52 protein-coding genes and 1 tRNA gene (2 of these 53 only partly in view) are annotated in these 56,583 nt (G+C 65.4%); 18 read left to right on the top strand and 35 right to left on the bottom strand.

From position 1 onward, the window contains the following. From ACFW0B_RS03880 to ACFW0B_RS03780, 21 genes are all read right to left on the bottom strand, one after another. On the bottom strand, positions 1-439 hold the 5' portion of the coding sequence (locus tag ACFW0B_RS03880; protein ID WP_449146636.1) for a PDR/VanB family oxidoreductase. Its footprint begins 518 nt before the window's first position; 439 of the gene's 957 nt are visible here — the first part of the coding sequence; the start codon lies at positions 437-439; its stop codon lies off the left edge, out of view. A 16-nt stretch (positions 440-455) separates the two neighbouring features. Next, the gene (locus tag ACFW0B_RS03875) at positions 456-890 is read right to left on the bottom strand and encodes a RidA family protein (protein ID WP_449146635.1); all 435 of its coding nucleotides are present in this window, start codon (positions 888-890) and stop codon (positions 456-458) included. After that, positions 887-1,906: a Rieske 2Fe-2S domain-containing protein gene (locus ACFW0B_RS03870; RefSeq protein WP_449146634.1), complete on the bottom strand. Its 1,020-nt coding sequence runs from the start codon at positions 1,904-1,906 to the stop codon at positions 887-889. Before ACFW0B_RS03870 ends, ACFW0B_RS03875 begins: the two co-directional genes overlap by 4 nt. Before the next feature lie 22 nt (positions 1,907-1,928). After that, positions 1,929-2,147 carry a recombinase-like helix-turn-helix domain-containing protein gene (locus tag ACFW0B_RS03865; RefSeq protein ID WP_449146633.1) on the bottom strand — a complete coding sequence of 73 codons (219 nt, stop codon included), beginning with the start codon at positions 2,145-2,147 and terminating at the stop codon, positions 1,929-1,931. 1 nt (position 2,148) lies between these two features. Then, positions 2,149-2,466 carry a hypothetical protein gene (locus ACFW0B_RS03860; protein WP_449146632.1) on the bottom strand — a complete coding sequence of 106 codons (318 nt, stop codon included), beginning with the start codon at positions 2,464-2,466 and terminating at the stop codon, positions 2,149-2,151. 7 nt (positions 2,467-2,473) lie between these two features. Next, a complete protein-coding gene (locus ACFW0B_RS03855; RefSeq protein ID WP_449146631.1) occupies positions 2,474-3,439 on the bottom strand; it encodes a VOC family protein in 966 nt (321 codons plus the stop codon). A 13-nt stretch (positions 3,440-3,452) separates the two neighbouring features. After that, entirely contained in the window at positions 3,453-4,937 is a 1,485-nt protein-coding gene (locus ACFW0B_RS03850) for an aldehyde dehydrogenase (protein WP_449146630.1), read from the bottom strand. Between the two features lie 11 nt (positions 4,938-4,948). Then, entirely contained in the window at positions 4,949-5,752 is an 804-nt protein-coding gene (locus ACFW0B_RS03845; RefSeq protein ID WP_449146629.1) for an aspartate dehydrogenase, read from the bottom strand. Positions 5,753-5,762: 10 nt separating this feature from the next. Then, on the bottom strand, positions 5,763-7,445 hold the full coding sequence (locus ACFW0B_RS03840; protein ID WP_449146628.1) for a thiamine pyrophosphate-binding protein: 1,683 nt from the start codon (positions 7,443-7,445) through the stop codon (positions 5,763-5,765). Beyond that, complete coding sequence (locus ACFW0B_RS03835) at positions 7,438-8,235, bottom strand: SDR family oxidoreductase (protein WP_449146627.1); 798 nt, start codon at positions 8,233-8,235, stop codon at positions 7,438-7,440. Before ACFW0B_RS03835 ends, ACFW0B_RS03840 begins: the two co-directional genes overlap by 8 nt. After that, a complete protein-coding gene (locus ACFW0B_RS03830) occupies positions 8,222-9,055 on the bottom strand; it encodes an IclR family transcriptional regulator (protein ID WP_449146626.1) in 834 nt (277 codons plus the stop codon). Before ACFW0B_RS03830 ends, ACFW0B_RS03835 begins: the two co-directional genes overlap by 14 nt. Then, positions 9,048-9,917 (bottom strand): alpha/beta fold hydrolase, encoded by an 870-nt coding sequence (locus ACFW0B_RS03825; protein WP_449146625.1) that lies wholly within the window; start codon positions 9,915-9,917, stop codon positions 9,048-9,050. The genes ACFW0B_RS03830 and ACFW0B_RS03825 overlap by 8 nt, the downstream gene beginning before the upstream one ends. An 8-nt stretch (positions 9,918-9,925) precedes the next feature. Then, entirely contained in the window at positions 9,926-10,456 is a 531-nt protein-coding gene (locus ACFW0B_RS03820; RefSeq protein ID WP_449146624.1) for a cupin domain-containing protein, read from the bottom strand. 13 nt (positions 10,457-10,469) lie between these two features. Beyond that, a complete protein-coding gene (locus ACFW0B_RS03815; protein ID WP_449146623.1) occupies positions 10,470-11,231 on the bottom strand; it encodes an SDR family oxidoreductase in 762 nt (253 codons plus the stop codon). 5 nt (positions 11,232-11,236) lie between these two features. Continuing rightward, positions 11,237-12,013: an ABC transporter permease gene (locus tag ACFW0B_RS03810; RefSeq protein ID WP_449146622.1), complete on the bottom strand. Its 777-nt coding sequence runs from the start codon at positions 12,011-12,013 to the stop codon at positions 11,237-11,239. A gap of 9 nt (positions 12,014-12,022) precedes the next feature. Further along, complete coding sequence (locus ACFW0B_RS03805) at positions 12,023-13,015, bottom strand: ABC transporter substrate-binding protein (protein ID WP_449146621.1); 993 nt, start codon at positions 13,013-13,015, stop codon at positions 12,023-12,025. Between the two features lie 37 nt (positions 13,016-13,052). After that, positions 13,053-13,904 (bottom strand): ABC transporter ATP-binding protein, encoded by an 852-nt coding sequence (locus tag ACFW0B_RS03800; protein ID WP_449146620.1) that lies wholly within the window; start codon positions 13,902-13,904, stop codon positions 13,053-13,055. Between the two features lie 412 nt (positions 13,905-14,316). Continuing rightward, positions 14,317-15,630, bottom strand: coding sequence for an NAD(P)/FAD-dependent oxidoreductase (locus tag ACFW0B_RS03795; protein ID WP_449146619.1), 1,314 nt, complete (start codon positions 15,628-15,630; stop codon positions 14,317-14,319). Positions 15,631-15,727: 97 nt separating this feature from the next. Next, a complete protein-coding gene (locus ACFW0B_RS03790; protein ID WP_449146618.1) occupies positions 15,728-17,092 on the bottom strand; it encodes a glutamine synthetase family protein in 1,365 nt (454 codons plus the stop codon). A 528-nt stretch (positions 17,093-17,620) separates the two neighbouring features. Further along, positions 17,621-18,253 carry a response regulator transcription factor gene (locus ACFW0B_RS03785; protein WP_449146617.1) on the bottom strand — a complete coding sequence of 211 codons (633 nt, stop codon included), beginning with the start codon at positions 18,251-18,253 and terminating at the stop codon, positions 17,621-17,623. Positions 18,254-18,275: 22 nt separating this feature from the next. After that, positions 18,276-20,528, bottom strand: a complete 2,253-nt coding sequence (locus tag ACFW0B_RS03780; RefSeq protein WP_449146616.1) for a PAS domain-containing sensor histidine kinase — start codon at positions 20,526-20,528, stop codon at positions 18,276-18,278. 221 nt (positions 20,529-20,749) lie between these two features. Between ACFW0B_RS03780 and ACFW0B_RS03775 the strand changes: the two genes are divergently transcribed. Both ACFW0B_RS03775 and ACFW0B_RS03770 read left to right on the top strand, forming a co-directional pair. Then, positions 20,750-22,372: an acyl-CoA synthetase gene (locus ACFW0B_RS03775; protein WP_449146615.1), complete on the top strand. Its 1,623-nt coding sequence runs from the start codon at positions 20,750-20,752 to the stop codon at positions 22,370-22,372. Positions 22,373-22,455: 83 nt separating this feature from the next. Further along, positions 22,456-24,228 (top strand): acyl-CoA dehydrogenase C-terminal domain-containing protein, encoded by a 1,773-nt coding sequence (locus ACFW0B_RS03770; RefSeq protein WP_449146614.1) that lies wholly within the window; start codon positions 22,456-22,458, stop codon positions 24,226-24,228. Between the two features lie 62 nt (positions 24,229-24,290). On the opposite strand, the gene ACFW0B_RS03765 is transcribed toward ACFW0B_RS03770, so the two are convergent. The 3 genes from ACFW0B_RS03765 to pcsA all read right to left on the bottom strand — a co-directional run bounded on the left by ACFW0B_RS03765 (position 24,291) and on the right by pcsA (position 26,060). Further along, positions 24,291-24,704, bottom strand: a complete 414-nt coding sequence (locus ACFW0B_RS03765) for a cupin domain-containing protein (RefSeq protein WP_449146613.1) — start codon at positions 24,702-24,704, stop codon at positions 24,291-24,293. A gap of 7 nt (positions 24,705-24,711) precedes the next feature. Then, the gene (locus tag ACFW0B_RS03760) at positions 24,712-25,152 is read right to left on the bottom strand and encodes a carboxymuconolactone decarboxylase family protein (RefSeq protein ID WP_449146612.1); all 441 of its coding nucleotides are present in this window, start codon (positions 25,150-25,152) and stop codon (positions 24,712-24,714) included. A 185-nt stretch (positions 25,153-25,337) separates the two neighbouring features. Further along, positions 25,338-26,060, bottom strand: coding sequence for a phosphatidylcholine synthase (gene pcsA / locus ACFW0B_RS03755; protein ID WP_449146611.1), 723 nt, complete (start codon positions 26,058-26,060; stop codon positions 25,338-25,340). Positions 26,061-26,323: 263 nt separating this feature from the next. Here pcsA and ACFW0B_RS03750 point away from each other — a divergent pair, with 263 nt between their 5' ends. The 5 genes from ACFW0B_RS03750 to ACFW0B_RS03730 all read left to right on the top strand — a co-directional run bounded on the left by ACFW0B_RS03750 (position 26,324) and on the right by ACFW0B_RS03730 (position 29,353). Continuing rightward, positions 26,324-26,536 carry a cysteine-rich CWC family protein gene (locus ACFW0B_RS03750; protein ID WP_449146610.1) on the top strand — a complete coding sequence of 71 codons (213 nt, stop codon included), beginning with the start codon at positions 26,324-26,326 and terminating at the stop codon, positions 26,534-26,536. Further along, complete coding sequence (locus ACFW0B_RS03745) at positions 26,536-27,228, top strand: pseudouridine synthase (protein ID WP_449146609.1); 693 nt, start codon at positions 26,536-26,538, stop codon at positions 27,226-27,228. Before ACFW0B_RS03750 ends, ACFW0B_RS03745 begins: the two co-directional genes overlap by 1 nt. Positions 27,229-27,626: 398 nt before the next feature. Next, positions 27,627-28,508, top strand: coding sequence for an alpha/beta fold hydrolase (locus tag ACFW0B_RS03740; RefSeq protein WP_449146608.1), 882 nt, complete (start codon positions 27,627-27,629; stop codon positions 28,506-28,508). Between the two features lie 97 nt (positions 28,509-28,605). Continuing rightward, positions 28,606-28,679 (top strand) — tRNA-Gly (locus tag ACFW0B_RS03735). A gap of 185 nt (positions 28,680-28,864) precedes the next feature. Then, the gene (locus ACFW0B_RS03730; RefSeq protein WP_449146607.1) at positions 28,865-29,353 is read left to right on the top strand and encodes a calcium:cation antiporter; all 489 of its coding nucleotides are present in this window, start codon (positions 28,865-28,867) and stop codon (positions 29,351-29,353) included. A gap of 130 nt (positions 29,354-29,483) precedes the next feature. Here the strand turns inward: ACFW0B_RS03730 and nhaC are convergent, their stop codons facing one another. Continuing rightward, positions 29,484-30,977, bottom strand: a complete 1,494-nt coding sequence (gene nhaC, locus ACFW0B_RS03725) for a Na+/H+ antiporter NhaC (protein WP_449146606.1) — start codon at positions 30,975-30,977, stop codon at positions 29,484-29,486. A gap of 240 nt (positions 30,978-31,217) precedes the next feature. Here nhaC and ACFW0B_RS03720 point away from each other — a divergent pair, with 240 nt between their 5' ends. Then, the gene (locus ACFW0B_RS03720) at positions 31,218-31,409 is read left to right on the top strand and encodes a hypothetical protein (RefSeq protein ID WP_449146605.1); all 192 of its coding nucleotides are present in this window, start codon (positions 31,218-31,220) and stop codon (positions 31,407-31,409) included. Between the two features lie 105 nt (positions 31,410-31,514). Here the strand turns inward: ACFW0B_RS03720 and ACFW0B_RS03715 are convergent, their stop codons facing one another. Next, positions 31,515-31,850 carry a DUF2388 domain-containing protein gene (locus ACFW0B_RS03715; protein ID WP_190827783.1) on the bottom strand — a complete coding sequence of 112 codons (336 nt, stop codon included), beginning with the start codon at positions 31,848-31,850 and terminating at the stop codon, positions 31,515-31,517. Positions 31,851-32,230: 380 nt separating this feature from the next. Between ACFW0B_RS03715 and ACFW0B_RS03710 the strand changes: the two genes are divergently transcribed. Beyond that, a complete protein-coding gene (locus tag ACFW0B_RS03710) occupies positions 32,231-32,536 on the top strand; it encodes a hypothetical protein (RefSeq protein WP_449146604.1) in 306 nt (101 codons plus the stop codon). A gap of 201 nt (positions 32,537-32,737) precedes the next feature. On the opposite strand, the gene ACFW0B_RS03705 is transcribed toward ACFW0B_RS03710, so the two are convergent. Continuing rightward, a complete protein-coding gene (locus ACFW0B_RS03705; RefSeq protein ID WP_449146603.1) occupies positions 32,738-33,580 on the bottom strand; it encodes a nitrilase family protein in 843 nt (280 codons plus the stop codon). A 25-nt stretch (positions 33,581-33,605) separates the two neighbouring features. Continuing rightward, positions 33,606-35,105 carry a purine-cytosine permease family protein gene (locus ACFW0B_RS03700; RefSeq protein WP_449146602.1) on the bottom strand — a complete coding sequence of 500 codons (1,500 nt, stop codon included), beginning with the start codon at positions 35,103-35,105 and terminating at the stop codon, positions 33,606-33,608. 307 nt (positions 35,106-35,412) lie between these two features. Between ACFW0B_RS03700 and ACFW0B_RS03695 the strand changes: the two genes are divergently transcribed. Beyond that, positions 35,413-36,315 carry a LysR family transcriptional regulator gene (locus tag ACFW0B_RS03695; protein WP_449146601.1) on the top strand — a complete coding sequence of 301 codons (903 nt, stop codon included), beginning with the start codon at positions 35,413-35,415 and terminating at the stop codon, positions 36,313-36,315. A 25-nt stretch (positions 36,316-36,340) separates the two neighbouring features. On the opposite strand, the gene ACFW0B_RS03690 is transcribed toward ACFW0B_RS03695, so the two are convergent. Beyond that, entirely contained in the window at positions 36,341-37,075 is a 735-nt protein-coding gene (locus tag ACFW0B_RS03690; RefSeq protein ID WP_449146600.1) for a substrate-binding periplasmic protein, read from the bottom strand. A 246-nt stretch (positions 37,076-37,321) separates the two neighbouring features. Between ACFW0B_RS03690 and ACFW0B_RS03685 the strand changes: the two genes are divergently transcribed. Then, positions 37,322-37,930: an eCIS core domain-containing protein gene (locus ACFW0B_RS03685; RefSeq protein WP_449146599.1), complete on the top strand. Its 609-nt coding sequence runs from the start codon at positions 37,322-37,324 to the stop codon at positions 37,928-37,930. A gap of 474 nt (positions 37,931-38,404) precedes the next feature. Here the strand turns inward: ACFW0B_RS03685 and ACFW0B_RS03680 are convergent, their stop codons facing one another. Beyond that, positions 38,405-39,805, bottom strand: a complete 1,401-nt coding sequence (locus ACFW0B_RS03680) for a M20 family metallopeptidase (protein ID WP_449146598.1) — start codon at positions 39,803-39,805, stop codon at positions 38,405-38,407. Positions 39,806-39,960: 155 nt separating this feature from the next. Here ACFW0B_RS03680 and ACFW0B_RS03675 point away from each other — a divergent pair, with 155 nt between their 5' ends. Further along, a complete protein-coding gene (locus tag ACFW0B_RS03675; protein WP_449146597.1) occupies positions 39,961-40,875 on the top strand; it encodes a LysR family transcriptional regulator in 915 nt (304 codons plus the stop codon). A gap of 209 nt (positions 40,876-41,084) precedes the next feature. Further along, positions 41,085-42,380, top strand: coding sequence for an MFS transporter (locus ACFW0B_RS03670; RefSeq protein ID WP_449146596.1), 1,296 nt, complete (start codon positions 41,085-41,087; stop codon positions 42,378-42,380). Positions 42,381-42,773: 393 nt separating this feature from the next. Here ACFW0B_RS03670 and gabP read toward each other — a convergent pair whose 3' ends face one another. The 5 genes from gabP to glaH all read right to left on the bottom strand — a co-directional run bounded on the left by gabP (position 42,774) and on the right by glaH (position 49,523). Next, positions 42,774-44,174, bottom strand: a complete 1,401-nt coding sequence (gene gabP / locus ACFW0B_RS03665) for a GABA permease (RefSeq protein ID WP_449146595.1) — start codon at positions 44,172-44,174, stop codon at positions 42,774-42,776. A gap of 135 nt (positions 44,175-44,309) precedes the next feature. After that, positions 44,310-45,587, bottom strand: coding sequence for a 4-aminobutyrate--2-oxoglutarate transaminase (gabT, locus tag ACFW0B_RS03660; protein ID WP_449146594.1), 1,278 nt, complete (start codon positions 45,585-45,587; stop codon positions 44,310-44,312). Between the two features lie 81 nt (positions 45,588-45,668). Continuing rightward, complete coding sequence (gene gabD, locus ACFW0B_RS03655) at positions 45,669-47,117, bottom strand: NADP-dependent succinate-semialdehyde dehydrogenase (RefSeq protein ID WP_449146593.1); 1,449 nt, start codon at positions 47,115-47,117, stop codon at positions 45,669-45,671. Between the two features lie 37 nt (positions 47,118-47,154). Next, a complete protein-coding gene (gene lhgO / locus ACFW0B_RS03650; RefSeq protein WP_449146592.1) occupies positions 47,155-48,405 on the bottom strand; it encodes an L-2-hydroxyglutarate oxidase in 1,251 nt (416 codons plus the stop codon). Positions 48,406-48,545: 140 nt separating this feature from the next. Continuing rightward, on the bottom strand, positions 48,546-49,523 hold the full coding sequence (gene glaH / locus ACFW0B_RS03645) for a glutarate dioxygenase GlaH (RefSeq protein ID WP_449146591.1): 978 nt from the start codon (positions 49,521-49,523) through the stop codon (positions 48,546-48,548). Positions 49,524-49,705: 182 nt separating this feature from the next. On the opposite strand from glaH, the gene csiR reads away from it, so the two are divergent. From csiR to capA, 5 genes are all read left to right on the top strand, one after another. After that, a complete protein-coding gene (gene csiR, locus ACFW0B_RS03640; RefSeq protein ID WP_449146590.1) occupies positions 49,706-50,407 on the top strand; it encodes a DNA-binding transcriptional regulator CsiR in 702 nt (233 codons plus the stop codon). Between the two features lie 271 nt (positions 50,408-50,678). Continuing rightward, entirely contained in the window at positions 50,679-52,007 is a 1,329-nt protein-coding gene (locus ACFW0B_RS03635) for a purine-cytosine permease family protein (RefSeq protein WP_449146589.1), read from the top strand. Positions 52,008-52,071: 64 nt separating this feature from the next. Then, on the top strand, positions 52,072-53,259 hold the full coding sequence (locus ACFW0B_RS03630; RefSeq protein WP_449146588.1) for a porin: 1,188 nt from the start codon (positions 52,072-52,074) through the stop codon (positions 53,257-53,259). A 368-nt stretch (positions 53,260-53,627) separates the two neighbouring features. Then, positions 53,628-55,373 (top strand): caprolactamase subunit beta, encoded by a 1,746-nt coding sequence (capB, locus tag ACFW0B_RS03625; protein WP_449146587.1) that lies wholly within the window; start codon positions 53,628-53,630, stop codon positions 55,371-55,373. 13 nt (positions 55,374-55,386) lie between these two features. Beyond that, positions 55,387-56,583, top strand: the 5' portion of a protein-coding gene (gene capA, locus ACFW0B_RS03620) for a caprolactamase subunit alpha (RefSeq protein WP_449146586.1). It continues 888 nt past the right edge of the window; 1,197 of the gene's 2,085 nt are visible here — the first part of the coding sequence; its start codon is at positions 55,387-55,389; the stop codon falls past the right edge of the window.

Here is a 56,583-nt window from a genome sequence, read left to right as displayed (position 1 = left end):
GGGAACGTGCGCAGTAGAGCATTTCCACCGATTTGCCCAGGGCGCACAGTCGGTTGAGCATGCAGTAGATCGGCGTCACGCCGATACCGCCGGCCACCAGCACGCTGTGCTCGGCGCTTTCGTCCAGCTGGAACAGGTTGCGCGGCGGGGAGATCTGCAGCTGCATGCCCACCCGCAGGTTCTGGTGCACGTAGGCGGAGCCGCCACGGCTGTTGCGGTCGCGGAGGATGCCGACCACATAGCGGCCACTGTCCTCGGGGGAGTTGAGCAGGGAGTAGCTGCGCACCAGGCCGTTGCCCAGGTGCAGGTCGATATGGGCGCCGGCGGTGAAGGCGGGGAATACCTGGTCACCGTAGGGCCGCAGCTCGACACTGATGATGCCTTCCGCTTCGAAGCGCAGGGTGTGGACGAAGGCCGTCAGTGTGTTGTTGTGAGTCATCTTTCTACCTCTGTTTTCAGGCTTCGTCGCAGTTCGCCAGGTCGATGTCCAGACGCGCCCAGGCGTCGATCTCCACCAGCAGTTCGGGGAACACCAGACCGCTCACCTCCACCAGGGTGGAGGCGGGAAAAGTGCCCTGTCCGGCGAAAAAATCGCGCCGCGCGCGCCCAACCTCGTCCTTGTCGGCGATGCGGGTGACATAGACGTTGAGCTTGTAGATGTTGCCGATATGCCCTCCTGCCGCCTCCAGCAACGCCTTGACCTTGCCCAGCACCACCAGGGTCTGGGCATGGGCGTCGAGCGGCGCGCCGCGTTCGGCGGCCTGACGGGTGGCAGGGTGCCCGGTCATGCCGGACATCACCAGCTCCTGCCCCACCAGCAGGGCGTTGGACCAACTGGCGGTGCCCAGGTCGGGCGCGCCGACGGCGCGGATGCGACGGACCGGGGTCACAGCTGCTTGGCCTCGATCAGTTCCAGCTGGGCCTTGGCCAGGTTCTTCATGTGGCGGCGCAGGCGCACCAGGCCGAGGTCATGCTGGTAGAGGTTCTCCCGCTGGTTGGCGTCCGGGTCCATGAACTCGAGGATTTCGCGGTCCTGCTCCAGCACCGCCCAGTGGCGCGCTTCCAGGCGGTTCTTGTAGAGGAAACGCCAGGTGTCGCGCTGCCAGCCGGTGAGGGGACGGCAACGCCAGTGGAAGACGGCGCACAGCTCGCGGGAGATGGGCGTGTAGCTGCCGACGATGTGGAAGTTGCCGCCCGGACCACCGGTCTTCGGATAGGGGATTTCCAGGCGCATCCAGTGCACACCGGTGTCAGCCCACTCGGTCCAGTCGAAGTTCACCCCGCGCTGGCCTTCCTTCTCGAAGATGAAGCCGGTGTCGGTGTCGCGGGTGACGAACTTGGCCTGGCTCTCGCCTTCGGACATGGAATGGGACTGCTTGTGCAGGTAGGTGCCGTGCATGGGGTCCATGACGTTGTCCAGCACGTAGCGGTAGTCGCCGCGCCACTCGGTGTAGCAGAGGAAGTGGGAGAACTCGGGGTCGGTCAGTTGCTCCGGCAGTACCAGCGGCGGCGCCGCGTCGACGTTGCCCGCCGAGTTGTACAGCCAGACCGCACCGGCCGCCTCGGTGACGTGGAAGTAACGAGTGGCCTGACTGCCTTCCAGCTTGCAGCCGGGGCTGCCGGGCACGCGGGTAGTGACGCCGTCGCAGCGCACTTCCACGCCGTGGTAGGGGCATTGCAGGCGGTCGCCCAGGTTCACCCCGCGCGACAGCGGCGCGCCACGGTGCGGGCAGTGGTCTTCGAGCGCGTGCAGGCTGCCGTCGGTGTCGCGCCAGAGGGCCAGTTTGTAGCCCAGGCGGTGCAGGGACACCGGCTTGTCCTGGATGAAGCCGACCGGGCAGATCGGGTACCAGAGGTTCTTCAGGCCATTGGCGAGGAGTTGTTCAACAGGGTCCACGGTGCTCATAGCAGGTTCCTCTCGGGGTAATTCATTCGCCCAGGCGGGCCATCAGGGTCTTGTAGGCATCCTCGCTCCAGGGACCGCCGCCCGGGCAGGTGGGGCCGGCCTGGTTGAGGTAGCCCAGCAACCCCGGGAGATCGTGAATGCCGGCGGCGTAGGCACGCTCGATGGAGTCGCCGAGCAGGTTCTCGAAAGAATTCGGCTCGCGGGTGCGCGCCTGATGGGGTTCCAGATAACGGTCTTGCATTTCATTGGCCTCCATTGCGGACCCGTTCGCGGATGGTTTCGCGAACCGGGACGAAGTCGTAGGTCGGGTAATACTCGGTGCGGAACACGCCCCAGGCGGAGCGCTCCAGTTCGACGTTGATACGTGGCAGCAGGGCCGGCGGCAGGCGCAGGGTGACGATCTGCCCCAGGCCCATGGCGACGGTCCAGGAGACGATCTCGACGCCCTCGCCGGGGAATCGCTCCCACCAGTCCATGGCCTTCATGTGGGCCTGGATTTCTTCGAGGTTCTTCGACTGGTCGTGCCGGAGCAGCACAGTCAGCAGCAGCGTCTCGCTCATGGTCGCCTCAGCGCTTGGGCTTGTCGGTGAGGAACTTGCCTTGCGGCGCCTCGACGTTCTTCTGCCGCCGGGTGTTGCCGTCCAGACCGCCGGCGATGGCCCACTCGGCGAACACCGTAGGACCGGGCTCGAATTCACGGGGCTGCCATTGGCCGGTCAGCTGATCCTCGTCGGCGTAGTACTCCACCAGGGCACCGGCGGGGTTCCTGAAGTACCAGAAGTAGGCCGATGACACCGGGTGACGGCCCGGGCCGATCTCGGTGTCCCAGCCGCAGCGGGAGATGTGCATGCCACCGCCGAACACTTCGTGGATGTCGCGCACGGTGAAGGCCACATGGTTGAGGCCGGCCCGCGGTTGCGGCAGTTGCAGCATGAACAGGTCGTGGTGGCCGCCCTCCTCCGCGCAGCGCATGAAGGCGCCCCGGCCCGGGTAGCGGTCGGAGCAGACGAAGCCGAAGCGCTCGCTATAAAAGCGCTCGCAGGTGTTCACGTCCTTGACGAAGAACACCACGTGGCCGACTTCGATCGGCTGGGCGCGCTCGTAGATCGGACTGGCCTGGTTGATCCGGCCCTTGAACTGCCAGGTGTTGGACTGGCCGCACTGGACCTGGATATCGCGCTTGCGAGTGACCTGCAGGCGCACCGCCAGTCCGTTGGGATCAAGGCAGCCGATGCGGCCCTCGCCCTCGATGAAGCCGGGGTCGCCCGCGATGCGCTCGGCATACAGTTTGAGGTCCGCCTCACTCTCCACGCCCCAGACCACTTCGCGCAGGGTGGAGCCGGCCTCGATGGCCGGCGGCAGGCCGGGCTTGTCCAGGGCCGCGACAATCACGCGGCAGCCGTTGAGGCTTTCGAAGACCACCTGGTCGTCACTCGCCTCCACTTGCTTCAGGCCCCAGTCGGCAAAGAAGCGGGCACTGGTGGCCAGGTCTTCCACGCCGTAGGTGATTTCGTCGATTCCCAATACGCTCATCGCGTCTTCCTCATCAGTGGCTGCCGGCCCAGGCCAGCGGCTGTTCGTTCAGGCCCCAGTAGAGGCTCTTCTGCTCCATGTACTGGAGAATCCCCAGGCGCCCCTTCTCCCGGCCCAGGCCGCTGTCGCGCCAGCCGCCGAAGGGGGTGGAGATGGAGAACTGCTTGTAGGTGTTGATCCACACGGTGCCGGCCTGAACCGCGCGACCGAGCTTCCAGGCGCGCTGGAAGTCGCGGGTCCAGATGCCGGCGGCGAGCGCGTAGCAGCTGTCGTTGGCCTCTTCGACCAGGGCCTCTTCGCTGTCGAAGGGCATGGCCACCAGCACCGGGCCGAAGACTTCCTCCTGGCACAGGCGGGCGTTGTTGGAAAGGCCTTCGATGATGGTCGGGGTGTAGAAGTAGCCACGGTCGAAGGCTTCGCCATGGGGGCGCACGCCGCCGGTGCGCAGGCGGCCGCCTTCGGCCACGCCCATCTCGACGTAACGCTCCACCGACTCGCGATGGCGGGCGCTGATCAACGGCCCCATCTGGGTGCGCTCGTCGGCCGGGTCGCCAATGCGCAGGGCGGCGGCGCCATGGGCCAGGCGCTCCATGAACTCCTCGTAGTGCTCGCGGGCGACGAACAGCCGCGAGCCGGCGATGCAGGACTCGCCGCTGGAGCTGAAGATGCCGTAGAGCACACCGGCCACCGCGTGGTCCAGATCGGCATCAGCCAGCACCATGGTCGGCGACTTGCCGCCCAGTTCCATGGACACCGGCATCATCTTGTCGGCGGCGATACGCGCGATGTGCTTGCCGGTGCTGGTGCCGCCGGTAAAGGACACGCGCTTGATCAGCGGGTGGCGGGTCAAGGCGTCGCCGATCAGCGAGCCCTTGCCCGGCAGCACGCTGACCAGACCGCGCGGCAAGCCGGCCTCATCACAGATGCGCGCCAGGGCCAAAGCCGCCAGCGGGGTGATCTCCGCCGGCTTGACCACCACCGCGTTGCCGGCGGCCAGGGCCGGGGCGAGCTTCTGCGCCTCGGAGGCGATGGGCGAGTTCCAGGGGGTGATGGCGGCCACCACACCCATGGGCTCGTACAGGCTCATGGTGACGAAGTCGCCGCGCGACGGGGTGATGGTTTCCTCCAGGGTCTCGCAGGCGGCGGCGAAGAATTGGAAGGTGGCGGCGGCGCTGGCCACCAGGTTGCGGGTTTCCTTGATCGGTTTGCCGTTGTCCAGACGCTGCAGCTGCGCCAGCTCTTCGCTGCGTTCACGGATCAGCGCGGCGATGCGGTAGAGCACGGCAGCGCGCTCATGGGGTTTGCGCTGGGCCCAGCCGCTTTCGCGGAAGGCGCGGTGGGCGCCCTGGATGGCTTCTTCCACGTCGTCCAGGCTGGCGGCGTGCAGACGGGCGATGGCTTCGCCGGTAGCCGGGTAGAGGCTCTGGTAGAGGTCGCCGCCGCCCAGGCGCCACTCGCCGGCGATGCAGATGGGTTGGATCGGATTCAGGTCAATCACGGTTCGCGTCCCTAGATCGATATCACATGGGCGTGGTTACCCAGCGCGCGGACAACGCTGTACACGGTCAGCGCCGAGGTCTTGGGATTGGCCGCCAGGGGCTTGCCGCGCAGGGTCAGCTCGAAGCCGCCGAAAGCGCCGCTGGCTTCCACCTGGTGCACGTTCTCGCTGCTCGCCGGGTCGGCGATCAGGCGCACCTGGGTGCGGTCCAGACCGAGGCCGGCCAGCGACAGGGTGGCGGCGACGTTGGCGTTCTTCGGGTAGAGCCGCGCCGCTTCGCGGGCGCTGCCTTCGAAGATCACCCGCGCCTCGGCCAGGTGTTCCAGGTCGCAGACCTGCTCACCCGGCGTGCCCAGCCAGGCGCGCGCCGGCTTGCGGCCGGTATAGCGCACCGACTCCAGGCCGCCGACCTTGGCCGCCGACAGCGCGTCGATGCCGCCGATGGCGCCGGGCAGCAGTTCGATGCGGGTGCCGCCGGACTCGGCGGCGGCCTCCAGTCGCTCCACCAGCCCCGGCTCGGACAGCGCCCCCACCGACACCACCAGGCAGGGAATGCCCTGGGCCAGCGCCGGCAGCACGTGCTGCTCGATGGCGCGGTGCCCGGCGCACTCCACCAGCAGGTCTGGACGCGCACCGGCCGGCAGTTCGGCGAGCACCTGCGGCGGCGTGCGCAGGCTGGCCAGGCGCTGGCGGACCAGCGCCTGGGATTCGTCCGGGACGATCACCGCATCGACGCAGAGATGCGGATCACTCTCCAGCAGTTCCAACACACCGACGCCGATGGCGCCGCAACCGATCATGGTGATATGCAGCATGGCGAGGGCCTCAGGCAGTGGCCTTGGCGGTCTGGGCTTCGTTGGTCGGCGGACCGGCGAAGATGGTCTTGAAGCTACCCACCGAGAGCATGTCCACCTCCAGCAGGAAGGGGCCGGACTCGGCCAGGGCGCCATCCAGCACGCTGCTGAAGTCCTTCAGGTCGCTGACCCTGGCGTGACGCAGGCCGAGGGACGCCGACAGCTGGGCGTAGTCCGGCGTGTGCAGGTCGACGTAGCAGCGACGGCCACCGTAGGCGGCGTCCTGGATGTTCTTGATCACCCCGTAGCCCTGGTCGTTCATCAGTACGATGACCATGTCGGCCTGCTCCTGCACGGCGGTGGCCAATTCGCCCAGATTGAGGATGAAGCCGCCGTCGCCGGCCAGCACGAAGGTCTTGCGGCCAGGGGCGGTTTCCGCCGCACCGACGGCGGCGCCGATGCCCATGGCCAGGCCCTGGCCGATGCCACCGCCAAGGGCGTGCACGCCGGCGCGGGGGCTGAAGATCTTCAGGTGACGGTTGCCCCAGGTGCTGTTGGACACGGTGACATCGCGCACCCAGTTGAAGTTGGTGCCGGCCAGCGCCTGCAGCTGCTCCACCAGGGAGGCGTAGGGGCCGAGGCCGTCCACCAGCTGGGCACGGGCCTGGTTGCGCGCGGCGGCGAGATCCGCGGCGAAGGCCGGGTCCACCGACAGACGCCCTTCGAGGCGGTCGGCGAGGCCCCTGAGGACCAGTTCGGAATCGCCACAGACGAAGTAGTCGCTGGTGTAGCAGCGGCCCTCCGCCGTGGCATCGGCGTCGGCCCGGTAAAGCGGACGCGGGAGCTTGAGCTCGTACTTGAGGGTTTCGTTGCCGCGCAGGCGCGAGCCCACGACAAGCATGGCATCGCAGGTCTGGTAGAACTGCTCCACAGGCTTGTTCAGGTTGAAGGCGCCGAGGGAACGCTCGTCGTCTTCGGGGACTATGCCGCGGCCCTGGGTGCTGGTGACCACGCCGACGCCCATGTCCAGCAGACGCTGCACCTGCTCACCGGCATGGCGGGCGCCGCCGCCCAGCCAGAGCATCGGCCGGCGGGCCTTGGCGAAGCGCTCGGCGAGGTCGTCCAGCGCCTGCTCGGAGGGCCTGGCCACCGGCACCGGCAGCGGTGAGAGGTCCGCCGGCATGTTGATCAGGGCCGACTGGATGTCGATCGGGATTTCCACGCTCACCGGGCCGGTGGGCGCGGTCAGGGCGGTCTGCACGGCCAGCTTGATGGTACTGATGGCGGTGTCGACGCTGCGTACGCGGAAGGCCGCCTTGGAGATGGCCTTGAGCATGGTCAGTTGATCCGGTGCCTCGTGGATGTAGGCCAGGCTCTGGTCCAGGTAGGGGGTTTCGATCTGCCCTGTCAGGTGCAACAGCGGAGTCCCGGCGGTGAGCGCTTCCACCATGGCCCCGGCAGCGTTGCCGGCGGCGGTGCCGGTGCTGGTCAGGCACACCCCCAGGCCACCGGTGGTGCGGGCGTAGGAATCCGCCATGTTGGCCGCGCCGGCCTCGCCACGGGCCATCACGAAGCGGATGTTGCCGCGGATGGCGAAGGCATCGAGGATCGGCATGTTGTGGATGGAGATCACCCCGAAGGCAGCCTTGACGTCGCACTGCTCGAGGAAGGCGGCGATGGCGGCGCCGACTGTGACTTTGTTTTCGTTACGCATGACGGGACAAACCTCCGGAAACATCGATGTGACTACCCGTCGTATAGGCAGACAGGGGGGAAGCGAGGAAAACGATGGCGCGGGCCGCTTCTACCGGCTTGCCCAGTCGCCCCAGGGGAATCTGCTTGCGTTGCGCCAGCTGGCCGGTCCACTGGGCCCAGTCCAGCTCGCGCTCTTCACGTGCCTCGAAACGGCGGCGCCATTGGCCGGACTCCACCAGACCGATGAGGATGCCGTTGACCCGCACCCCCTTCGGCGCGAACTCGAAGGCCATGGAACGCACCAGGTTCTTCACCCCGGCGCGGGCGGCGCTGGTGGCCACCATGTGCGGCTCCGGCTGGCTGGCCAGCAGCGAGTTGACGCAGACGATAGCGGCGTCGGCCTGACCTTCCAGCTGCGGCAGGAAGGCGCGCACCGGGTGGATGATGGAGAAGAACTTCAGCTGCAGTTCCTCGCTCCAGGCCTCATCCGAGGTGTCGGCGAAGGTGGAGACGCGGCCCTGGCCGGCGTTGTTCACCAGGATGCTGGCGCGGCCCAGCGCGCTTTGGCTGGCCTCGGCGAAGGCCCGTACCTGCGCAGGATCGAGCACGTCGCAGGCCTGGGCGAACAGGCGCGCGGCGGGGAAGCGTTCGCGCAGGCTGGCCTCGGCGCTCCGCAGGCGCTCGCCGTTGCGGCCACAGAAGGCGACGGCAGCGCCGGCCTCCAGCAGCAGCTCGACCGTGGCCAGGCCAATGCCGGAGGAACCGCCGGTGACCACCGCCACGGCGGCGGATAGGTCACACATGCTCATGCTGCTTGCTCCGGAAGATGGAAGTGACATTGTCGTGGCTGTCCGGCGTGTAATTGAGCAAGTGCGACAGTTCGTCGGCACTGTTGCGCACGTTGCTCACCAGATGGTCGATTCGGCTTGGCTCGATGTGCGCCGAGGGAATGGTGGCGCCCATGGCCGCCACCACCTTGCCGCTGTGGTCGCGAACTGGCGCGGCCACGGTGGAGATGGTCGACTCGAAGAACCCCTCGCCCTGGACAAAGCCGCGCTGGCGGTCGCCCTGCACCAGATCGAACAGTTCCAGTACGGTCTTCGGGGTGTTCGGCGAGAACTGCTCCAGGTGCTCTTCCGGGTACAGCTCGCGCAGCTCGCCCAGGGACAGGTCCTGCAGCAGGATGCGGCCGAGCACCGTGGCGTGGGCCGGAAGGCGGGTGCCGACGTTGACCGTGCTGGTCAGCAGGGTGGACGGCGAGACCTTGGCCACGTAGACGATGGAACGGCCGTCGCGCACCACCAGGTTGCAGGGGTAACGGATTTCGTCGCACAGGCGGTTGAGCAGCGGCTGGCCCAGTTCGGTCAACTCCAGCGACGCCAGGTACTCGAAGCCCAGGCGCAGCACGGCCATACCCAGGCGGTACTCGTTGCCATTGCGGGTCACGAAGCCCATGGTTTCCAGGGTGGTCAGCAGGCGAAAGATGGTCGAACGCGGCAGCTTCAGGCGCCGCGCCAGCTCCGGCGCCGACAGCGTGCGGTTTTTCCGGCTGAACTCGCAGAGCAGCAGCAGGCCGCGCTCCAGGCCGGGCACTATGTACTTGTCTTGCGAATCGTCTGGCTTATCCATTGGCGGTTCCTTCAAGAGAGTGGCGTTGCGCGTGGCCAATGCGTCCGGCGACCACTTCGGGTTGTTCGATGGGGCTGGCGTGGCCGGCTCCGGGAATCAGCGAGAACGGCGCACCGAGCTGGCGGGCGATGGCACTGCAGGCCTCGGGGGTGGTGATGCCGTCGTCCTCGCCGCAATGCACCTCGCAGGGCGCCGCCGGCACGCCGTGGCCGAGCAGGTCGTCGCCGCAGAGCAGCTCCACGGCCTGGCGGTAACCTGCGGGATTGAGCCGCGCCATGTTCCAGCGCACCCAGGCCAGGGCGTCTTCGCTCGGGTTGCGGCCGAGCAGACGCGCGGTGCGCTCGCTGGCCATGCCGTCGATGCCGAGGCGTTCCAGGCTTTCCAGGCGCTGGCGGCGCACCTGCGCGCCGCTGTCACGCAACTCGGCGGCGCCATAGCCGCGCGCCGGGCTGAGCAGCATCAGGCGGCGCACCCGCGCTGCGCCAATGCCGGCGGCGTAGGCCATGGCCATCAGCGCGCCGAGGGAATGGCCCACCAGCAGGCAGTTGTCCACGTCCAGCGCCTGCAGCAGCAGCTCCAGGCGCGCGGCGTAGTCGGCGGCCTTCGGCCGGGCCTGCGGCAGCGGCGTGGACAGGCCGTAGCCCGGCGCGTCCCAGGCGATCACCCGGCACTCCGCGGCCAGGCGCCGGGCGCAATGCAGCCAGGAGGCCGAGCCCGAGCCAATGCCGTGCAACAGCACCACCACCGGGCCCTCACCACATTCGCGAATGGCCACCTGGGCGCCGTCGGCCAGCTGCACCAGGCGCTCGGGGAAGCGCTGCTGCAGGTTCGGGGCGGGGCTGTGGGTCTGCGCCATGTTCATTGCCGGCCTCAGCGCTTGATGCTCGCCAGAGGGTGCTCCGGCGGATAGGTCGGGGTGATCGGCTTCTTCGCGCCGAGCATCACGCACATCAGCGCGTCCTCGTCGCCGATGTTGATCTCCTCGCGGTACACGCCCGGCGGCACGGAGATGGCGTCGCGGTCGGTGAGGATGGTTTCGAAGCGCTCGCCGTCCTTCTCCAGGATCACTTTGAGCTTGCCGCGCAGAACGAAGAACACCTCTTCGACGTCGATGTGCAGGTGCGGCGGGCCTTCGTGGCCAGCCGGGATCACCATGGTGGAGAAGGTGAAGTGCTCCGACGGAATGGTGTTCATGTCACTGGCCACCCCGGTGCCGCCGGTGCCGATGTAGCGCATCTGCGCGCGACGGAACTTGGGGTCGTAGTCGGCCTGGAACTTCAGCGCGTCCCAGTCGTACTTGCGGGTGGAATAGCGGGCGATGCGGGTGTTGCACCATTCCTCGAAGCTGGCACCTTCGGGGCGGTCCCAGGATTTCGGGCTGTTCTGGTTGAGGTCGGTCATGGGGTCCTCCTGATCAGGGCATGACGAACCCGCCGTTGACCGGCAGGGTTTGTCCAGTGATGAAGCGGGAAAGGTCGGAAAGGGCGAAGAGCACCGCGCCGCAGACATCCTCCGGCACCTGGCCGCGCTGGATGGCGCGCTGGTCGCGGTACAGCTGGTGGCGGGCAGCGGGCACGTACTGGGTGGCCTCGACCTCCACAAGGCCGGGGGCGATGGCATTCACGGTGATGCCGTCGCCGCCCAGTTCGCGGGCCAGGCTGCGGGTCATGGCGATCACCGCGCCCTTGCTGGCGGTGTAGGCCAGCAGGTTGGGCGCGCCCCACAGCGGGGTATCGGACGCCAGGTTGACCACGGCGCCGCGACCGGACTGGCGCAGGGCCGGAAGGCAGGCGCGGGTCATCAGCCAGGTGCCACGCACGTTGACCTGCAGTACGCGGTCGAACATCTCGATCTCCAGCTCCTCGCAGCTCTTGCCGCCGGAGTTGGTAATGGAGGCGTTGTTCACCAGGCCATCGAGGCCGCCAAGCGCATCGACCGCCGCGGCGACGCAACGCTCGATGGACGCCGGGTCGGCCAAATCCAGGGGCAGGCCGCTGACATCCAGGCCTTGGGCGGCGAGTTCGCCGGCGGACTGCACTACGCGCTCTTCGAGGATGTCGGCGATCACCACTCGGGCACCGGCGCGGGCCGCCGCTTCAGCGAAGGCCAGGCCGAGGCCACGGGCACCGCCTGTGACGAGCACGCGGCGACCGGCGAGAAGGGAATTCAGGCTCATGGCGTTCACACCGTGCTCAGGTTGGCTTTGGGCAGATAGTGGAGGACGCGCTTCTCGGCCCAGACCACCGCGCTGTAAGCCAGCACGCCGATCAGGGTGAGCATGACGATGGCCACGAACACACCAGCGGTATTGCCCTGCCCTTCGGCGTCCACCAGCAGGAAGCCGAGACCTTTGTTGCCGCCGACCAGCTCACCCACGGTGACGCCGATCACCGCGAGGGTGGAGGCAATGCGCAGGCCGGAGAACAGCGCGGCCATGGCCGAGGGGAATTCCACCAGGCGGAAGATCTGCCAACGGCTGGCGCTCATGGCGCGCACCAGGTTGATCATGTCCGGGTCGACGGTGCGGATGGCCGAGAGCACGTTGATCATCACCGGGAAGAACACGATCAGCACGGCAATGAGGATCTTCGGGTACACGGTGTAGCCGAGCCACATCACGAACAGCGGCGCGAAGGCCACCTTCGGCGCGATCTGCAGTGCCAGGATGTAGGGCGAGAGCATCGCCTCGGTGGTCGGCGACAGGCCGAGGGCGACGCCGATCATCACCCCCAGCAGGGCGCCCAGGCCGAAGCCGACGATGATCTCCAGGGTGGTGATCGCGGTGTGCTCGACCAGGTTGGCGTTGCGCCACATGGCCACGCCCTCCTCCGCCACGCGGCTCAGCTTGGGCAGGACGAACTCGGGCATGCCGAGCAGGCCGGGGCCCCATTGCCAGCCAGCGAGAAACAGAACCAGCAACGCGATGCTGCCGAGCATGGGTTTGTTCAGGTTGTTCATCGGATCACCTTATTGCTTGGCGGCCACGCCGTCGTTTTCGACGAAGCGGTTGGTATAGAGCTCGTCCAGTGGGGATTCGCGGTTGACGATGCCCTCGCTGACGTAGAACTTGCGGACCTTGTCCAGGCGCTGCGGGTCGATGTGGCCCAGCGGCTGCTGGTTGGCGTAGACGTGCTCGACGTAGAGGCGCAGGACCTTCTCCACGCTGGCTTCCTTGCCCTTGTAGCTGGGCACCGCCTCGACGAAGGTGGCGGCGGCGGCCTTCGGATCATTGATGATGTCGCGCATGCCCATGAGGGTGGCCTTGACCACACCGCCGACCACTTCGGGCTGTTTCTCGATGGCCTCTTCTGAGGCGAGGATGGCCTGGGCCATGCTCTCGAAGACCTCGCTGCTCGGCAGCAGCTTGACCGAAAGGCCTGCATCCTCGGCATTCACCACCCAGTCCGGCACGCCGGCCATGGCCTGGGACTTGCCGGCGGAGAACAACTGCCAGACACCGGAAGGGCCGGCAGCCTGGACTTCCACGTCGGACTTGGTCAGCCCGGCCTTGCGCATGGACGCCAGCAGCGCGTAGTAGGTGGTGTCCGAGTAGGACATGACGGTCATGGTCTTGCCCTTGAGATCCTTCACGCTGTCGATACCCGCCTTGCCGTCGGTGGCGATCATGGTCACGCCGCTGCTGCCCAGCACGGCGACGGCTTTCACCGGCACGCCATTGGCGCGGACGATGATCGGGGTGTCGCCGAGGGCGCCGCCCACCAGGGCGTTGCCGGCGCCGATCTGCTTGGCCACGTCCACCCCACCCTTGCCGGCGACGAAGGTGACGGCGAGGTCCTGCTGGGCGTAGTAACCCTTGTGCTGGGCGATGATCCAGGGCGCGAAGGCCGGCGAGTTCGGCGGCGCCGGCAACAGGTAGGTGATTTCCTTGGGCGCGGCCTCTACGGACACGGCGGCCAGGGCAAGGGAAAACAGCGAGGCGTTGAGCAGGGACTTGAACATCTGCAGCTCCTGTTGGGGATTCAGGTCGGGTGGACGGTCAGTGCAACTCGGAGTCTTCGCCGACCTTGAGCAAGCTCATCAAGCGCCCGGCCAACGGGCCGATTTCCTGGAGCTTGCGGCGTTCGAGGGGGTTATTGCGCAGCGGCAGGTTCACCTCGATTTCCTCGATGATGTTCCCCGGGCGGGCGCTCATGACCAGGATGCGATCGGACAGCGCAATGGCCTCGATCAGGTCGTGGGTGATGAACAGCGCGGTCTTCTGCTGCTCGTAGAGCATCTGCGCCAGGTCCTGCTGGAGGATCATCTTGGTCTGGGCATCGAGGGCCGAGAACGGTTCGTCGAGGAACAGTACCTGCGGGTCGGTGGCCAGGGTGCGGGCCAGGGCGGCACGCTGGCGCATGCCGCCGGACAACTGGAAGGGATAGTGGTCGCCGAAGCCGGTGAGGTGGCACTTGTCCAGCATTTCCCCGGCGATGGCACGACGTTCGGCGGCCGGGCGGCCTTCGATCTCCAGCCCCAGTTCGATGTTGCGACGGATGCTGCGCCAGGGCATCAAGAGGTCCTTCTGCAACATGAAGGACACCTTGCGCACCGGACCGGTAACCCGTTCGCCACCTACGTAGACTTCGCCCTCGGTGGGGGTATAGAGGCCGGAGCCCATGTTCAGCAGCGTGCTCTTGCCGCAGCCGGACGGGCCGATGATGGACACGATCTCGCCACTGCGGATGCTGAAGTTCAGACCTTGCACCGCGACGGTGGGCTCAGCCTTGCCCTTGACCGGGAAGCGCTTGGTGACACCCCGGAATTCGATCTCGACACGGGCCTGTTTCGCCTTGGTCGAGCCTTGCGGCTGTTCTGAGGTGTAGATACTCAACGAGGTGGCTCTCATCTTATTAGTGGCCTCACACTTGTTTCATATACGAAACACTGTTTTATTTATAAAACGTGCATGAGGCGTGCCAGGAAAGTGGCACTCGATGGAGTCTCCTTGTTTCGAGTGTTAAACCTTATTAATCAAATAGTTATGAAGCTTTCCAGAAAATTGGGAGGGAAAATGCCGACCAACGACATCAAGAAGGACAAAACTGCGTTTGGGGAGATTCTGAGCAATTGGGTGATCACTGCCCAATAACGGCCAATGCCCTGCTCCATTCAGTAACACGCGTTGCCGTTCTACACACGAAACAACGTTTCGTATAAGAAACAAGAGATCTTTGCATCTTGATTGGTTCGCCTCTACAAACAGCGGGCAAAAAGAAGCCGGCACAAGGCCGGCTATATAAGGACGCACAACAAATCGGTCAGCGCAGTTTCTCCATCATCTGGTAGTACCACATGCCCACCGCCAGCATGTGGTTGCCCAGGCGCTCGCTCAGCGGTACGCGGATGTGCTGGCACTGGGCGAAGGTATCGAACTTCTCCAGGCTGCCGCTCATGGCGTTGGCCATGACCTCGCCCATGATGTGGGTGGTGGCCACGCCGTGGCCGGAGTAGCCCTGGCAGTACCAGACGTTCTTCGACAACTTGCCCAGCTGCGGGATGCGGTTCATCACGATGCCCATGGCGCAACTCCACTTGAAGTCGATCTCCACGCCTTTCAGTTTCGGGAAGGTGCGCTCGATGCACGGACGCAGCTCCGCCTCGATATCACGGGAATCACGTCCGGAGTAGTTGGCACCACCGCCGAACAGCAGGCGGCCGTCGGCGGTCATGCGGTAGTAGTCGAGCACGAAGCGGCAGTCGTAGACCGCCAGGTCCTGAGGGTTGAGCTGCCTGGCCAGGTCGCCCAGGGGCCGGGTGGTGACGATGCCGCCCATGGCCGGGAAGATCATGCCCTTGAGCTTCTTGCGCTCCAGCTTGTGATAGACGTCGCCGGCCAGCAGCACCTGCTGGGCGTTGATGCGGCCACGCGTGGTGATCACCGCTGGGCGGTCGCCGTGGATGATGTCCTGCACTTCGGAATGCTCGAAGATCAGCGCCCCCAGGCTGGCGGCCGCCCTGGCTTCGCCGATGCACAGGTTGAGCGGGTGCAGGTGCATGTTGCGGGTGTTCTTGATGGCGCCGACGTAGAGGTTGGAATCCAGGTGCTCGCGCACGCCGGCGGCGTCCAGCAGGGTCACGTCGTCGCCCATGCCACGGCGTACCGCTTCCTCGTAGGAAGCCTTCAGTTCGTCCATGTGCGAGGCCTTCATCGCCGCATGCAGGTGGCCATGCTTGAGGTCGCACTGGATGCCGTACTTCGCCACGCGGTTCTTGATGATCTCGTGGCCACGCCAGCGCAGGTACCAGATGAAGTCATCCACGCCGTCGCCAAGGAAGCGGCTCATCTGCTTGCGCATGGCGGTGTCGCCCGACAGGCTGCCGGTCACCTGGCCACCGTTGCGGCCAGTGGCGCCCCAGCCGATCTTGTGGGTTTCCACCAGCGCCACCTTGTAGCCGCGCTCGGCCATTTCCACAGCGGTGGCAACGCCGGTGAAGCCGCCGCCGATGATGGCGATATCGACGCTCACCTCGCCTTCGAGGGTGGGATAGGCAGTTTCCTCGTTGAGGGTCGCGGAGTAGTAGGAAGGCGCGCGTTCAGGGGCGGGAAGTGGGTGTTTGATTGCAGCGGTCATGGGTGAATCCTTCTTGGCCACTGGGGCCTTCAATTCCGGGAAGCGATTCGCGAATGAATTCGCTCCCACAAGCAGAAACGGACAGTCGTTCGCAGGCTCAGGCCTGGTTCAGGTACCAGCGCCAGTCCTGCTCGCCGACCTCGGACATGAACTGGCGGTATTCGGCGCGCTTCACCGCGAGGTAGACGCCGAGGAATTGTGTGCCGAAGGCGTCGCGGGCCCAGCTGGACTGCTCCAGCGCACGCAGCGAGGTCAGCCAGTCGGTGGGCAGCAGTTCCTTGGCTTGGGCGTAGCCGTTGCCTTCCACCGGGTCGCCCGGATCGATCTCTTCGCGGATGCCGCGATGGATACCGGCGAGGATGGCCGCAGCGGCGAGATAGGGGTTGGCATCGGCGCCGCAGATGCGGTGTTCGATGTGCCGGCTGTTGGCCGGGCCGCCGGGTACACGCAGGCTGACGGTGCGGTTATCCACACCCCAGGTCGGTGCCAGGGGCGCGTAGCTGTTGGCCTGGAAGCGGCGATAGGAGTTGGCGTTGGGGCAGAACAGCAGCAGCGAATCCAGCAGGCTCTTGAGCATGCCGCCCACGGCCTGGCGCAGCAGCGGCGTGCCAGCCGGGTCTTCGCTGGCGAAGAGGTTGCGGCCCTCGGCATCGGCCAGGCTCACATGCATGTGCATGCCGGTGCCGGCGATTTCGGCAAAGGGTTTGGCCATGAAGCAGGCCTGCATGCCATGGGCATGGGCCACGCCCTTGACCAGGCGCTTGTAGCGCACGGCCTGGTCCATGGCCTCCAGCGCATCGCCATGCTCCAGGGTGATTTCCACCTGGCCCGGTGCGTATTCGGAAATGGCCGTGCGCGCCGGAATGCCCTGGGCCTTGCAGGCCGCGTACAGGTCGGCGAGGAACGGCTCGATCTGCTCCAGCTCGCGCAGACCGTACACCTGGGTGCTGCGCGGGCGATGGCCGTCAGCGTCCAGCGCCGGTTGCGGGCGGCCGTGAGCATCGCGCTTCTGGTCCAGCAGATAGAACTCCAGCTCACAGGCCATCACCGGATGGTAGCCGTCGGCCTTGAGGCGCTCGATCACTTCCACCAGCACGTGGCGCGGGTCGGCGATGGCGGCGGGCATGCCTTCCTGCGGGTGCATGCAGACTTGGACGGCGGCGGTGGGCATCTTGCGCCAAGGCAGGCGCACCAGGCTGCCGGCCAGCGGATAGGCGCGGCAATCGATGTCGCCCACGTCCCAGACCAGGCCGGAGTCATCCACATCCTCGCCATGCACGGTCAGCCCGAGGATGGTGCTGGGCAGCGGACGGCCGCTCTCGTATACGGCCAGCAGTTCGTCGCGGTGCAACAGCTTGCCGCGGGGAACGCCGTTGGCGTCGAGGATGAAGAGTTCGAAGGCGTCGATATCCGGGTTCTGCTCGAGGAAATCCCGGGCTTCCTGCACGCTGGCAAATTTCATGCGGCTCTCTTTAGTGCCCTTGGGGCACGCAGACGGGCCCTCGCCGTTCGCGGCAAGGGTCGTATTTCTCGTTCTGGGTGGAGGTTGGCCGCAGCGATGGCGGCCGGGCATTCAGGCGGGAGCGCTATCCGGTGGACGAGCGTGACGGCAATGCCAGAGCGCCCAGAAGGCGAGGTCGAGCGGCAGGGAGATCAGGAGATTAGTGGCCCACTTGCGGGAGAACTGGACCGTGGGTGCTACTCCCGGCGCACGGCGTGCGGCGCGAACCAGCCCGAGGGGCAAGGCGGCCAGCAGCGATTGGTGCGCAGGGGAACAACCCATGAGGGAAAGCCGTGTTATTGGAATGCGCTGGAGGCTCGCACGGCGGGATGGGTCAATAAAATTCAGGTTTTTCTATCTTTAGATCAGCGCTGGCTAAACATTATCGACTGGAGCGTTGGCGCGCAGGCTCAGCCTGCGATGAACCCGGGCGCGGCCCTTCGCGAGCAGAGCTCGCTCCTACAGAGGCTCGCTTACGGCTCCTGGCGGTCAACGCAGCTTCAACGGATCCACCAACCCTGCCGCGATGGCCATGCCTACCAGGTCCGGCAAGCGTTCGGCCTGCATGCGTTTCATCACCCGGGAGCGATACAGATCGACGGTCTTCACACTGATATCCAGTTGCTCGGCGATCTCGCGATTGGTGTAGCCCTGCACCAGGGGCAGCAGCACGTCACGCTCGCGCGGCGTCAGGCTGTCCAGGCGCTCGGCGAGCTGGCCCTGCCCTGCACCGGCGCGGCGCTGTTCGGAACGGTTCAGGGCCTGCTGCACACTGTCCAGCAGAAGTTGCTCGTTGTAGGGCTTCTCGATGAAATCGTGGGCACCGGCCTTGAAGGCGCGCACCACAATGGGCACGTCGGCATGGCCGCTGACGAAAATCACCGGCAAGTCGAGGCCACGGCTGCGCATTTCCTCCTGCACGTTCAGGCCGCCCATGCCGGGCATGCGCACGTCCAGCAACACGCAGGCGTCCAGGCTGGCGTCGCACGCATCGAGGAAGTCGCGGCCACTGGTGAAAGGCAGCGTCTTCAGGCCCACCGACTCCAGCAACCAGACCGTGGAATCGAGCATGCCCTGGTCGTCATCCACCACATAAACCACCTGTTCGCCTGCGTTGGCCATCCAATCGCTCCAAGTTCTCTTGTTATTGCAATGGCAGGCGGCAGCGCATGAGCAACCCGCCCTCGCCATTGGACATCCCGTCCAGGGCCCCGCCGAATCCTTCGATGATGCTGCGGCTCATCGACAACCCCAGGCCCAGGCCGTCCGGCTTGCTGGTGTAGAAGGGGGTGAAGATGCGCGCCAGTTCCGCTTCGCCAAGGCCGGGGCCCTGGTCACGGACCTCGATGTCCAGATGACCATCCTGCGCCAGGGCCACCAGGCGGATCACCGACGCCTGGCCGGGATGAGCCTCGCGATTGGCGTCGATGGCGTTGCGCAACAGGTTGAGCAGCACCTGCTCCAGCAGTACCCGGTCGGCGTAGACCGGCGGCAGATTGTCCGGCAATTGCTCCTCGATCGCCACCTGGCAGGCGCCTGCCTCCCAGGCGCACAGGCGCACCGCTTCGCGCGCCACATCCGCCACGTCCAGGGACTGCATGCGCCGCTGGCCCTTGCGCAGGAAGGCGCGCAGGCGCCTGATCACCGCCGAGGCGTGGTTGGCATGCTCGGTGATGCGTTCCAGGCCCTGCGCCACCCGTCCTGCCGCCTCTGGATTGCTGCCCAGGGACTGCAGGTAGCGCTGGCTGGCGCTGGCGTAGTTGACCACCGCAGCCAGAGGCTGGTTGATTTCGTGGGCGATGCCGGACGCCAGCTCGCCCAGGGTCACCAGGCGCGCGGTATGGGCCAGTTCGTCCTGGTGGCGGCGCTGCTGGGCCTCGCGCAGTTCGCGCTCGGTCATGTCGTGGGCCACCAGCGAGTAGTAACGTTCGCCGCCGGCCGCGGTGTGGGCCAGCAGCACCATGGACACCGGCACCGACGCGCCGCCGCCCGGGGGCAGCAGGCGCGAGTCGATGCTCCACACGCCCCGGCGTTCGGCGGTGCTCCAGCCCTCGCGCTCAAGGCGCGCCAGGTCCTCGGTCGGCATCACCTCAGCCAGCGCCGGCATCGTCTGCCGGGGCTCCAGGCCGAGAGCGCGGCGCGCCGCCGGGTTGAGGTAGGTGATATGCCCGGCGGGGTCGAGGAACAGCACCGGGTCGGTATTGGCTTCCACTACCTCAGCCAGGCGCCGGCGGTTCTCCTCGGCCTGTACCCGCGCAGTGATATCGCGGGACACGCTGACCACCTCCACCACGGCTCCCGTGTAGGTTTCGCGAATGGCGCGACTGGCGGTCTCGAACCACAGGTAGTGCCCGCCGCGGTGGCGGATGCGGTAGGTCATGGTGTGGTAGCCGTCCTGCTCCAGGGCGTCACGGGCGCGCTGCACCAGTTGGGCGATTTCCTGGGGATGGAACAGGCATTGGGCGAGCTCGCCGCGCAGCTCTTCGGGCCAGTAGCCGAGCAGGGTCCAGGACGCCGGCGAGGCATCGAGGAAACGCCCCTCGGGGGTGTGGCGAGAGATCAGGTCAGTGGTGTTCTCGGTGATCAGCCGGTAAAGCCGGCGAGCTTGGGTCGCCTCGCGTTCGGCGAGTATCTGCGCGGTGGCCTCGCGGCAGCGCAACAGTACCCGACGCTCCTGCGGGTCGGGGATGTAGGTCCAGATCAGCACACGCTCGCCACACTGGGCTTCCACCTCTTCGATGGCACGGGTCTGGGTCAGGCAGGCGCGTACCAGGGATGAGTGGTTCACCGGCAGGAAATGCACCACCTCGGACAGGGGCAGCTCGCCGAGCATGGCCAGCAGCGCGGCGTTCAGCTCCCGGGGAGCGGCACCTGCGTCCACCAGCAGGCTGGGTTGCGGGTCGTGACCGAGCAGCGGGGACGCCCGCTGCAGCCCATTGACGCTGCCGAGCAGTGCCGCGAGCAGTTCGTGCACCCAGCCCAGCCAGTCCAGTGTTACGCCTTCATGCACCTCCACCAGGAGCAACCCGCGCTGGTCGGCCGCAAGCGCCAGGTCGAAGGCCTGTCCATGGCTGATGGCGGCGCGGCGCAAGCGCCCGGCCAGCCAGCCGTCGAGCCGGCGCAGCTCCTGCAGCGACAGGCGTCCCTCCTCCGCCAGGCGCGCGGCGAGACGCTCGTCGCTGGCCTCCAGCGGATCGCCCTGCCCCGGCGGCAACTGCTGGCCACTGCCTTCATGGCTGTAGATGCGCGCACCGGGTTGCCAGCTCAGGTAATAGGCCTGGCGCACTTCCGGACAACCGCGCAGCGCCCGGCACAGGGCATCGGCGCGGGCCGCCAGGGGCACGTCCTCGCGCTGCAGGCGCAGCCAGGTGTGGAGTCGAACCGGGGTCTGGGTCATGGCGGGTCCGGCGGCTGGGGGTGGGCAAGCATATACTGCTTGGTGGTGGGCTGAAGTTCGCCTTACGAGGGAATCCAGCGCCTTATAGTACAAATACTATAAGACACTAGGATAACTTCCATACACATACGATACCGATATATAAACCATCCCCAGAGAACTGCCGCACCTCCAGGGGAGCGGCGAACAAGAGCTAATAATCAGCCGCCGGGTAACTAGATATGTCGATCTACGATCAGGGCCTTGCCCCTGCCGCCGTCAACCACATCGCCCTCTCTCCCCTGAGCTTCATCGAGCGCACCGCCGCTGTTTATCCCCACTACCCGGCCGTGATCCACGGTTCCATCCGCCGCAACTGGGCAGAGACCTATTCGCGCTGCCGGCGCCTGGCCTCGGCCCTGGCCGGCCGTGGTATCGGCAAGGGCGACACGGTGGCGGTGATGCTGCCGAACATCCCTCAGATGCTCGAGGCGCACTTCGGCGTGCCGATGATCGGCGCTGTACTCAACACCCTGAACGTGCGCCTGGATGCCGAGGCCATTGCCTTCATGCTTCAGCACGGCGAAGCCAAGGCGCTGATCACCGATCGCGAGTTCTTCGATGTGATCCATGCCGCCGTCGGCATGCTCGACCACCCGCTGCTGGTGATCGACGTCAATGACCCGGAATACGGCGAAGGCCAGGCGGTGAGCGACCTCGACTACGAGGCGCTGCTGGCCGAAGGCGACCCGGACTATGCCTGGCAGTGGCCGGAGGACGAGTGGCAGGCCATCTCCCTGAATTACACCTCCGGCACCACCGGCAACCCCAAGGGCGTGGTCTACCACCACCGTGGCGCCTATCTGAACTCCCTGGGCAACCAGATGACCTGGAACATGGGCAACCACCCGGTCTACCTCTGGACCCTGCCGATGTTCCACTGCAACGGCTGGTGCTACCCCTGGACCGTGACCGCTCTGGCCGGCGTGCATGTGTTCCTGCGCCGGGTCGACCCGCAGAAGATCCTCAACCTGATCCGCGAACACCAGGTCAGCCACCTGTGCGGCGCGCCCATCGTGCTCAACGCCCTGGTGAACATGCCCGAGTCGGCCAAGGCCGCCATCGACCACCCGGTGCACGCCATGGTGGCCGGCGCCGCGCCGCCGGCCAAGGTGATCGGCGCGGTGGAGGAAATGGGCATCCGCGTCACCCACGTCTACGGCCTCACCGAGGTCTATGGCCCGGTGACCGTCTGCGCCTGGCACAAGGAATGGGACGCGCTGCCACTGGAGGAACGCGCCAGCATCAAGTCCCGCCAGGGGGTGCGCTACCCCACCCTGGAAGGGGTGATGGTGGCCGACCCGAAAACCCTCGAACCGGTGCCCATGGACGGCCAGACCATCGGCGAGATCTTCATGCGCGGCAACACCGTGATGAAGGGCTACCTGAAGAACCCCAGCGCCACCGAAGAAGCCTTCGAGGGCGGCTGGTTCCACACCGGCGACCTGGCGGTCTGCCACCCGGACGGCTACGTGGAAATCCGCGACCGGCTGAAGGACATCATCATTTCCGGTGGCGAGAACATCTCCACCATCGAGCTGGAAGGCGTGCTCTACCGCCACCCGGCGGTGCTGGAAGCAGCGGTGGTGGCGCGCCCGGACGAGAAATGGGGCGAAACCCCCTGCGCCTTCATCACCCTCAAGGCCGACCAGCAGCAGACCCGTGAGGCGGACATCATCGCCTACTGCCGCGAGCACCTGGCCGGCTTCAAGGTGCCGAAGACGGTGGTCTTCACCCAGCTGCCGAAGACCTCCACCGGCAAGATCCAGAAGTATGTCCTGCGGGACATGGCCAAGAAGCTCTAAGCGGCACGCAGCAGCCATTGAGCCATCCGGCACGGCACCTGCGCCGTGCCTTTCCGCAATCGCAGTAACAGAGGTTCCACGCCATGCCCGACTACAACGCCCCGCTGCGCGACCTGCGCTTCGTCCTGCACGAAGTATTCGACGCCCCGTCCCTCTGGGCGCGCCTGCCTGCCCTGGCCGAGCGGGTGGATGCCGACACCGCCGACGCCATCCTGGAAGAAGCCGCCAAGGTCACCGGGCAACTCATCGCCCCGCTCAACCGCAGCGGCGACGAGGAAGGCGCGCAGTGGCGCGACGGCGTAGTGACCACCCCGGCAGGCTTCAAGGAGGCCTACGCCACCTACATCGACGGCGGCTGGGTAGGGCTTTCCGGCAACCCGGACTTCGGTGGCCTGGGCATGCCGAAGATGCTCGCGGTGCAGTTCGAGGAAATGCTCTACGCCGCCAATTCCAGTTTCGCCCTGTACTCCGCCCTCTCGTCCGGCGCCTGCCTGGCCATCGACGCCCACGCCAGCGCCGAACTGCGGCAGACCTACCTGCCGCCCATGTACGAAGGCCGCTGGGCCGGCTCCATGTGCCTGACCGAGCCGCACGCCGGTACCGACCTCGGCATCATCCGCACCAAGGCCGAACCCCAGGCCGACGGCAGCTACGCCATCACCGGCACCAAGATCTTCATCACCGGCGGCGAACAGGACCTGACCGAGAACATCATCCACCTGGTGCTGGCCAAGCTGCCCGACGCCCCGGCTGGCCCGAAAGGCATCTCGCTGTTCCTGGTGCCCAAGGTCATAGTCAACGCCGACGGCTCCCTGGGCGAGAGTAACGCCGTGTCCTGCGGCTCCATCGAACACAAGATGGGCATCAAGGCTTCGGCCACCTGCGTGATGAACTTCGACGGCGCCACCGGCTGGCTGGTGGGTGAGCCGAACAAGGGCCTGGCGGCGATGTTCACCATGATGAACTACGAGCGTCTGTCCATCGGCATTCAAGGTATCGGCTGCGCCGACGCTTCCTACCAAAGCGCTGTGGCCTACGCCCGCGAACGCATCCAGAGCCGCGCCCCAAGCGGCCCGGTAGCCAAAGACAAGGTCGCCGACCCGATCATCCACCACCCCGACGTGCGCCGCATGCTGCTCAGCATGAAGGCCATGACCGAGGGCGGCCGTGCCTTCGCCTGCTACGTCGGTCAGCAGCTGGACCTGGCAAAGTACGCCACCGATGTCGACGAGCGCCAGCGCGCCGAAGCCCTGGTGGCCCTGCTGACCCCGGTGGCCAAGGCTTTCTTCACCGACACCGGTCTGGACACCTGCGTGCTCGGCCAGCAGGTCTTTGGCGGCCACGGCTACATCCGCGAGTGGGGCCAGGAGCAACTGGTGCGCGACGTGCGCATCGCGCAGATCTACGAAGGCACCAACGGTATCCAGGCCCTCGACCTGCTGGGGCGCAAGGTGGTGGCCAATGGCGGCGCCGCGCTCAAGTTGTTCTGCGCCGAGGTGCGTGACTTCGCCGAACGACCCGGAGCGCCCTTCGCCGCCGAGCTGCTGGATGTCCTGCAACGCCTGGAAAGCACCAGCGAATGGCTGCTGCAACAGGCCAAGCAGAGCCCCAACGAAGTGGGCGCGGCCTCGGTGGAATACCTGCAGCTGTTCGGCCATGTGGCCTACGCCTGGCTCTGGGCGCGCATGGCCGCAGTGGCCGAGGCGCGGCAAAGCGAAGACGATGCCTTCTACGGCGCCAAGCGGGCCACCGCCGAGTTCTTCTTCCGCCGCCTGCTGCCGCGTACTCTGGCCCTGGAAGCCTCTATCCGTGCTGGCGCCGATCCGCTCTTCGGCCTCTCCAGCGAACAGTTCTGATCTTTGAGCGTGGCGCGGCCCGGGTTGTGTTGGGCCGCGTCCTTTTCTGCCTGCTCCTCTGCTCAGGGCTTGTAGGGTTCCAGAAGCGCCTCCTTGTCAGTCTTGAGCACCCACACCACCAGCCTGGCCGGCTTGCTGTCACTGGCATTGCTCGATTGCAGGTGGACACTGCCGGCCGGCTCGTACCAACTCTCGCCGGCCTTGTAACGCTTGGGCGGCTCCCCCTTCAACTGGGAGATCACCTCCCCCTCGGCAACATAGGCGAACACCGAGCCGATATGGCTGTGTGCCACGGAACGCTGTCCCGGCGCGTAGTCGACGGTGAGCAACAGCCCCTGCTTGCCAGGGGCATTGAGCAGGGCCTGCTCCTGCAGCATCGCGACCTTTTCCTGGCCATCGCCGTGGGCGTGGGCGAACTGGCTGCCCAGCAGAGCCAGGCCGGCGGCGAAAGTACTCAGGCGCTTGAGTCCATACATGGCGGAATCACTCGCTGGGTATCTTGCGGAAGCCGACTGCCAGCCGGTTCCAGGAGTTGATGGTGCTGATGGCCAGGGTCAGGTCCACACGCTCGCGTTCGCTGAATTGTTCCGCGAGCTGGGCATAGTCCTCGTCCGGTGCGTGGGTTTCGGCAAGGCGCGTCAGGGCTTCGGTCCAGGCCAGCGCGGCACGCTCGCGCGGTGTGAAGAAGGGACTCTCGCGCCAGACGGCCACCGCATAGAGACGGCGTTCGGTTTCGCCGCGCTTGCGGGCATCCGAGCTGTGCAGGTCGACGCAGAAGGCGCAGCCGTTGAGCTGCGATGCGCGCAGTTTCACCAGCTCAATCAGCGGCTTTTCCAGCGGCAGTTTGCTTACCGCGGCGTCCAGGGCGAGCATCGCCTTGAGGGCTTCGGGAGAGGCGGCGTAGAAATCCAGGCGTGGGGTCATTGGAGCATCCTCAGGTTGGGAAGGGACGCCTCCACGCTACTGCCGGCGCGGCTTTCGACCTACGGCCAATTACCCCGAATAGCAGGTGGCCAATCTGCTGAGCGAAACCTGGGAAGGAGACACGACTGTGCGAATTCATTCGCGAATGAATTCGCTCCACAAAAAGTAAAAGGGAAAACGGGCGCTCAGGCCTTCAGCTTGTGGGTCCAGTCCAACAGGCTGCGCCACAGGCAGATGCCGACGAAGTACGCCGACGCCAGCCACCAGATGCCCAGCACCAGCGACTTGTAGAAGGGGTGCTGGAGGATGAGGAGCATGCTGCTGATCATCCACACGAAGGTGACCACGATGTTCAGCGGCATCAGCTTGCGCACCCGGAACGGGTGAAGGAATTTCAGCTTGGTCAGGGTCAGCGCGGCGAGGACGCAGATCAGCAGCAGGCTCACCACCGCCGGCGGTTCGATGATCCAGATGTACAGCGCCACCACGTTCCAGGCCGCGGGGAAGCCGACGAAGTAGTTGTCGCTGCTCTTCATGTTCTGGTTGCAGAAACAGAACAGCGACGACACCAGGATCAGGCTCACCGCCACCAGCGCCGTGTGCTCCGGCAGGTCGATGTAGCGGTAGATGAAGATCGCCGGGATGAACACGTAGGTGAGGTAGTCGATCACCAGGTCCAGTGTGGAACCGTCGAAGTTCGGCAGCATGGTGCTGGTCTGCACGCGGCGCGCGAGCGTGCCATCGAGGCCGTCGACCAATAGCGCCGCACCGAGCCAGAGCAGGCAGTCGCGGGGCTGGTTGTCGAACAGGGCAAGAATGGCCATCAGGGCCAGCACGACGCCGGTGGCGGTGACGCCGTGAGCGGACCAGGCCTTGGCTTTGTTGACAGCAGTGATGTTGGTGGACACGAGGCAGCTCTGCTCAGAATGGTGGGTGACGGAATCGATAGACCGCGAATATGCGTCAGCTTCTTCGCGGCCCTCAGACTTTTGTGAATCCGGCCAGGTCGCTTTCGGACTTCTTCACCTTGCATATTCGAGCCTAGGCCATCCGCGCCGGACGGCAACGTCCAGCACTGCACGATCATCGGGAAACGGCGCGCATCGGCCCGGACTTGCAGCCAGGCCCGCAAGGCTGCACCCTTGCGCCCTTTCCGCCGCGAACCGCCGTCATGAGCACCCCGTCCGATCCCACCCGCTGCCCGCTGTGCGGCCAGAGCAACCAGTGCACCCAGGCCGATCCCGCTCGCGCCGGGGAGGCATGCTGGTGCTTCACGGCGAAAATCGACCCCGCCGCACTCGAACGCATCCCCCCGCCGGATATCGACCGCGCCTGTCTCTGCCCCCGCTGCGCACAGGCGCTGCCATCCGATGCACCAAGCTGATGCGCCTTGATCGATTCTTGAGCAATTTCGCCGAATTCAGCCGCCTCGACGCGCGCCTGCTGCTGGCCGCCGGTCGGGTCCGGGTGGACGGCCAGCCGGTCACTGACGGCCGCGTCGAAATCCGCGAGTTCAATCGTGTGGAACTGGACGAGCGCATGCTCCAGCCCGGCAAGCCGGCGCGCTATTTCATGCTCTACAAGCCTGCCGGTCACGTCAGCGCCACCGAGCACCCGGAGCATCCCACCGTGCTCGACCTGCTCGACGAGCCCGACAAGCACGAGCTGCACCTGGGTGGGCGCCTGGACCTCACCACCACCGGCCTGCTGCTGATCACCAACGACGGGCACTGGTCACGCCGGCTCACCCTGCCCGGCAGCAAGCAACCCAAGGTCTACTACGTGGAAACCGAGCAGCCCATCGAGGCCGAGTACATCGAGACCTTCGCCCAGGGGCTGTACTTCGCCTTCGAGGACCTCACCACCCTCCCCGCCCAGCTGGAAATCCTCGACACCCGCGCCGCCCGCCTGACCCTGCACGAGGGTCGTTATCACCAGGTCAAGCGCATGTTCGGCCACTTCCGCAACCGCGTCGTGCGCCTGCACCGCGAGAGCATCGGCCCGCTGCGACTGGACCGGCACATGCAGCCAGGCGACTACCGGCCGCTCACCGCCGAAGAAGTGGCCTGCTTTTAGCTAGGAATAATGCGAGTCACATCGGAATCGAATAAACCGACGAACTGCAAGAATTTTTCCTTTCAATGAGCTTGCGGGGGTAAAGAGGCCCTGCTTAAATCGAACCAAAGGTCAGAGCGTGACCAAAGAGTCACGACGACCGTCTAAGCGTTCCCTGCGGTTTCCTGTGCATTGCACTCGTAGGTTCCCTGCCTGGTTAGAAGACCCTGTCCGTCGCCCTCCAAAGCGCCGGTTCCCGCCGTCTTTTCTCGACCTAACCGCTTGAAATATAAAGAATTTTAAAAATCTCCGTCTGACATTCGATTGTCATCGAAAGACGTTTTCCTACTGCCATGACTTAGCGCGGGCCAAGCCGTTGAAAGGGCCCGCATGACCCATCTGCGCCAGGAGGAAACGACATGAGGCCGGAAACCGCCATCGTCGAGATTCACAGCCAGTACAAGGTTCACACGGAGTTCTACGGCAACCCCCAGGCCAGGGAAACCATCATTCTGATCAACGGCTCCTTGTCGACGACCGCCTCGTTCGCGCAGACAGTGAAGTACCTGCAACCGCACTTCAACGTGGTGCTTTTCGACGAGCCCTATGCCGGCCAGTCCAAGCCGCATAACGACAACACCCGCTTCATCAGCAAGGAGACCGAGGCCGACATCCTCCTGCACCTGATCGAGCACTTCCGGGTGGATTACCTGATGTCCTTCTCCTGGGGCAGCGTTTCCGCCCTGCTCGCCCTTGCCCAGTGCCCGGCGCGGATCAAGAAGGCCGTGGTGACCTCCTTCTCGCCCATCATCAACGAACCGATGATGGACTACCTCACCCGTGGCCTGGACTGCCTCGCCGCCATCGACCGCGACGCCGTGGGACACCTGGTGAACAACACCATCGGCAAGCACCTGCCGGGCCTGTACCAGCGCTTCAACCACAAGCACTGCTCCAACCTGGACGAGCACGAATACCTGCAGATGCACTTCCACATCCGCCAGGTGCTCAACATGGATTCGCGCTGCTACGTGGATTGCCTGGCCAACGTCGACATCCCGCTGCTGTTCATCAACGGCGACCGCGACGAATACACCTCTGCCAAAGATGCCCGTCACTTCGCCAGGCACGTGCGCGATTGCCAGTTCGCCGTCATCGACAACGCCGGGCACTTCGTCGACGTCGAACACAAGGCAGGCTGGCTGCAGACCCAGCAGGCGATGCTGGGCTTCCTCAAGTCCACGGCCACCAGGGGCATGGCTCGCCCGCAGGTCGCCGACTACCAGGCCATAGCCGTTTGAACGCGTGGCCGCCCGGGCAGGTGCAAGTATTTTCAGTAACTTGTGACTGCCCCGGGCTTCACCTTGCGCATCGCTTCTGGTAAAAATGGCACCCGTTGCGGGCGTCGTATAATGGCATTACCTGAGCTTCCCAAGCTCATGACGAGGGTTCGATTCCCTTCGCCCGCTCCAGAATTCTCAAGACCTCCAGCCTTTCCAACGACGCCAGCGCTAAAACTGGTGACAGTTTTGATGACAGTTAAGCGCATCACAAGCTAGCGAAACTGTCACCGATTCAGCGGCGAACTCTCTCCCGATTCAGCCAAGCACTCCCTACCCACAGGGGGTCTCCCTGTTTCTTCGGGCACAAAAATCGCATGGATCTATCGCTTTCCATCGCGATCGGTTCCAGTGTCCAGGTAGCCCTGTTCGTCGCACCGGTCCTGGTGCTGGCCAGCTACGGCATTGGTGCGCACCCGATGGACCTGGCCTTTTCCGGCGGCCTGGTGCTGAGTGTCCTGCTGGCCGTCCTCATTACCGGCCAGGTGGCAGGCGATGGTCGCTCGGATTGGCTCAAGGGTGTGCAGTTGCTGGCCGTCTACCCATTCTCGGTCTGGCCTACTTTTTCACGCCGGACGCGTCAGTCAGCTGATCACTCCCGAAGCAAGAACTGGTCAGCCACTGGCCAACTTATGGCCCATACCGTGCAAAAAACGCATCGGGTGACCAATAGCTCGATGTTGGGTGGTTATGTGGTCAAATCCGTCGCGCAGCTCAAGGGCAGTGACTTGTTCGTAGCGGATGCGGATGGAGTCGGCCTCAAGATCAACAGGACGCATGGCGGCAGCAGAGGAAGCAGGGAGTGAGCTGCTTGGCAGCTGCCGATCTACCCACTTCCCTGAATGCCAACTCGCTCTTCCCTTGAGTTCGCGAAGAACCCACTTTTCTGCAGCCCATGCGCGGGCAATCCAGCCATGCACGATCTGCCGGCAGGCATCAGCCCCCTGTGCCAGCCTGGGGCGGCCGTGCCGAACCATGTCCGCTGACAGAGCGTAGTACGCGAAAACCCAGGGCCGTGAACACCACGGTCAGCAACGGGCTCAGCAGATTGAAGAAACAGAAGGGCGCAAAGCCGATGACGGACACGCCCAGCGCGGCCGACATGTAGGCGCCGCAACTGTTCCAGGGAACCAGCGCAGAGGTGACTGTGGCGGAGTCATTCACCACCCGGGAAAGCATCACCGGCGCCAAGCCCCGCTCCTCAAAGTTTTTCCGGAACATGCGCGCGGGCAACACAATGGCGATGTACTGGTCGGAGGTCAACGCATTGGCGGCCACACACGATCCCACCAATGCCATCACGGTAGCGGTCACCGACTTCGCCTTGTTGACCAGGGGGGTGATCACCCGACCAAGCAGGCCGGTGCGCTCGACAATTGCGCCGAATGCCAGTGCCGTCATGATCAGCCAGATGGTGGTCATCATGCTGGACATGCCGCCCCGGGTCAGCAGCCTGTCCACGCGGGGGTCGCCGCTGGAAATGTGGTACCCGTTGGACAGTGCCTCCCATACACCTTTGAGCTGCTGCAGTGCCGGGTGCAGGCTGGGATTGTCGGCCAACGTGGTGACCGCCTGGGGCGTGAGGATGACTGCCATCACGCCACCCGCCAACGCGCTCATGAAAATGGTAACGAACGGCGGCACTTTGCATAGCGCCAGCACCAGCACCAGCAGCAAGGGAAGAAACGTCCACAGCGAGACGGTGACCTTTTGTTCCAGCTCGCTCAAGGCAGATTGCGTATCGAAGCTCTCGGGAGATCCCAGCAAGGTAAATCCGACAAGGGCCAGCAGCAGAGAAGGCACCGAGGTCCACAGGGATTCCTTGATATGACTGAACAGCTCAGAGCCTGCCGCAGCAGTGGCCAGGTTGGAGGCGTCAGACAGCGGCGAGGCCTTGTCGCCAAAATAGGCACCGGAAATTACCGCGCCGGCGGTGATTTCGGGCGACAGCCCCATGCTTTGGGCAATGCCCACCATGCCGATGCCGATGGTGCCGGCCACGGTCCAGGAGCTGCCGATACTGAGGGCCGCCACCGCACAGATGAGGCAAGCGGTGGCGTAAAAATAATGGGGGTTGAGCAGCTTCATGCCGTAATACACCATCGAAGAAATGGTGCCGCTCATGGCCCAGGTGCCGATCAATGCGCCAACCGCCAGCAGAATGAACATGGCCTGCAGGCCTGTGCCGATGCCTGCCACTATGGCTTCCCGGATGTCTTCCAGAGCTATGCCGTTCTTGTAGCCGATGAGTGTGGCAATGACGCCGCAAAACATCAGCGCAATCTGGTTGGGGCCGGAAGACGCGCTTTCGCCAAACAGGTAGTAGGAAGTGCCGAGCAGGACAACGAGGCCCACAATGGGCAGCAGGCCATCCATGAGCGAGGGTTCACGTACAGATCGAGGGGCAGCAGGCTTTGCTTCTTCACTCATGTGTAATTGCACGGGGCCTGGCTGCACTGGCAGAGTGCAGTCACCCTCATACCCTTGTGTGATGGTCTGGTGAAACGGCGACTGGCCGCCGTGCTTTTTCGAAGCATAGACCGGATGGCGACAAATCGTTCCGCTCTGCAGCCCGCGTTGAAGCGTGCATGGAGGCCGGGGTATCAGGCTTGCACTCGGTGGACTCGAGGCTGAGCATGGGCCTGATTCCTGTCAATTGCGGCCACTCGTATGCCCAGTCATATCCTCATCCGCAACGACCTGTCGGTGGATGTCGTCTACGACCGCTATACCTGCTCCGATCAATTCGCCGGGCAAAACTTCGCCTGCCTGATCGACCTGCGGGACAAATCCCCCCATATAGAGCTGAGTCTCCCCCACTCCGCCGAAGTGCGGGTGTTGCCGCCCGTGATCGGTCAGTAGGTCCACAGACCGGAAAAGAAAACGCCGAGTCCATTCAGGAGCTCGGCGTTTTATTCAGGCGCGGTAGACCTGCGTTACCCCAGGACGGTCGGGTGTCGGGGAAGGTCAGCGGGGTTCGGCGGCCAGGATCGCGCTGGCCAGTTCCAGATCGCTGCTGCCTTGCAGTTCGGGGTTCTGCTGGCGCAGCCGCTGCAGTTCTGCTTCGAGGTACGGGCCGCGAATGGCGCCGTCGCTGGCGATGAAGCTGCTGGCGTCATCCTTCACCGGGCCGACGAGTTTGTCGTCGCCGCCGCTGGTGATGTAGCTGGAAGCGGTGGTGGCGCCGGTGGAGATGAGGTTACGCAGCAGATCGTCGTGATCGTCGTGGTCGTGCTTGGCCACGGCGGACGCAAAGGGAACAGCGATCAGTGCGAGGGCGGCAGCGGTGTTGCGGACACGCATGGTGACTCCTTGGTGTTTGCGTTTCCCCTCAGAGTGCGGACGCTGAAACGAGTTCCAGCGCCCGCCCGACATTTCTCCAAACCCTCCAGGCGCTGTTTTTCCGTTCGTCGCGGCAAGCGCCGCCAAGTCAAAAAGCATTGATCCAGGTTCGGTAAAACCGGCTCTCTCGCGTGGAAGAATGTTCGCGTTTCCACGCTGTGCCCCGTACCGGGTGTCGGGTCATGGCCGACGAACCTGGGAAGAAAACAGCGCTGTACTAGACTGCTCCCCTGCTGTTTGGGCGGGTTCAGTCAGTCGTCGTCTCGCACGGTTTCACGTCACTGCTTTTTGTAATCCGCGGGTCAGGGAGGGCCGACCTTTCGAAGGAAGTGAGCGTTTCCATGTCCAACAACAAGTGTCTGATCGCCGCAGCCCTGACCATCGTGGCCGGCTTTTTGTCTACTGCCCAGGCCGATGAATCGGCCATACAAGCGCACTGCCAGAGCAAATGGAGTGGCGATGCCATGCGCAACTACTGCGTGGAGGACCAACGCAGGTCCGCCGAGGCGATTGCCGGATACAACGGACCGGTCCGCAGCCGCTGCGAGTCCGACTGGGGCAGCGACTTCCACATGGTGCTGTTCTGCATCCGGGAGCAGGAGAGCCCCTCCCAGGCTGCGTTTTCCAGCGTGGCCCGGGACCAGTAGATTTCCCCCGGAACAAGAAAAATCCCCGCAGTTCGGTAATGCTGTTCAGCCAGGCCCCGCCAACAGGGTGCAGCTGTTGTTGTAGGAGCGAGCTTGCTCGCGAAGCGTTCCGGGAATCGCCCATTCGCCAGCAAGCTGGCTCCTACAGTGTTTCCCCGGGAGCGGGAGCACCCCGTTGCCCTTGGCGGAGAGCGCTTGCACCTACAACAGCCCGCCGGCCCGATACAGTGCAGGGCGCCGGTCGTCGTGCAGGTGGTTGTGCTGGCTGATGCGCTTGTTGCGGGCTTCGTCCAGCTTCAGGGTGGCGATCAGGATCTGCTCGCCGCCCTCTTCCGCCGGTCCGGCCAGCGGGTAGCCATCCGGGTCGACGATGACCGAGCCCTGCACCCAGTTCACGCCGCGCTCATTGCCATGACGGTCGCAGGCGGCGATGAACAGGCGATTGACCGCCGCATTGGCCTGCACGCGGATCACCTCCGCCGGCCGCTCGATGGGCGGGCGCGGACCGTCCGGCCAGTTGACCGGCGCACACAGCAGGTCGGCACCGGCCAGCGCCGGCAGGCGCACCCATTCCGGGAATTCCAGGTCGTAGCAGACCATCACGCCAATGCGCCCGAAGGCGGTTTCCACCACCGGCGGCTGTTCGTTGCCGGCGGTGAAGATGGCGTTTTCGGCATCCCACAGATGCGCCTTGCGGTAGATCGCGCGCACGCCGGTGGCATCCACCAGTGCGGCGCTGTTGGCGACACGCTCACCCTCCAGGCGCTCGCAGAAGCCGCCGACGATGACGATGTCCAGCTCGACAGCCAGCGCCTGCCACAGTTGCAGGGCCGGCCCGTCCGCCGCCTCGGCCAGCGCCAGCGCTTCGGCGAGGTCGTGGAAGACATAGCCGCTTTGCACCAGCTCCGGCAGCACCACGACTCGCGCGCCTTGCAGCGCCGCCGCGCGGATGGCCCGCTCGGTGAGGCGGCGGTTGTGGGCGAGGTCGCCGACTTTCGGTGCCAACTGGCAGCAGGCCACGGCGACGGTTCGGGATGCATTCACGGGTGGGTACTCCCTGTTGTCAGGTTCACGACGCCTGGCTTGCGTCAGATCGGGCCACGGCGAGGATGTCGCGTTCGCTGATGGCATCGATGATGCGGCGCTCGGCTTCCAGGTCGAGCGAGCGACTGAGGATGAAATAGGTCAGCCCGGAAACCACCAGCCCCACCAGCCAGGCGATATCCACACCGTCCAGCAGGCGCGCCATGGGGCCGACGAAGACTTCCTCGCCCGCCGCCGTATCGAAGATGAAGAAGAACGGCACCATGCACACGAAGCCCACCAGATAGGACACGATGCCGCGCAGCTGCCAGGCGCCGTACATGCCCTTGGGCGTGAAGAAGTGGGGAATGGCATAGCGGCCCTTGCGCACGAAGAAGTAGTCCACCAGGTTCACGGCGGTCCAGGGCACCAGGAAGTAGAGCATCAGCACCAGGAAGGTATTGAGGATGGCAATGCCGTTGCCGCGAATGGACAGCACGCAGGCCAGCAGTACCAGGGTGATGGTGAGGATCGACAGCACCCGTGCGCGCGGTGTGGGGTCGATGCGGCGGACCGAGTCGATCCCGGTGAGCAGGGTCAGCATGGCGCTGTAGGTGTTGAGGGCGATTACCGGCAGGAAGCCGAGCACCGATACCAGCACCAGCAGGTTGCCCAGCCCCGGCAGGAGGGCGCTGCCCACGCGGTCCAGCGCCACCAGCGCATCGGAAGCCTGCAGCAGTTGGGCCAGCCAGGCGCCGAGGCCGATCATCCAGCCACCGGAGAGCGAAGCACCGAGGAATACGGCGGCGATCAGCTTCGCGCGGCTGGTGTTCTTTGGCAGGTAGCGCGAGTAGTCGGAAACATAGGGCGCATAGGAGATGTTGTAGCTGGCGGCGATGGCGAACTGCGTGGCGAAGGCGACCCAGCTGAAGCCGAGGCTGGCCGGCTCGGCGGCCTCGGTCTGCCCGGCGCCGAACAGCAGTGCGATGGTCACCAGCGCATAGAGCGGCAGGGTCAGCATCAGCGCCCACTTGAACGCCTTGTGCATCAGGTCATGGCCGTAGATCGACAGCAGCGCGCCGACGGCGATCACCCCACAGGCCACCGGAATCGGATCGATCCCGAAGACCTTGTTCAGGCCGTCGATGATCAGGGTGACGTTGACCACGTTGAAGCCGACGAACACGAACAGGGTCGCCAGCAGCGCCAGCACCACGCCGCGATAACCGAATTGCGCGCGGGACTGGATCATCTGCGGCAATCCCATTTCCGGCCCCTGGGAGCCGTGGAAGGCCATGAACAGGGTGCCGAACATGATGCCCAGTGCGCCGGCCAGGGTTGTCCACAGGGCGGACAGGCCGAGGGCGGGGCCGACGAAGCCGATGGAAATGGTGAAGAAGTGGAAGTTGCCGAGGAACCAGAACGGCCCCTGGCTGCCGAGCCGGGCATGGCGCTCCGATTCGGGGATGTAGTCGATCGAGTGGCCTTCGATGGCCAGGCCGCCGCCGGCTTCGGCTGCGTGCACGGGCTGGGTGGACCCTGGCATGGGATGCTCCTTCGCTCCTGGTCGAGCGAACTGTTGTTCTTGTGATGATGCTGTCAGCGGCCACGCACGGCCCCGGCCATACATCGGGTTCATCTATGTTGGGTGAGGCAGCGCGGCCCGAGCCCTGTGGCGAACGCTACCCGGGGCGCCCTATGATGGCGCGCCCGCGACCTGGCTCTTCCCCGCATCCGGTGGGCATCGAGCTATCGCTGAGACGGCAATCTAGGCGCCCTGCCAGACTCGTAAAATAGCCAGGCCTAACTGTTCACATAGATCAAGCTCTATGTAATGCACTTCTGGAGGTCCCATGCTGGGCAACGTGTCCGAACTGGATATCCGCTTGATCCGGGTCTTTCTCGCCGTCGTCGAAGCGGGCGGCGTTTCTGCGGCGCAGTCTGCGCTGAACACCTCGCAGCCCACCATCAGCGCGCAACTGGCCTCGCTGGAAACGCGCCTGGGCTTTCGCCTGTGCCAACGCGGCCGGGCCGGGTTCGCGCTGACACCCAAGGGCAGCCAGTTCGTCGACGCGGCGCGGCGCCTGCTGGCCGCAGCCGAAGGCTTCCGCCTGGAGGTGCAGCACATCAACCGCACCCTCAGCGGCACCCTGAACATCGGCCTGCTGGGACAGATCGACCCGACCGCCAACAAAAAGATCGCCCAGGCCATCGCCCGCCTGCGCGCACGCAACCAGGGCCTGTACTTCCAGTTCACCGAGCTGTCGTCGTCCTTCCTCGAAGAGAAGCTGGTGAACGGCCACCTGGACCTGGCCATCGGCTACTTCTGGCGACGACTCGACAGCCTCGACTATTTCGCCCTCTTCAACGAAACCCAGACGGCCTATTGCAGCGCCTCGCACCCGCTCTACGCGAAGGCCGGAGCGCTGGAGGGTGCGGAAGTAGCCGGGTACGAGTGGGTCTGGCCCAGCCACCCGCTGCCGGAGATGCCGGCACCCGCCGCCATCGACCACCTCACGGCCCTCACCGACAGCATGGACGGCGCCGCCCTCCTGATTCTCTCCGGCCAGCACCTCGGCTTTCTGCCGCAACACTATGCGGCACGCCATGTCGAACTGGACCAGGTGCGCGCGCTCAACCCGCAGCAATTGAGTTACCAGGTGCAGTTCCACGCAGCGGTGCGGCGCTCCGCCCGCCAGAGCGAGCTGGTGAGCGCGTTTCTCGGGGAGTTGATGGAGGTGTTCGAGGTGGCCTGAGGCGAACACCCGGCCATGCCGTGGCTCAAAGCTCGTACTTGGCCTTCAGGGCCTGTACCGCTTTCTGCTCCCGTTGCAGGAAGGCATCGAAGCGCTGGATCAGCTCCGGGTGGCGGATGCTGGAGAGGTGGTAATAGCTGTCGCTGATGGGCAGCAGGTCCGGCTCCACCACCAGGCCCTGCTCGCGCTTCTGCCGCTTGAGGTGGAAACGCGCCACCTCAAGCGACATATTGGCGGCATCGATATAGCCGGCCAGGGTCATGTGGATCAGGCCTTCGGGATTGGGCGCTTCCTTGACGGTCACTCGCCCGGCGGCGATGTCGTCCTGGAATTTCCACGGGGTGAATCCGCGAACGAACCCCAGGCGGCGAAAGGCCTCGCGCGGCTGTCCCTTGCGCTCCGGCAACACCAGCATGACGTCCTGGAACCGCAGCACCGGTTGTGAATAAGTGATGCCGGCCGGCTTCTGTGCCACATTCCAGCGTGGGCTGTCGGGGAACACCAGGTCGAGCTGGCCCAACCAATAGTTATGGAACAGGCGCCGCACGGGCAGCGCCACATAGGTGAAGTGCAGGTTCTCCCGCAGGGCGAAGAGGTCCAGCAAGTCGCGGGCATAGCCACGGTACTGGTAGTTCGGCGGCACGGCGGAGTAGATCGGGTAGTAATCCACCTCTTCCACACCGACGCGATACTCCGCCTGCTGGCTGGCATGGCCGAACGGCAGCCACGCACTGGCAAACAGCGACGCGACGATCCACAACGCTCGGCAACGGCTTGATACCTGCGTATAGGGCATAACTAAGCAAAAAACTGACGACAATGCCGCGCAGTTTATTCCGGCCGGGTGTCGGCAGTCTTCCCCCTTTCAGCCCTTCTGTGGCCCCCGGATATGCACCCGCCTGGTGCCTTGGCGCTCGGACGCCGACGGCCGGCGGGCGTTTGCGCAACCAATCCGCGCCTTCGCTGTCCATAATGGCGCGCGCAGTCCGCGCCTCCGGGAGGCCTCTTGTCCGCTGTATCCCCTCGTACGCTCCTTCGCCACACCATCCTCGCCCTGTCCTTCGCTTCCACCGCAGCCCTCGCCTGCCCCGCCGGGCAATCGGAGGTCTGCGTGGTGACCTGCTTCTGCGCGCCGGGCAATCCGGGCGACATGGCGCCACTGCTGGAAGGCGTCAACCAGATGGCCGCCAGCAGCCTGCAACAGTGGATCGTGGAGTCGCGCAACGCCATGCCCGATACCCTGCTGCATCCGATTCCGCTGCATATCCGTGCACAATTGGAGCAGTACTACGACTTGCAGGTGCTGGACACGGCGCGCTTCAAGGTGGGCGTCGACCAGCAGGCCAACGCCGCCAATACCCTGATGCAGAACCCCGACGTGGAGGCCGTGACCCTGGTGGACGTGATCGTCTTCCGCAATGAAGACGATGCGCAGAACAACGTCGCCCTCTGGGCCCACGAACTGCACCACGTGAAGCAGTACCTGGAATGGGGCGTGGCGGACTTCGCCAGGCGCTACACCCGCGATTACGACGAGGTGGAAGCCCCGGCGTACAAGATCCAGGGCGAAGTGGCGCGGGCGCTCAGGCCCAGGATGGCAATCGCCAAACCCTAGTGTCCGTCCTGTAGGAGCCTGTGGTGGGGGGCTTTTTCTGTGGGGGCGATTTCAATCGCTGAGCAGGCGGCAGGCCTGCCGTCGTACACAGCCCCGGCTATCGCCGCCCCACCCATCCTGCGAACTAGAATTTCACTAAGGCCCCATGGAGAAGGGCTCCTGGCCGTCGTTGCATCTTCCCCATCCGCGAGCAATCGCGCAGCTTCGGCGGTCCCCTTTGTTTTTTCGCCTGCGCTCATTGCACCAAACGAAACAGACACGCCTGGTGACGCCGAATTCTTGCTCGCAAACCGGCAGGGCGCAGTCCCAGGCCGAAGGGTAGCTCCATGGACCAATCGCTCTACGCCACTCACCAGGCGGACGACGCCCTCTATGCCGAAGTCATCGCCGCCTTCGCCGAGCCCTGAACGGGTTCACCGCTATGAAAAAACCGCCCACTGGGCGGTTTTTTCATGGGGCCTGGGCAACCCGGTTTCAGCCGTGGGCAGGGCGAGCGTCCCGGTCCCCCAGATCCCAGAACAACCCTGCCATGATCCGCAGCCCCTCACGCACCACTGGCACTAGCAGGTGCTCGTTGGCGGCATGCTGGGAACACCCGGGATAGGAGTGCGGCACCCACAGGGTCGGCAGTCCCAGGACTTCGGCGAACACATCGTTGGGCAACGAGCCGCCGAGGTTCGGCAACAGGGTCGCCGGCCGGCCCAGGGTGCGCCCCATGGAGTCCAGCGCCCAACGAACCCAAGGGTTGTCCGGGTCCAGCCGCGAGGCCTGCATGACCTCTCCCGCCGGCACCACCTCCACCTCCGAGAGGCCGTGTTGGCGCAGGTGCTGGCGAATGGCGGGGAGAAAGCCCTGCTGGTCGCAGCCGGGGACGAAGCGGATCTGGCAGTAAGCCACGGCCCATCCAGGAATGGCACCCACCGGGGCTTCCGGGTTGCCGGTGCGGAAGGCCAGCACCTCCAGGCTGTTCCAGCCGAATACCCGCTCCGCCGGCGTCAGACCGGGCTCACCCCAGTCATGATCGATGGTCGGCTCTCCCGGCATCGCGGCGGGCATCTCCAGTTGCGCCAGGGCACGCCGCACGGGCTCCGGGATTTCCGGCGGCCTGAGCCCGTCCACCCGCAGCCGGCCCCGGGCGTCCACCAGGCCGGCCAGCGCATGGGCGAGGAGGATGCCGGGATTGCGCAGCAGACCGCCCCAGTTGCCGGAATGGTGGGCGCCGTCGCGCAGCTTCAGCCGCAGCTCGAAGTTGCAGGCGCCCCGGCAGCCGAGGAACAGCGTCGGCCGCTCGGCCGCGAAGCGCGGACCATCGGAGGCGATGAAGAGGTCGGCCGCCAGGGCCTCGCGCTGCGCCTCGCAGAATTCCCTGAGCCCCGGCGACCCGGCTTCCTCGCCCATTTCCAGGAGCAGTTTGAGGTTGAAGCCGAGGCGCCCGCCGCGCGCCTGGATCACCTGCTCCAGCGCCAGCAGGTTGATCAGGTGCTGGCCCTTGTTGTCGGCGCTGCCGCGTCCGTACAGACGATCGTCTTCGCGCACCAGACGCCAGGGCGACAGGCCCTCCCGCCACTGTGCGTCGTAGCCGCGCACCACATCGCCGTGGCCATAGAGCAACAGGGTCGGCAGGTCAGCGTCCTCGATCCGCTCGGCCACCAGGAAGGGGCAGTGCTCCGCCGCCCGGTTGGGATGGACTCGGCAGTCGAAGCCGAGCCCCGCCAGGCGCGGCGCGATGAAGACCTGCAGGTAGGCGAACTGCTGCTCTTTCCGCTGCGGCTCCTCGCTCTCGGTGCGATAGGTCAGGGCGCTTTCCAGCAGCCGCTGGAACGCCCCTTCCTCGAATGCCCGTATCACCTCGTGCAATACCTGCTCACGGCTCATGCTCCCGTCCTCCGGTCAGTGGCGATGGGCCAGGCCGGGCCAAGGGGGCCGACGCTGGCATGCTGTCGGCGGGGACTCTAGACTCGCCGTCTTCCATGCCACAATCACAATGATTAGAACGAAGCATTGCCAATTCGGCAAACACTGGAGTCGCCATGTCCCACGCCAGCATGCAATCCATCGCCCTGCGCTACTTCCTCGAAGTGGTGCGCAGTGGCTCGGTCAACGAGGCCTCGGTGCACCTCAACGTTGCCGCCTCGGCCGTCAGCCGGCAGATCGCCAAGCTGGAATACGAACTCGGCACTCCGCTGTTCGAGCGGCGCGCCCGGGGCATGCTGCCCACCGCCGCCGGTGAGCTGCTAGCCGGCTACGCGCGCAAGGCGCAGCTGGAAGTGGGCCAACTGGTGGAGGAGCTCGGCCAGCTCCAGGGCCTGCAGCGCGGCCACGTGCGCATGGCCTGCTCCCAGGGGTTTGCCATCGACTTCCTGCCGGACGCCATCGCCGCCTTTCGCGCGCAGCACCAGGGCATCACCTTCAACCTGGAAGTGACCACTCCCGACGACGTCTCGCGGCGAGTGCGCGAAGGCAAGGCCGACCTCGGCCTGACCTACAGCCTGGCGCCCGAAGCCGACATCGCCATCGAGTGCGCGGTGTCCGGGCCGGTCATGGCCGTGCTGCCGGCGGGGCACCCGCTGGCCGGACGCAAGGCCATCGCCCTGGCCGAACTGCAGCCCTATCCCCTGGCCCTGCCGCTACCGGACACCACCGCCCGCCGGTTGTTCGACATCTGTCGCGGGGTGCAGGGCCTGGAATTCGTCATCGCCCTGGAGTGCAACTACCTGGCAGCGCTCTACCGCTACGTGACGAGCCAGGGCTGCGTGAGCCTGTCCAACGCCATCAGCAACCGTCACTATCTGGACAGCCAGCAGATCGTCGCCCTGCCCTTCACCGATGAAACCCTGCAAGCCCGCCGCATCGAACTGCAGAGCCTGGCCGGGCGCACGCTGCCCCAGGCGGTTGCCGCTTTCCGCGACCACCTGGCCAGGCGCCTCGAACACCCGGCGGCCTGAATCCGGTCGCCGCCAAGCATTCTCATTATTCGCACGAAAGCTTGCCTTTTTAGTGATTTTAAGAACGCCAGAGCCATGCCTAGAATCCGCCACGATAGCCATCCCGGGGACGCCCACTACATCAACGCGATCGCAAGCGCGCTATCGGAACGAGGCGCCAGCGGCTCCATTCAGCTGCCTAGAACAAACCCAACAAAGGCGGATTCACTATGCAGAGTTCAGTTGATACGGCCATCCCTCACGACGACGCCGGAACCAGACCCCGATCCATCTGGCACGCCGCCAGCGCGGCGCTGATCGGCAATACCCTGGAGTGGTACGACATGGCGTTGTACGCCTACTTCGCCTACACCATCTCCAGGCTGTTCTTCCCCACGGGCGACGCGAGCCTTTCACTGCTCATCACCTTCGGCACCTTCGGCGTCTCCTTCCTGGTCCGCCCCCTGGGCGCGATCGTGCTCGGCGCCTACGCCGATAGGGCCGGGCGCAAGAAGTCCCTGACCGTCTCCATCAGCCTGATGATGGCCGGCACCTTCATCATCGCCTGCATGCCCACCTACGAATCCATCGGCCTCCTCGCCCCCATCGGCATCCTCCTGGCGCGCATGCTCCAGGGCTTCTCCGCCGGCGGCGAATTCGGCAGCTCTACCGCCTACCTCATCGAGCACGCCAGCGAACGCCAGCGCGGCTTCATCGCCAGCCTGCAGTTCGCCAGCCAGGGATTGGGCACCGTGCTCGCCTCGCTATTCGGGCTGATACTCACCAGCACCCTCAGCCAAGAGGACCTGCTCAGTTGGGGCTGGCGCATCCCCTTCATCTTTGGCCTGCTCATCGGCCCGGTGGGCTTTTACATCCGCAAGCACTGCGACGAGTCACCGGCCTTCCAGCAGGCCGAGCCCAGCCGGCGCCCGGTGCGCGACCTGTTCAGCGGGCAGAAGCTGCTGGTGCTGATCGCCATGGGCACGCTGATCGTCTCCACCGCGTCGAACTTCCTGATCCAGTACATGCCCTCCTACGCCGCCAACGACCTCGGCATGCCCCAGGCCTCCGGCTTCATGGCGACCCTCATTGGCGGGCTGATCCTGACCTTCGTCACGCCCTTCGTGGGGATGCTCTCGGACCGCGTCGGCCGGGTGCGCATCATGATCGCTGCCGCGCTGGTCTACCTCTGCGTCGCCTACCCCGCCTTCGTCTGGCTCAACGCAGCGCCGACCCAGACCTCGCTGATCCTCATCGTTTGCCTGATGGCGCTGATCAAGGCGATCTACTTCGCCCCGCTGCCGGCGCTGATGGCCGAGACCTTCCCGGTGCAGACCCGCGCCATCGGCATGTCGCTGAGCTACAACATCGGCGTGACGCTGTTCGGCGGCTTCGCCCCCTTCATCGCCGCGTCGCTGGTCACCCTCACCGGCGACAAGACCGCCCCCAGCTACTACCTGATGTTCGCCGCGCTGATGAGCCTCTGCGCCCTGCTCGGTGCGCGCTTGCGGCTGAAGCTGCACTAGCGAGCACGACCATCCCCTCCATGGAGCGCCTTCGGGCGCTCTTTTTTCTTGTGGGGGCGATTTCAATCGCTGAGCAGGCGGCAGGCCTGCCGTCGTACACAGCCCCGGCTATCGCCGCCCCACCCATCCCGCGAACTAGAATTTCACTAAGGCCCCATGGAGAAGGGCTCCTGGCCGTCGTTGCATCTTCCCCATCCGCGAGCAATCGCGCAGCTTCGGCGGTCCCCTTTGTTTTTTACCCGGGGTCATTGCGCCAAATGCTGTACCCCAAGAAAGAACGCCGCTTATCCCTGGCCGGGAAAGCGGCGTTGCCGGTTTCTGCGCGGGGAAAAGCGCTCGATGCAGGCGCCCACATCGGCAGGGTGCAATCCGTTGCGCCCTGTTCCAGAAGCCTCAGCCTCTCACGCTCCGCAGCGCCACCGCGCCCTGTTCTTCGCGCTCGCGACGACGGGTGATGAGCAGGCCGGAGCAAACCACGAAGAGCGCCAGCAGACCGGTGGCGATGACTTCGATGCGGTGGTCGGGACGGAAGAACATCACCACCAGGACGCTGACGATGAACGCGATGACGCCCCAGGTGAGCCAGGGGAACAGCCACATGCGGTACTGAATGGCCTTGCCTTCAGCCACCAGGCGCTTGCGCATGCGCAGCTGGGAAATGGCGATCACCAGGTACACCAGCAGGGCGATGGCACCGGAGCTGGCCATGAGGAAACCGAACACCTTGGAGGGCACCAGGTAGTTGGCGATTACGGTGAGGAAGGCAGCGCCAGTGGAGAACAGCACGGCGTAGATGGGAGTGCCACTGCTAGTGGTCACCTGGGCGCAGGCCGGGGCGTCGCCACGGCGGCTCAGGGAGTAGAGCATGCGCGAGGCGGTGTAGAGGGAGGAGTTCAGGCAGCTGGTCACCGAGGTCAGCACCACGAAGTCGATGAGGGCCTTGGCGTGGGGAACCTTCAGGGTTTCCAGCACGGCGACATAGGAGCCTTCGCTGGCCAGGCGCGGGTCGTTCCAGGGCACCAGGGCGACGACGATGAAGATGGACAGGATGTAGAACAGCGTGATCCGCCAGATCACCGAGTTCGTGGCCTTGGAGATCTGCTTCTCGGCGGCGTCGGATTCGGCGGCGGCAATGGTCACCACTTCGGCGCCGAGGAAGGAGAACATAGTGATCAGCATGGCGCTGAGCACGGCGCCGAAGCCGTTGGGCATGAAGCCGCCGTTGTCCCACAGGCGTGAAACACCGCTCACCCCGCTGCCCGGCAGCAGCCCGAAGATGGCGCAGGCGCCGAGGATGATGAAACCGACGATGGCCGCCACTTTCACCAGTGCCAGCCAGAACTCGAACTCACCGTAGTTCTTCACGCTGAACAGGTTGGTGGCGGTGAGCAGCAGCGTGATCGCCAGCGACAGGACCCAGATATCCAGTTGCGGAATCCAGGAGTTGAGGATGGTGGCGGCGATATTGGCTTCGATGGGAATGATCAGCACCCAGAACCACCAGTAGAGCCAGCCGATGCTGTAGCCCGCCCATTTGCCGATGGCGCGGTCGGCGTAGGTGGAGAAGGAACCGCTATCCGGCGAGGCGACGGCCATTTCGGCCAGCATGCGCATCACCAGCACCACCAGGGCGCCGGCGAAGATGTAGGCCAGGATGGTGGCCGGGCCGGCTTCGGCGATGGCGCGGCCGGAGCCAACGAACAGGCCGGCGCCGATGACGCCGGCGATGGAAAGCATGGTGACATGCCGTGACTTCAACCCGTGACTCAGGTTGTTCTTGTTATGCGATTGCATGGCATTACCTTTGTTCTTGTCGATTCGACTCCGTACTCACCGGCGCGGGCCGACCAAGCGGAAAAAGCCCGCCCTGCCCCGGACGGTGATCGGAGCAGAAGCGGGTGAGCAGGGACCAGGGTGACGCTCTAAAACTTACGCGAGCTCGTCGAAGCACTCGGAAATGATGTTCAGACCACGCTCCAGGTCGGCGTCGCTGACAGTCAGCGGCACCAGGATGCGCAAGACGTTGTAGTAGGTGCCGCAGGACAGCAGGATCAGGCCCTTCTCGCGAGCCTTGGCCACGATCTTGCCGGTGAGTTCGGCAGCCGGCTTGCTGGTGTCGCCGCCCTCGAACAGCTCCACGGCGACCATTGCGCCGAGGTTTCGCACGTCCACCAGGCTCTTGTGGCGCTCGCCGATCTTGCGCAGGCCGGCGGTGAGGATTTCGCCCACGGCCTTGGCGCGGTCCAGCAGCTTCTCGCTTTCGAAGGCTTCGATCACCGCCAGAGCAGCGGCGCAGGAGATCGGGCTGCCGGCGTAGGTGCCGCCCAGGCCGCCCGGGGCCACCGCGTCCATGACTTCGGCACGGCCCGACACGCCGGCCAGGGGGAAGCCACCGGCGATGGACTTGGCGAAGGTAGTGAGATCGGCAGCGACGCCCATCTGCTCCATGGCGAAGAAGGTGCCGGTGCGGCCGGCGCCGGTCTGCACTTCGTCGGCGATCAGCAGGATGCCGTGCTGGTCGCACAGGGCGCGCAGGCGGGCCATGAAGTCCTTCGGCGCGACGTTGAAGCCGCCCTCGCCCTGAACCGGCTCGAGGATGATCGCGGCGATGTCGCTGGGGGCGGCGTCGTTCTTGAAGATGCGCTCGATGCTGGCCAGGGCCTCGTCCACCGACACGCCGTGGACGGCATTCGGGTACTGGGCGCGGTACACGCCACCGGGCATCAGGCCCATGCCGGCGGAGTACGGAACCACTTTGCCGGTCAGGCTCAGGGTGTACTGGGTGCGGCCGTGGTAGGCGCCGGTGAAGGCGATCACGCCGTTACGGCCAGTAGCGGCGCGGGCGATCTTGATGGCGTTCTCGACGGCTTCGGCACCGGTGGTGACCAGCAGGGTCTTCTTCTCGAAGTTGCCCGGCACCAGCTGGTTGATCTTCTCGGCCAGGGTCACGTAGGGCTCGTAGCCGAACACGTGGAAGCAGGTGTGGGTCAGCTTGGCCAGCTGTTCCTGAACGGCGGCCATCACCTTCGGGTGCAGGTGGCCGGTGTTCAGTACGGCGATGCCGCCGGCGAAGTCCAGGTATTCACGGCCTTCGACGTCCCAGACGGTGGCGTTCTCGGCGCGCTCGGCGAAGATCTGGTGGATCTGGCCGACGCCACGGGGAATGGCGGCCATACGGCGTTGTTGCAGGCTCTGGTTGGTGTTCATGCTCGCTCCACTGTTGCAAACGTCCGTACGGGAAGCCGCCGCAGCGGCCCCCGTAGAGGAAAGGTTGTTGATCCGCCGTGCTTACACGCCGATGCAGAGGTATTTGATTTCCAGGTAGTCATCGATGCCGTACTTGGAGCCTTCGCGGCCCAGGCCCGATGCCTTGACGCCGCCGAAGGGCGCCACTTCGTTGGAGATGATCCCGGTGTTGATGCCGACGATGCCGTACTCCAGCGCCTCGGCCACACGGAACACGCGGCCCAGGTCACGGGCGTAGAAGTAGGCGGCCAGGCCGTATTCGGTGTCGTTGGAGAAGGCGATGACTTCGTCTTCATCCTTGAAGCGGAACAGCGGCGCCAGCGGACCGAAGGTTTCTTCCTTGGCCACGGCGGCGTCCTTCGGTACGTCGACCAGGATGGTCGGCTCGAAGAAGGTGCCACCCAGGCTGTGCGGCTTGCCGCCAGCGGCCACTTTGGCGCCCTTGGCAACCGCGTCGGCGATGTGCTCCTGGACCTTGGCCACCGCCTTCTCGTCGATCAGCGGACCGGTGGTGATGCCCTCTTCCAGGCCGTTACCGATGTTCAGGCGCGCCACCGCAGCCTTCAGCTTGTCGACAAAGGCGTCGTACACGCCGTCCTGCACGTACAGGCGGTTGGCGCAGACGCAGGTCTGGCCGTTGTTGCGGTACTTGGAGATCAGCGCACCTTCTACGGCGGCGTCCAGGTCGGCGTCATCGAAGACGATGAACGGAGCGTTGCCGCCCAGTTCCAGGGACACCTTCTTGATGTCCTTGGCGCATTCGGCCATCAGCTGGCGACCGATCTCGGTGGAGCCGGTGAAGGTCAGCTTGCGCACGATGGGGTTGCTGGTCAGCTCACCGCCCACTTCGCCGGCAGAGCCGGTGACCACGCTCAGCACGCCTTTCGGGATGCCGGCGCGCTCGGCCAGCTCGGCCAGGGCCAGGGCGGAGTACGGGGTCTGGGACGCGGGCTTGAGCACCATGGTGCAGCCGGCGGCGAGCGCCGGGCCGGCCTTGCGGGTGATCATCGCCGAGGGGAAGTTCCACGGGGTGATGGCAGCGGTCACGCCGATGGGCTGCTTGATCACCATCAGGCGCTTGTCCGGCTGGTGGCCGGGAATCATGTCGCCGTAGACGCGCTTGGCTTCCTCGCCGAACCATTCGAGGAAGGAAGCGGCATAGGCGATTTCGCCGCGGGACTCCACCAGCGGCTTGCCCTGCTCCAGGGTCATCAGGCGGGCCAGGTCTTCCTGATTCTGCATCATCAGCTCGAACCAGCGGCGCAGGCGGTTGGCGCGATCCTTGGCGGTCAGCGCACGCCAGGCCGGCAGCGCCCGCTCGGCAGCCTCGATGGCGCGGCGGGTTTCGGCAACGCCCATTTTCGGCACAGTGCCGATAGTTTCACCGGTGGCCGGGTTGTTCACCTTGAGTGTCTGGCCATTGTCGGCGTCGACCCAGGCACCATCGATGTACGCCTGCTGGCGGAACAGGGTGGAGTCTTTCAGTTGCACGCTTGTCATCCTCTGGAATGGGCGCGGTGGCGTCGGCTCAGCCGGCGGCCCGCTGCTTGTTGTCGGTGGCTTTGACGGTGAAGCCGGCGCTGGACCCGGCGATCTGCTCGCGAACCTTGTCGACGATGTGGGCGCCGATCGGGATCGCGGAGGTGGCAGCCGGGGACGGTGCGTTGCACACGTTCACGCTGCGCGGGGTGTTCACGAAGAGGAAGTCATCGATGAGCTTGCCCTCGCGGGACACCGCCTGGGCGCGCACGCCGGCCGGATAGGGGGTGAGGTCGGCCTTGGTGATGCTCGGGCAGTATTTCTGCACTTCCTTGAGGTAACCGCCCTTGAACAGCGAGTTCTTCATCTCGATCAGGCCGGGGCGCAGGTTCTTCGCCAGCACCTTGAGGATGCCGGGCGAGGTCAGCGTCTCGACCATGTCGGACAGGGAGATATCGGACTTGCGGTAGCCCTCGCGCTTCATCGCCAGCACGGCGTTGGGGCCGACGGTCACGGTGCCGTCGATCATCCGGGTCAGGTGCACGCCGAGGAACGGCATGGACGGGTCCGGGATCGGGTAGATCAGGTGGTTGACGATCTGGTTGTGCTGCTTGGGCAGCAGGTAATACTCGCCACGGAACGGGCAAATGATGAAATTCGGCTCGATGCCGAGCATGCGCACCACACGGTCGGCCATCAGGCCCGAGCAGGTGATGAGGTAGCGGCTGCGAAACTCATCGGTGCCGGTGCGCACCAGCACTTCGTCGGCACGCTCGTCGAGGCTGGTGACCTCGGCGCTGTAGCGGATTTCACCACCGGCGGCCTGGAACTCACGGCCCATGGCGGCGGTGACTTCGGCGTAGCTGACGATGCCGCTGGAAGGCACGAAGATGCCGCCCATGCCGACGATGTTCGGCTCACGCTCGCGCAGCTCGGCGGCGGACAGCCAGTAACGCTCCAGACCGTTGGCGGCGGTGCGTTCCCAGAGCGCCTTCATGCGCTCCATTTCCAGCTCGTTGGTGGCCACCAGCAGCTTGCCGCATTCATCGAAGCGGATGCCGTGCCGGTTGCAGAAGGCCTTGGTCGCCTTGTTGCCTTCCAGGCAGAAGCGCGCCTTGAGGCTTCCGGGCGTGTAGTAGACGCCGGCGTGGATCACGCCGCTGTTGTGCCCGGTCTGGTGCCGGGCCGGGCCGGATTCCTTCTCCAGGAGAAGGACCTTGGCGTCCGGGTAAACCTGCATCAGCTGCATGGCCGTGGACATGCCCACGATGCCGCCGCCGATGATGATGAAATCGTACACAGCCATTACCTCGCGCACTGGCGTAGCTGAATCAGCCTGCGAGAGCGCGCTTGCTCGCGAATGTCCGTGCGCGGGACCTTCGCGAGCAGGCTCGCTCCTGCAGCAGTTGTGCACGGTGGCCGGCCACCGTGCTTCATTGATTATTGACCGCGCAGGTAACGCGGCTTCTGGTAGCTGATGTAACCGCGCTGGCGCATCAGTTCGCGACGCAGGCCCTCATGGGGCGTGAAGCGGTCGCGGCCGTGGAGCCAGAACAGGTTGTTGATCAGCAGGAAGTTGCCCACCGGCACCGGAATGGAGAGCTTCTGCGCGCTGCCTTCCAGGGATTCGGACAGGGCGTTCAGCCAGACGCCTTCCTCGAAGTTCTCCGGCTGCACGAACTGGTCGATGTAACGCATGGTCGGGCGGCCTTCGGCGTCGGTATCGAACACCGGGTGGAACACGTCCTCGGTGACATTCTTGCTCGGCGGCGCGGTCCAGCGCATTTCGCGGCGGGCCAGCGGATGGCGGAAGAACTCCTCGCACTGCTCCCAGTCGTCCAGGTGCAGGATCAGCGAGTTGCCGCCTTCCATGTTCTTCTCGTCGATCTTCAGCATCAGCACGTAGTCGGTGATCTGGTTCACGAAGGTGCCGTCGTTGTGCAGCTCCATGACCCGGTGCGGCTGACGCAGATAACTGTCGGAATTATCGGTGTTGACCACCACGAAACGGGCGTAGTACTGGCCGCTCATGGCGTCGTAGTTGGAACGGCCGATCAGGTGGGCGCAGGCGGTGGTGAACTTCACCATGTCCTCGGCCTGGCTCACGTCATCCAGCCCGACTGGCTTGATCAGCATGGCGCCGGTGGCGCGGCTCAGGATGGTGTTCAGCAGCACCGGGCGCAGGGTGCCTTCGCACAGCTCGTCGAGGATCTGGCCTACGCGAAAACGCAGGAAAGACTTGTATTCCAGGGCCTGCACGGGCCACTCGCCCACCGCCTTGAGGAAAGCCTCGACCGTTTCGCGAGCGAAGGTCAGTTCGAGCAGGCGCGGCGACTGCCGGGAGGGTGTCACGGTGAACCCCCGGGTCTCCAGCGGCATCGGCATCACAAGGTCCTCGATCTTGGTAAAGGCGTTCATGGCGGTTTCCTGGCAAAGAGGTGGTTGGCAGCACCCGGATCAGGCGGGCGAGAGAAAAATATCGCCACAAACAAAAAATGTCTACATTTTTGAAAAACGAAAATAAAACGATCGTTTGTCCAATGTTTTTCGCAGAAAAGACGTTTCGGTATGATCCGCAAAACGATTTGAGGAACAGCACCTTGGAAGCACTCGCCTCTCGTCAGAACTCGGCATTCAGCGGGTATGAGTGGCTCAAGCAGGACATCATCCGCGGCGTGTTCAAGCCCGGTGAAAAGCTGCTGATGAGCGCCCTGAAGGAACGCTACGACCTGGGCGTGGGCCCGCTGCGCGAGGCCCTGTCGCAACTGGTAGCCGAGAAGCTGGTGGTCGCCATCAGCCAGAAGGGCTACCGCGTAGCGCCCATGTCGCTGGAAGAGATGGAAGACATCTACGACGCCCGCGCCAACCTGGAGGCGATGATCGTCGGCCTTGCCATCGAACGCGGCGACGATGCCTGGGAAGCCTCGGTACTGGCGCAGTCCCACACCCTGGCCAAGGTGATGGAAGTGAAAACCCGCGAGCAGCGCCTGGACGTCTGGGACCACCGCCACAAGGCCTTCCACACCGCCATCGCGTCAGGCTGCGGTTCCAAGCACCTGCTGCAGGCGCGCACCTACCTGTTCGACCAGGCCGAACGCTACCGCCATCTCTGGCTGACCCAGACGGTGTTTTCCGAAGAAGCCCTGGAAACCAAGCGCCAGGAACACGCGGCGCTGGTGGAAGCCATCCTCGCCCGCGACGCCCAGCGCGCGAGCGAAATGATGCGCACCCACCTGATGACCCCGGTGCCGATCATCGCCGAGATCATGCGGGCCGAAGGGATGGGCGGCACCTCCCGCTGAGGCCCAAGCCGCATTCGCCCTCTCCCGCAGAGGACTATCCGTGCAGGCTTTCAGGCCCGTGCCCCTATAGGCGAATTCATTCGCCAGGCAGGCCACAGGTCTGCCCTCTCCCGGAGGTAGAGGGAGCTGTCCGTGCAGGCCTTCAGGTAAGCGCCGGGGCCCCTGTACACCCAGACGCAAAAACACGTACGCCAAACGCCAATCCCGCCGGAGCGCTTTTCCTTACCGTTTTGGAGCCTTTCACTCCAACACAACAACAAAGGTAACGGTCATGGCTGGAGCACTCTCTAACGATCAATCAACCTCCGAACAACCGGTGCCGCAGACGCAGCGCCTCGGTCGCGGCTCCCTGACCATGGCCTGGTGGGGCATCTGCAGCGCCATGTTCTACCTGGTGGTGGCCGCGGCCCTGGCCATGGGCTACGGCACCCTGAACGCGATGATCGGCCTGGTGCTGTCGGTGATCAGCTACGGCGCCATCAACGCCGTCATCGCCCGCAATGCCATAGCCAGCGGGCTGTCCGTGGCGCAATTCTCCCAGGTGCTGTTCGGTCGCACCGGGGCGGCGCTGGCCACGTTGATCTTCAGCGCCACGGCCATCTACTACGGCGTATTCGAGGGCTCGGTGATGGCGGTGGCGCTGCATCACTACCTGCCGGGCCTGGAGCTGCCCCTGGCATTCCTGCTGGTGGTGATCTACAGCGTGCTGCTGATCTTCGGTAACGCCATGCGTTGGCTGGACAAGCTCAACGGCGTGCTGCTGCCCTTCTACCTGCTCGGCCTGGTGGCCGCCGTGGCCATGGCCATCGACGAATACGGCTATTCCTCCGCCTGGCTGGAGCTGGCGCCCGAGGGCGGACCGGTGCCCAACGGCTGGTGGAACTGCTTCACCTACTTCATGGGCGTCTGGGTGCTGATGATGTTCACCTGGGACTACGCCCGCTTCGGCAAGCAGGAGGACCGCCGCTACCACGCGCACGTCAATTTCGGCATGCCCTTCTACGCCGTGGCCTTCCTGCTCAACGGCCTGGTGGGGATCTTTCTCGCCGCCACCATTCCCACCGAGGGCGGCCTCTCCGAAGTGTCGGTAGTGCTGGCGATCATCCAGCTGATGGGGCTGGCGGGCCTGCTCTTCGTGTGGATCAGCCAGACCCGCATCAACACCGGCAACTTCTTCCTCGCCGCCACCAACCTCCAGGCCTTCTGCGGCCATCTTGGACTGGCGCGGGTGCCCTACGTGGCCTGGGCGCTGCTGACTGGCGTGGTGGCCTATCTGCTGATGCTGTTCGACGTGTTCAGCTACATCCTCCAGGCCCTGGCCTACCAGAGCTTGTTCATCGTCGGCTGGGTGGCCATCGCCCTCGCCCACCTGTTGGGCAGCCGCAGCCCGCGCTACAGCCTCGACGGCCTGCCCGCCTTCCGCGCCCGCGGTCTGCTGGCCTGGGCGGCATCCGCTGCGGCGGGCGTCGGCCTGCATCTCTGCGGTGACGCCACCCTGGCCACCGCTTCGGCGCCGGCCGCCTTCCTCGTCGCCTTCCTCGGTTACCTCGCGGTGCCCCTGCTGCTACGCCGCGACCAGCCCCAGGGCGACCTGGGCTGAACCCCGGCCGCCCGCCCGGGCGGCCCCTCACCTCGCCACCACAACAAGAACACTGGAGCGGCTCATGTACCCGCAATGCACCCGGCTTGTCCCGATTTTTGCCACCCTGCTCGCCCTCGCCCTCGCCCTCGCCCTGGCCCAGCCTGCCGCGGCCGTGGAAATCACCGATAACCTCGACCTCGGCGGCGCCATTCGCGGCCGGCTGGACTACGACCCGGACCGGGACCTGTCCAAGTTCAGCTTCGACACCTTCTTCCTCACTGCCGACTACCACTCGGACAGCTGGATCGCCGCCGCCAAGTACCGCTTCTACGGCGACGCCTATCCCTACGAGTACACCGACGACGTGGGCGACATCGCCTTCGCCGAATACGCCTGGATCGGCTACCGCTTCACGCCGGAACAGCAGCTGCAGGTGGGACAGACCGCCGTGCCCTTCGGCCTGGCGCCGTATTTCGGCAGCACCTTCTTCGAGACCTTGGGCAACGTGATCGGCCTGGAAGACACCCAGGACATCGGCTTCAAGTACCTGGCCAGGCATGGCGACTGGGACCTGCAGGCGGCGTATTACCCCATTCCGGCGGAACAGGGCCGGGGCACCAGCCGGGGTGGCCGGACCTACGGCACCAGCGTCGCGACCGCCGACGACTATGTGGTGGACGGCAGCGACAACCATGAGCAGGACATCCTCGTCGGCCGCCTGGCACGGGCCTACCAGGCCAATGACTGGACGGGCGAAGTGGGTGCATCGTTACTCGCCTCCACCCTGGAGAACCAGGACACCGGACGCGACGGCCGCCGCCTCGCCGTTGCCCTGCACGCCACCGCGCAGCACGGCCCGTGGGGCTTCCAGGCCCAGGTAGCGCGCCAGCGGATGACCCCGGAGAACCCCGGCGACGACCGCCTGGTGAGCTTCGGCAGCTTCGACGGCACCTTCAACGTCGCCGCCAAGGGCAACCTCTATGTGGCGGACGTCAGCTACAGCGTGCCGGGAGAATACGGCTGGCTGTCGGGCATCACGCTGTATGCCAACTACAGCCTGTTCGACAAGGACGAGCGAGACTTCCAGGACTCCCAGCGCTTCATCGCCGGCACGTCCTTCAGCTTCGGGCCGCTGTGGATCGCCCTGGAGTGGCTGCACGGCAAGAACGACCCGTACATCGGCGGCAGCAGCTACACCCAGAGCCTGGGCGCAGGCGGCACCGATCAGTGGGAAAACCAGCTATACAGCAACATCGGGTACTACTTCTGAGTCAGGCGGGGCCGAGCTGCCGGCCTTTTCGCGGATGAATCCGCTCCCACAGGCATCGCCCCGGCCAAGGCACCGCTTTCCCTGTGGGGGCGATTTCAATCGCCAAGGGCAGCAAAGCTGCCCCCGGTACACGGCAAGGCAGGCCTTCGGCCTGCAAGTCGATTGAAATCGACCCTACAAAAGTCGCCTCGCCTCAGATCGCTGCCCTTGGCGGACCGCAGGTTCGCCCTCCCGTCCCCTGTGCGCCCAAACGCAACAAGGGGTACACCCAGCGACAAGCCAGCCACCCCACCCCCGCCTTAGCGTATGCATCACGGGCCGCCGTCGGCGGCCCTCACCCGAAGCACAAGAACAATCGTTGGTGCCCTATGAAAACAGTTGATCCGATCACCCTTGCGGTTGTCCGGGGTGCGCTGGAAACAGCGCAACGCGAGATGACCCTGACCCTGGAAAAGACCGGCCGCTCCAGTGTGTTCAACCTGGCCCATGACTACTCCAACTCCCTGTTCGACCATCTTCCGGAGATGATCCTGCAGGGCCAGGACATCCCGATCCACCTGGGCTCCCTGATTCCCGCCATGAAGTGCGTGGCCGAGTTCTTCGGCGACGATATCGCCGAAGGTGATGTGATCTACCACAACGACCCGGCCTACAAGGGCAGCCACATCCTCGACTGCTGCATGTACAAACCGGTGTTCTACAAGGGCGAACTGGTGTTCTGGACCGTCTGCAAGGGCCACCTCACCGACGTCGGCGGCCCGGTGCCGGCCGGCTACAACCCCGACGCCAAGGAGATCTACGCCGAAGGCCTACGCATCCCGCCGGTCAAACTGTGGGAAAAGGGCAAGCGCCGCGAGGACGTGATCAACCTGATGCTCACCAACATGCGCGCCCGCCCCTACCAGGAAGGCGACCTCAACGCCCAGTACGGCGCCTGCAAGGTCGGCGAGCGCCACCTGCTGGAGCTGCTGGACAAGTACGGTGTGGAGCAAGTGCGGGCCTGCATCGCCGAGCTGAAGAACATGGCCGACCGCCACATGCGCGCCCTGCTGCGGGACGTGCCGGACGGCCACTACAGCGGCACTGCCGTACTGGAAGACTCCGGGCACGGGCTGGGCGAGCTGGCCATCACCGCCCACGTGGAAATCCGTGGCGACGAGGCGCACATCCGCATCGAAAGCCCGCCCCAGGTTCCCTATTTCATCAACTCCTACGAAGGCAACTCGGTCTCCGGCGTCTATCTCGGCCTGATGATGTTCGCCCAGGTCGCCCCGCCTTATAACGAGGGCCTGTACCGCTGCGTGAGCGTCGACGTGGGCCCCCGCGGCACCCTGTGCAACGCCGAGGAACCGGCGCCCCACGTGAACTGCACCACCACGCCGATGGAAACCCTGGCAGACGCCGTGCGCATGGCCCTGGAGCAGGCTTCGCCGCAGCGGGTCACCGCCTCCTGGGGCCACGCCAGCGGCATCAACATCGCCGGTCACGACCCGCGCAATGCCAACAGCGAATACGTCACCATGGTCCTGGCCTCGATCATCGCTGGCGCCGGCGCCAACAAGGTGATGGACGGCTGGCACGCCTGCGGCCCGCTGTGCTGCTTCGGCGCGCTGATGAGTGGTGACATCGAACTGCTGGAACACGCCTACCCGGTGCTGATCCACCGCTACAGCCTGATGGCCGACAGCGGCGGTGCCGGTGAATTCCGCGGCGGCTCCGGCACCCGCCTGGAGATCGAACCCCTGGACCACGCCATGACCGTGGTCGGCTTCGGCGAAGGCCGCCAGCTGCCCACCGCCGGCGCCGCCGGAGCACGCAACAGCCTGCTGGCGCCCAAGCTCGGCCGGCTGATCCACCGCAAGGTCGACGGCGAGGAAACCCACTACATCCAGAACCCCGTACTCACCATCCAGCCCGGTGAGCGGATCATCAACATCAACCCCGGTGGAGGTGGCTACGGCGACCCGCTGCGCCGCCCCGTGGCCTCGGTCCTGCAGGACGTCCGCAACGGCCTCGTCTCGCCCCAGGGCGCGGCCTTGGAATACGGCGTGATCCTCGACGCCGACGGCCACCTCGACGAAACCGCCACCCGCGCCGCCCGCGGCCAGTTCTGACCGGAGATCCGACATGCGCAATCAATATCGCCTGGGCATCGATGCCGGCGGCACCTTCACCGACTTCATCCTGGCCGACCGCGACGGCGGCGTGCAGCTGTTCAAGGCCCCGTCCACGCCGCAGGACGGCACCCTGGCCATCCGCGCCGGCCTGGCGCAGATCGCCGACGCCACCGGCCGCTCGCCGGCGGAAATCATCGCCAGCTGCGACCTGTGCATCAACGGCACCACGGTCGCCCTCAACGCCCTGATCGAACGCACCGGGGTGAAGGTCGGCCTGCTCTGCACCGAAGGCCACGAGGACAGCCTGGAAATCCGCCTCGGCCACAAGGAAGAAGGCCACCGCTACGACGCCCACTACCCACCGGCGCACATGCTGGTGCCGCGCCACCTGCGCCGCCCGATCGGCGGCCGCATCCTCGGCGACGGCCGCGAGCACAGCCCCCTGGACGAACGCGCCGTGCACGAAGCCATCGAGTACTTCCGCGCCGAGGGCGTGGAGGCGGTAGCCATCTCCTTCGTCTGGTCGGTGCGCAACCCCTGCCACGAGAAACGCGCCGCCGAACTGGTGCGCGCCGCCCTGCCGGGCGTGTTCGTCTGCACCGGGGGCGATGTGTTCCCGCAGATCCGCGAATACACCCGCACCTCCACCACCGTGGTCAACGCCTACCTGAGTCCGGTGATGGCGCGCTACGTGGAGCGTATCGACGCCCTGTTCGAGGAACTCGGCGCCCAGCAGCCGGTGCGCTACTTCCAGTCCAATGGCGGCCTGGCACCGGGCAACGTGATGCGCGACCGCGCGGTGAACGCCATCAACTCCGGCCCGGCCTCGGCGCCCCAGGCCGGCCTGTCCGTGGCGCGCCCCTTCGGCATCGACAACGTCATCACCGTGGACATGGGCGGCACCTCCTTCGACATCACCCTGACCAGCGCCGGCCGCACCAACTTCAGCAAGGACGTGGACTTCCTCCGCCAGCGCATCGGCGTGCCGATGATCCAGGTGGAAACCCTCGGTGCCGGCGGCGGCTCCATCGCCCACCTGGACGAGTTCGGCATGCTCCAGGTCGGCCCGCGCAGCGCCGGCGCCAAGCCCGGGCCGGTGTGCTACGGCAAGGGCGGCACCGAACCCACGGTGACCGACGCCAACCTGGCGCTGGGCTACCTGCAGGACGGCGCCCTGCTGGGCGGCAGCATCCGCCTCAACCGCCAG

This window comes from Metapseudomonas phytobenefica, from assembly GCF_043392685.1.
Lineage (GTDB): Bacteria > Pseudomonadota > Gammaproteobacteria > Pseudomonadales > Pseudomonadaceae > Metapseudomonas.
This window is presented reverse-complemented; position numbering and strand designations above follow the sequence as displayed.

What these genes read in the sequence shown, in the direction of transcription:
- ACFW0B_RS03860 (WP_449146632.1), bottom strand. Translation starts at nt 2,466, where the DNA reads ATGAGCGAGACGCTGCTGCTGACTGTGCTGCTCCGGCACGACCAGTCG.
- ACFW0B_RS03635 (WP_449146589.1), top strand. Translation starts at nt 50,679, where the DNA reads ATGGCTGGAGCACTCTCTAACGATCAATCAACCTCCGAACAACCGGTG.
- ACFW0B_RS03700 (WP_449146602.1), bottom strand. Translation starts at nt 35,105, where the DNA reads ATGCCAGGGTCCACCCAGCCCGTGCACGCAGCCGAAGCCGGCGGCGGC.
- ACFW0B_RS03695 (WP_449146601.1), top strand. Translation starts at nt 35,413, where the DNA reads ATGCTGGGCAACGTGTCCGAACTGGATATCCGCTTGATCCGGGTCTTT.
- gabT (WP_449146594.1), bottom strand. Translation starts at nt 45,587, where the DNA reads ATGAACACCAACCAGAGCCTGCAACAACGCCGTATGGCCGCCATTCCC.
- ACFW0B_RS03670 (WP_449146596.1), top strand. Translation starts at nt 41,085, where the DNA reads ATGCAGAGTTCAGTTGATACGGCCATCCCTCACGACGACGCCGGAACC.
- ACFW0B_RS03800 (WP_449146620.1), bottom strand. Translation starts at nt 13,904, where the DNA reads ATGAGAGCCACCTCGTTGAGTATCTACACCTCAGAACAGCCGCAAGGC.
- ACFW0B_RS03630 (WP_449146588.1), top strand. Translation starts at nt 52,072, where the DNA reads ATGTACCCGCAATGCACCCGGCTTGTCCCGATTTTTGCCACCCTGCTC.
- ACFW0B_RS03785 (WP_449146617.1), bottom strand. Translation starts at nt 18,253, where the DNA reads ATGGCCAACGCAGGCGAACAGGTGGTTTATGTGGTGGATGACGACCAG.
- ACFW0B_RS03780 (WP_449146616.1), bottom strand. Translation starts at nt 20,528, where the DNA reads ATGACCCAGACCCCGGTTCGACTCCACACCTGGCTGCGCCTGCAGCGC.
- capB (WP_449146587.1), top strand. Translation starts at nt 53,628, where the DNA reads ATGAAAACAGTTGATCCGATCACCCTTGCGGTTGTCCGGGGTGCGCTG.
- ACFW0B_RS03815 (WP_449146623.1), bottom strand. Translation starts at nt 11,231, where the DNA reads ATGAGCCTGAATTCCCTTCTCGCCGGTCGCCGCGTGCTCGTCACAGGC.
- ACFW0B_RS03845 (WP_449146629.1), bottom strand. Translation starts at nt 5,752, where the DNA reads ATGCTGCATATCACCATGATCGGTTGCGGCGCCATCGGCGTCGGTGTG.
- ACFW0B_RS03765 (WP_449146613.1), bottom strand. Translation starts at nt 24,704, where the DNA reads ATGTATGGACTCAAGCGCCTGAGTACTTTCGCCGCCGGCCTGGCTCTG.
- ACFW0B_RS03830 (WP_449146626.1), bottom strand. Translation starts at nt 9,055, where the DNA reads ATGGATAAGCCAGACGATTCGCAAGACAAGTACATAGTGCCCGGCCTG.
- ACFW0B_RS03810 (WP_449146622.1), bottom strand. Translation starts at nt 12,013, where the DNA reads ATGAACAACCTGAACAAACCCATGCTCGGCAGCATCGCGTTGCTGGTT.
- ACFW0B_RS03820 (WP_449146624.1), bottom strand. Translation starts at nt 10,456, where the DNA reads ATGACCGACCTCAACCAGAACAGCCCGAAATCCTGGGACCGCCCCGAA.
- ACFW0B_RS03855 (WP_449146631.1), bottom strand. Translation starts at nt 3,439, where the DNA reads ATGAGCGTATTGGGAATCGACGAAATCACCTACGGCGTGGAAGACCTG.
- ACFW0B_RS03770 (WP_449146614.1), top strand. Translation starts at nt 22,456, where the DNA reads ATGCCCGACTACAACGCCCCGCTGCGCGACCTGCGCTTCGTCCTGCAC.
- ACFW0B_RS03795 (WP_449146619.1), bottom strand. Translation starts at nt 15,630, where the DNA reads ATGACCGCTGCAATCAAACACCCACTTCCCGCCCCTGAACGCGCGCCT.
- ACFW0B_RS03715 (WP_190827783.1), bottom strand. Translation starts at nt 31,850, where the DNA reads ATGCGTGTCCGCAACACCGCTGCCGCCCTCGCACTGATCGCTGTTCCC.
- ACFW0B_RS03750 (WP_449146610.1), top strand. Translation starts at nt 26,324, where the DNA reads ATGAGCACCCCGTCCGATCCCACCCGCTGCCCGCTGTGCGGCCAGAGC.
- ACFW0B_RS03720 (WP_449146605.1), top strand. Translation starts at nt 31,218, where the DNA reads ATGCCCAGTCATATCCTCATCCGCAACGACCTGTCGGTGGATGTCGTC.
- ACFW0B_RS03730 (WP_449146607.1), top strand. Translation starts at nt 28,865, where the DNA reads ATGGATCTATCGCTTTCCATCGCGATCGGTTCCAGTGTCCAGGTAGCC.
- ACFW0B_RS03680 (WP_449146598.1), bottom strand. Translation starts at nt 39,805, where the DNA reads ATGAGCCGTGAGCAGGTATTGCACGAGGTGATACGGGCATTCGAGGAA.
- ACFW0B_RS03745 (WP_449146609.1), top strand. Translation starts at nt 26,536, where the DNA reads ATGCGCCTTGATCGATTCTTGAGCAATTTCGCCGAATTCAGCCGCCTC.
- ACFW0B_RS03790 (WP_449146618.1), bottom strand. Translation starts at nt 17,092, where the DNA reads ATGAAATTTGCCAGCGTGCAGGAAGCCCGGGATTTCCTCGAGCAGAAC.
- glaH (WP_449146591.1), bottom strand. Translation starts at nt 49,523, where the DNA reads ATGAACGCCTTTACCAAGATCGAGGACCTTGTGATGCCGATGCCGCTG.
- ACFW0B_RS03710 (WP_449146604.1), top strand. Translation starts at nt 32,231, where the DNA reads ATGTCCAACAACAAGTGTCTGATCGCCGCAGCCCTGACCATCGTGGCC.
- ACFW0B_RS03775 (WP_449146615.1), top strand. Translation starts at nt 20,750, where the DNA reads ATGTCGATCTACGATCAGGGCCTTGCCCCTGCCGCCGTCAACCACATC.
- nhaC (WP_449146606.1), bottom strand. Translation starts at nt 30,977, where the DNA reads ATGAGTGAAGAAGCAAAGCCTGCTGCCCCTCGATCTGTACGTGAACCC.
- ACFW0B_RS03835 (WP_449146627.1), bottom strand. Translation starts at nt 8,235, where the DNA reads ATGAGCATGTGTGACCTATCCGCCGCCGTGGCGGTGGTCACCGGCGGT.
- ACFW0B_RS03840 (WP_449146628.1), bottom strand. Translation starts at nt 7,445, where the DNA reads ATGCGTAACGAAAACAAAGTCACAGTCGGCGCCGCCATCGCCGCCTTC.
- ACFW0B_RS03805 (WP_449146621.1), bottom strand. Translation starts at nt 13,015, where the DNA reads ATGTTCAAGTCCCTGCTCAACGCCTCGCTGTTTTCCCTTGCCCTGGCC.
- ACFW0B_RS03675 (WP_449146597.1), top strand. Translation starts at nt 39,961, where the DNA reads ATGTCCCACGCCAGCATGCAATCCATCGCCCTGCGCTACTTCCTCGAA.
- gabP (WP_449146595.1), bottom strand. Translation starts at nt 44,174, where the DNA reads ATGCAATCGCATAACAAGAACAACCTGAGTCACGGGTTGAAGTCACGG.
- ACFW0B_RS03870 (WP_449146634.1), bottom strand. Translation starts at nt 1,906, where the DNA reads ATGAGCACCGTGGACCCTGTTGAACAACTCCTCGCCAATGGCCTGAAG.
- ACFW0B_RS03740 (WP_449146608.1), top strand. Translation starts at nt 27,627, where the DNA reads ATGAGGCCGGAAACCGCCATCGTCGAGATTCACAGCCAGTACAAGGTT.
- ACFW0B_RS03865 (WP_449146633.1), bottom strand. Translation starts at nt 2,147, where the DNA reads ATGCAAGACCGTTATCTGGAACCCCATCAGGCGCGCACCCGCGAGCCG.
- ACFW0B_RS03825 (WP_449146625.1), bottom strand. Translation starts at nt 9,917, where the DNA reads ATGAACATGGCGCAGACCCACAGCCCCGCCCCGAACCTGCAGCAGCGC.
- ACFW0B_RS03760 (WP_449146612.1), bottom strand. Translation starts at nt 25,152, where the DNA reads ATGACCCCACGCCTGGATTTCTACGCCGCCTCTCCCGAAGCCCTCAAG.